This is a genomic window from Pseudomonas moraviensis subsp. stanleyae, from assembly GCF_036283065.1.
Lineage (GTDB): Bacteria > Pseudomonadota > Gammaproteobacteria > Pseudomonadales > Pseudomonadaceae > Aquipseudomonas > Aquipseudomonas stanleyae.
The window spans coordinates 288,358-346,028 of record NZ_JAADJI010000004.1; the positions used below are offsets into that span (position 1 = coordinate 288,358).

General features: G+C 60.3%; 49 protein-coding genes (2 of these 49 only partly in view). 14 read left to right on the forward strand and 35 right to left on the reverse strand.

The window, feature by feature from the left end:
- The 7 genes from GXB78_RS08695 to cmoB all read left to right on the forward strand — a co-directional run.
- A protein-coding gene (locus GXB78_RS08695) for a carbohydrate porin (protein ID WP_329515117.1) crosses the window boundary here: on the forward strand, positions 1 to 18 show its 3' end. The gene continues 1,344 nt to the left of window position 1, outside the view; the window shows 18 of its 1,362 coding nt (coding positions 1,345–1,362); its start codon lies off the left edge, out of view; it ends in the stop codon at positions 16 to 18.
- A gap of 218 nt (positions 19 to 236) precedes the next feature.
- Positions 237 to 2,648 (forward strand): glucose/quinate/shikimate family membrane-bound PQQ-dependent dehydrogenase, encoded by a 2,412-nt coding sequence (locus GXB78_RS08700; RefSeq protein WP_329515118.1) that lies wholly within the window; start codon positions 237 to 239, stop codon positions 2,646 to 2,648.
- A 27-nt stretch (positions 2,649 to 2,675) separates the two neighbouring features.
- Positions 2,676 to 3,026: a hypothetical protein gene (locus GXB78_RS08705; RefSeq protein ID WP_329515119.1), complete on the forward strand. Its 351-nt coding sequence runs from the start codon at positions 2,676 to 2,678 to the stop codon at positions 3,024 to 3,026.
- Between the two features lie 988 nt (positions 3,027 to 4,014).
- Positions 4,015 to 6,429: an endopeptidase La gene (gene lon, locus GXB78_RS08710; protein ID WP_329515120.1), complete on the forward strand. Its 2,415-nt coding sequence runs from the start codon at positions 4,015 to 4,017 to the stop codon at positions 6,427 to 6,429.
- Positions 6,430 to 6,698: 269 nt separating this feature from the next.
- Positions 6,699 to 7,091, forward strand: a complete 393-nt coding sequence (locus GXB78_RS08715; RefSeq protein ID WP_329515121.1) for a protease inhibitor I42 family protein — start codon at positions 6,699 to 6,701, stop codon at positions 7,089 to 7,091.
- 278 nt (positions 7,092 to 7,369) lie between these two features.
- On the forward strand, positions 7,370 to 8,113 hold the full coding sequence (cmoA, locus tag GXB78_RS08720) for a carboxy-S-adenosyl-L-methionine synthase CmoA (protein ID WP_329515122.1): 744 nt from the start codon (positions 7,370 to 7,372) through the stop codon (positions 8,111 to 8,113).
- Positions 8,110 to 9,066, forward strand: a complete 957-nt coding sequence (gene cmoB, locus GXB78_RS08725; protein WP_329515123.1) for a tRNA 5-methoxyuridine(34)/uridine 5-oxyacetic acid(34) synthase CmoB — start codon at positions 8,110 to 8,112, stop codon at positions 9,064 to 9,066. The genes cmoA and cmoB overlap by 4 nt, the downstream gene beginning before the upstream one ends.
- A 167-nt stretch (positions 9,067 to 9,233) precedes the next feature.
- Here the strand turns inward: cmoB and tadA are convergent, their stop codons facing one another.
- The 7 genes from tadA to treP all read right to left on the reverse strand — a co-directional run bounded on the left by tadA (position 9,234) and on the right by treP (position 18,637).
- Positions 9,234 to 9,734, reverse strand: a complete 501-nt coding sequence (gene tadA / locus GXB78_RS08730) for a tRNA adenosine(34) deaminase TadA (RefSeq protein ID WP_329515124.1) — start codon at positions 9,732 to 9,734, stop codon at positions 9,234 to 9,236.
- Complete coding sequence (locus GXB78_RS08735; RefSeq protein ID WP_041479914.1) at positions 9,734 to 11,110, reverse strand: multicopper oxidase family protein; 1,377 nt, start codon at positions 11,108 to 11,110, stop codon at positions 9,734 to 9,736. Before GXB78_RS08735 ends, tadA begins: the two co-directional genes overlap by 1 nt.
- A 113-nt stretch (positions 11,111 to 11,223) precedes the next feature.
- A complete protein-coding gene (locus GXB78_RS08740) occupies positions 11,224 to 11,520 on the reverse strand; it encodes a PTS transporter subunit EIIB (protein ID WP_329515126.1) in 297 nt (98 codons plus the stop codon).
- A 2-nt stretch (positions 11,521 to 11,522) separates the two neighbouring features.
- Positions 11,523 to 14,051, reverse strand: a complete 2,529-nt coding sequence (gene ptsP / locus GXB78_RS08745; protein WP_329515127.1) for a phosphoenolpyruvate--protein phosphotransferase — start codon at positions 14,049 to 14,051, stop codon at positions 11,523 to 11,525.
- Between the two features lie 50 nt (positions 14,052 to 14,101).
- Entirely contained in the window at positions 14,102 to 15,325 is a 1,224-nt protein-coding gene (locus GXB78_RS08750) for a maltoporin (RefSeq protein ID WP_329515128.1), read from the reverse strand.
- Between the two features lie 104 nt (positions 15,326 to 15,429).
- Positions 15,430 to 17,076, reverse strand: a complete 1,647-nt coding sequence (gene treC / locus GXB78_RS08755; RefSeq protein ID WP_329515129.1) for an alpha,alpha-phosphotrehalase — start codon at positions 17,074 to 17,076, stop codon at positions 15,430 to 15,432.
- A 118-nt stretch (positions 17,077 to 17,194) separates the two neighbouring features.
- Positions 17,195 to 18,637 carry a PTS system trehalose-specific EIIBC component gene (gene treP / locus GXB78_RS08760; RefSeq protein WP_329515130.1) on the reverse strand — a complete coding sequence of 481 codons (1,443 nt, stop codon included), beginning with the start codon at positions 18,635 to 18,637 and terminating at the stop codon, positions 17,195 to 17,197.
- A 235-nt stretch (positions 18,638 to 18,872) separates the two neighbouring features.
- Between treP and treR the strand changes: the two genes are divergently transcribed.
- The 3 genes from treR (at position 18,873) to GXB78_RS08775 (ending at position 25,107) form a co-directional block, all read left to right on the forward strand.
- A complete protein-coding gene (gene treR, locus GXB78_RS08765) occupies positions 18,873 to 19,577 on the forward strand; it encodes a trehalose operon repressor (protein ID WP_329515131.1) in 705 nt (234 codons plus the stop codon).
- Positions 19,578 to 19,785: 208 nt separating this feature from the next.
- Positions 19,786 to 21,861 (forward strand): TerD family protein, encoded by a 2,076-nt coding sequence (locus tag GXB78_RS08770; protein WP_329515132.1) that lies wholly within the window; start codon positions 19,786 to 19,788, stop codon positions 21,859 to 21,861.
- A gap of 114 nt (positions 21,862 to 21,975) precedes the next feature.
- Complete coding sequence (locus tag GXB78_RS08775) at positions 21,976 to 25,107, forward strand: membrane-targeted effector domain-containing toxin (protein WP_329515133.1); 3,132 nt, start codon at positions 21,976 to 21,978, stop codon at positions 25,105 to 25,107.
- Between the two features lie 77 nt (positions 25,108 to 25,184).
- On the opposite strand, the gene guaA is transcribed toward GXB78_RS08775, so the two are convergent.
- The 4 genes from guaA to GXB78_RS08795 all read right to left on the reverse strand — a co-directional run bounded on the left by guaA (position 25,185) and on the right by GXB78_RS08795 (position 30,006).
- The gene (guaA, locus tag GXB78_RS08780; RefSeq protein WP_042608327.1) at positions 25,185 to 26,762 is read right to left on the reverse strand and encodes a glutamine-hydrolyzing GMP synthase; all 1,578 of its coding nucleotides are present in this window, start codon (positions 26,760 to 26,762) and stop codon (positions 25,185 to 25,187) included.
- A gap of 125 nt (positions 26,763 to 26,887) precedes the next feature.
- Complete coding sequence (gene guaB / locus GXB78_RS08785; protein WP_186530299.1) at positions 26,888 to 28,357, reverse strand: IMP dehydrogenase; 1,470 nt, start codon at positions 28,355 to 28,357, stop codon at positions 26,888 to 26,890.
- 196 nt (positions 28,358 to 28,553) lie between these two features.
- The gene (locus tag GXB78_RS08790) at positions 28,554 to 29,102 is read right to left on the reverse strand and encodes a sugar ABC transporter ATPase (RefSeq protein WP_186549131.1); all 549 of its coding nucleotides are present in this window, start codon (positions 29,100 to 29,102) and stop codon (positions 28,554 to 28,556) included.
- A gap of 136 nt (positions 29,103 to 29,238) precedes the next feature.
- Positions 29,239 to 30,006 carry a sulfite exporter TauE/SafE family protein gene (locus GXB78_RS08795; protein ID WP_329515134.1) on the reverse strand — a complete coding sequence of 256 codons (768 nt, stop codon included), beginning with the start codon at positions 30,004 to 30,006 and terminating at the stop codon, positions 29,239 to 29,241.
- A gap of 172 nt (positions 30,007 to 30,178) precedes the next feature.
- Here GXB78_RS08795 and xseA point away from each other — a divergent pair, with 172 nt between their 5' ends.
- From xseA to leuA, 3 genes are all read left to right on the forward strand, one after another.
- A complete protein-coding gene (xseA, locus tag GXB78_RS08800; protein WP_329515135.1) occupies positions 30,179 to 31,558 on the forward strand; it encodes an exodeoxyribonuclease VII large subunit in 1,380 nt (459 codons plus the stop codon).
- Positions 31,559 to 31,561: 3 nt separating this feature from the next.
- A complete protein-coding gene (locus tag GXB78_RS08805) occupies positions 31,562 to 32,383 on the forward strand; it encodes a peptidoglycan DD-metalloendopeptidase family protein (protein WP_083353522.1) in 822 nt (273 codons plus the stop codon).
- A 453-nt stretch (positions 32,384 to 32,836) separates the two neighbouring features.
- Positions 32,837 to 34,516, forward strand: coding sequence for a 2-isopropylmalate synthase (gene leuA / locus GXB78_RS08810; protein WP_133338429.1), 1,680 nt, complete (start codon positions 32,837 to 32,839; stop codon positions 34,514 to 34,516).
- Positions 34,517 to 34,660: 144 nt separating this feature from the next.
- On the opposite strand, the gene GXB78_RS08815 is transcribed toward leuA, so the two are convergent.
- The 21 genes from GXB78_RS08815 to trmJ form a co-directional block, all read right to left on the reverse strand.
- Positions 34,661 to 35,452: an amidohydrolase gene (locus GXB78_RS08815; protein ID WP_329515136.1), complete on the reverse strand. Its 792-nt coding sequence runs from the start codon at positions 35,450 to 35,452 to the stop codon at positions 34,661 to 34,663.
- Positions 35,440 to 36,588, reverse strand: a complete 1,149-nt coding sequence (locus GXB78_RS08820; RefSeq protein ID WP_329515137.1) for a pyridoxal phosphate-dependent aminotransferase — start codon at positions 36,586 to 36,588, stop codon at positions 35,440 to 35,442. The genes GXB78_RS08815 and GXB78_RS08820 overlap by 13 nt, the downstream gene beginning before the upstream one ends.
- Positions 36,589 to 36,781: 193 nt before the next feature.
- Entirely contained in the window at positions 36,782 to 38,254 is a 1,473-nt protein-coding gene (gene der, locus GXB78_RS08825; RefSeq protein WP_024014210.1) for a ribosome biogenesis GTPase Der, read from the reverse strand.
- Positions 38,255 to 38,389: 135 nt separating this feature from the next.
- Entirely contained in the window at positions 38,390 to 39,541 is a 1,152-nt protein-coding gene (bamB, locus tag GXB78_RS08830) for an outer membrane protein assembly factor BamB (RefSeq protein WP_039761439.1), read from the reverse strand.
- A complete protein-coding gene (locus GXB78_RS08835) occupies positions 39,534 to 40,175 on the reverse strand; it encodes a tetratricopeptide repeat protein (RefSeq protein WP_016773334.1) in 642 nt (213 codons plus the stop codon). The genes bamB and GXB78_RS08835 overlap by 8 nt, the downstream gene beginning before the upstream one ends.
- Before the next feature lie 41 nt (positions 40,176 to 40,216).
- Entirely contained in the window at positions 40,217 to 41,506 is a 1,290-nt protein-coding gene (gene hisS / locus GXB78_RS08840) for a histidine--tRNA ligase (RefSeq protein WP_329515138.1), read from the reverse strand.
- Between the two features lie 22 nt (positions 41,507 to 41,528).
- A complete protein-coding gene (gene ispG, locus GXB78_RS08845; RefSeq protein ID WP_042608337.1) occupies positions 41,529 to 42,638 on the reverse strand; it encodes a flavodoxin-dependent (E)-4-hydroxy-3-methylbut-2-enyl-diphosphate synthase in 1,110 nt (369 codons plus the stop codon).
- A 3-nt stretch (positions 42,639 to 42,641) separates the two neighbouring features.
- On the reverse strand, positions 42,642 to 43,667 hold the full coding sequence (locus tag GXB78_RS08850; protein ID WP_329515139.1) for a RodZ family helix-turn-helix domain-containing protein: 1,026 nt from the start codon (positions 43,665 to 43,667) through the stop codon (positions 42,642 to 42,644).
- Positions 43,667 to 44,425 (reverse strand): type IV pilus biogenesis/stability protein PilW, encoded by a 759-nt coding sequence (pilW, locus tag GXB78_RS08855; protein WP_253495684.1) that lies wholly within the window; start codon positions 44,423 to 44,425, stop codon positions 43,667 to 43,669. Before pilW ends, GXB78_RS08850 begins: the two co-directional genes overlap by 1 nt.
- A 12-nt stretch (positions 44,426 to 44,437) precedes the next feature.
- Positions 44,438 to 45,586: a 23S rRNA (adenine(2503)-C(2))-methyltransferase RlmN gene (gene rlmN, locus GXB78_RS08860; RefSeq protein WP_024014215.1), complete on the reverse strand. Its 1,149-nt coding sequence runs from the start codon at positions 45,584 to 45,586 to the stop codon at positions 44,438 to 44,440.
- Between the two features lie 28 nt (positions 45,587 to 45,614).
- Positions 45,615 to 46,040: a nucleoside-diphosphate kinase gene (gene ndk / locus GXB78_RS08865; protein WP_024014216.1), complete on the reverse strand. Its 426-nt coding sequence runs from the start codon at positions 46,038 to 46,040 to the stop codon at positions 45,615 to 45,617.
- A gap of 87 nt (positions 46,041 to 46,127) precedes the next feature.
- The gene (gene iscX, locus GXB78_RS08870; RefSeq protein WP_016773328.1) at positions 46,128 to 46,328 is read right to left on the reverse strand and encodes a Fe-S cluster assembly protein IscX; all 201 of its coding nucleotides are present in this window, start codon (positions 46,326 to 46,328) and stop codon (positions 46,128 to 46,130) included.
- 14 nt (positions 46,329 to 46,342) lie between these two features.
- Positions 46,343 to 46,684, reverse strand: a complete 342-nt coding sequence (gene fdx, locus GXB78_RS08875) for an ISC system 2Fe-2S type ferredoxin (protein ID WP_016773327.1) — start codon at positions 46,682 to 46,684, stop codon at positions 46,343 to 46,345.
- A complete protein-coding gene (gene hscA / locus GXB78_RS08880; RefSeq protein ID WP_329515140.1) occupies positions 46,684 to 48,549 on the reverse strand; it encodes a Fe-S protein assembly chaperone HscA in 1,866 nt (621 codons plus the stop codon). The genes fdx and hscA overlap by 1 nt, the downstream gene beginning before the upstream one ends.
- A 50-nt stretch (positions 48,550 to 48,599) precedes the next feature.
- Positions 48,600 to 49,121 (reverse strand): co-chaperone HscB, encoded by a 522-nt coding sequence (gene hscB / locus GXB78_RS08885; protein ID WP_016773325.1) that lies wholly within the window; start codon positions 49,119 to 49,121, stop codon positions 48,600 to 48,602.
- A gap of 8 nt (positions 49,122 to 49,129) precedes the next feature.
- Entirely contained in the window at positions 49,130 to 49,453 is a 324-nt protein-coding gene (gene iscA / locus GXB78_RS08890) for an iron-sulfur cluster assembly protein IscA (protein ID WP_003227904.1), read from the reverse strand.
- A 34-nt stretch (positions 49,454 to 49,487) separates the two neighbouring features.
- Complete coding sequence (iscU, locus tag GXB78_RS08895) at positions 49,488 to 49,874, reverse strand: Fe-S cluster assembly scaffold IscU (protein WP_003227907.1); 387 nt, start codon at positions 49,872 to 49,874, stop codon at positions 49,488 to 49,490.
- 100 nt (positions 49,875 to 49,974) lie between these two features.
- Positions 49,975 to 51,189 carry an IscS subfamily cysteine desulfurase gene (locus GXB78_RS08900; protein WP_039761430.1) on the reverse strand — a complete coding sequence of 405 codons (1,215 nt, stop codon included), beginning with the start codon at positions 51,187 to 51,189 and terminating at the stop codon, positions 49,975 to 49,977.
- A gap of 50 nt (positions 51,190 to 51,239) precedes the next feature.
- Complete coding sequence (gene iscR / locus GXB78_RS08905; RefSeq protein ID WP_016773323.1) at positions 51,240 to 51,731, reverse strand: Fe-S cluster assembly transcriptional regulator IscR; 492 nt, start codon at positions 51,729 to 51,731, stop codon at positions 51,240 to 51,242.
- A gap of 239 nt (positions 51,732 to 51,970) precedes the next feature.
- Positions 51,971 to 52,747 (reverse strand): serine O-acetyltransferase, encoded by a 777-nt coding sequence (cysE, locus tag GXB78_RS08910; protein WP_122752272.1) that lies wholly within the window; start codon positions 52,745 to 52,747, stop codon positions 51,971 to 51,973.
- A 3-nt stretch (positions 52,748 to 52,750) separates the two neighbouring features.
- Positions 52,751 to 53,521 (reverse strand): tRNA (cytosine(32)/uridine(32)-2'-O)-methyltransferase TrmJ, encoded by a 771-nt coding sequence (trmJ, locus tag GXB78_RS08915; protein ID WP_329515141.1) that lies wholly within the window; start codon positions 53,519 to 53,521, stop codon positions 52,751 to 52,753.
- A 145-nt stretch (positions 53,522 to 53,666) separates the two neighbouring features.
- On the opposite strand from trmJ, the gene suhB reads away from it, so the two are divergent.
- Complete coding sequence (suhB, locus tag GXB78_RS08920; protein WP_016773320.1) at positions 53,667 to 54,485, forward strand: type III secretion system regulator SuhB; 819 nt, start codon at positions 53,667 to 53,669, stop codon at positions 54,483 to 54,485.
- Between the two features lie 241 nt (positions 54,486 to 54,726).
- Here the strand turns inward: suhB and GXB78_RS08925 are convergent, their stop codons facing one another.
- From GXB78_RS08925 to secD, 3 genes are all read right to left on the reverse strand, one after another.
- Complete coding sequence (locus GXB78_RS08925; RefSeq protein ID WP_007956693.1) at positions 54,727 to 55,275, reverse strand: glycine zipper 2TM domain-containing protein; 549 nt, start codon at positions 55,273 to 55,275, stop codon at positions 54,727 to 54,729.
- Between the two features lie 121 nt (positions 55,276 to 55,396).
- Positions 55,397 to 56,311 (reverse strand): protein translocase subunit SecF, encoded by a 915-nt coding sequence (secF, locus tag GXB78_RS08930; protein WP_253495694.1) that lies wholly within the window; start codon positions 56,309 to 56,311, stop codon positions 55,397 to 55,399.
- A gap of 9 nt (positions 56,312 to 56,320) precedes the next feature.
- Positions 56,321 to 57,671: the 3' portion of a protein translocase subunit SecD gene (secD, locus tag GXB78_RS08935; protein WP_016773318.1), read on the reverse strand. It continues 518 nt past the right edge of the window; only the last 1,351 of its 1,869 coding nucleotides appear in the window; its start codon lies beyond the right edge, outside the window — the gene reads right to left on this strand; it ends in the stop codon at positions 56,321 to 56,323.

The window sequence follows — 57,671 nt, forward strand, 5'->3', positions numbered from 1 at the left end:
ATCCAATCGTCGTTCTAAAAGATCACAGCTAACCCCTGTGGGAGCGAGCCTGCTCGCGAAGGCGGCCTGTCAGTCGCTGCAGTGTTGCCTGATACACCGCTTTCGCGAGCAGGCTCGCTCCCACAGGAATGCATTTCGATAGCCGAACAAGTTTTTATCTGAACCATGCCTGCGCCAAATCGTCATCTAAAGTGACTACAGCGCGGGACTACATAAACGTCACGGAGATTCACACTATGAGCACCGAAAGTGCTTCGAGTCGGGGCCGTCTGCTACCGGGCCTGCTCGGCATCCTGCTTCTACTGATGGGCCTGGCCATGCTGGCCGGGGGAATCAAGCTGAGCACGCTCGGCGGCTCGCTGTACTACCTGCTGGCCGGTATCGGCATCGCGCTGAGCGGCATCCTGCTGCTGATGCGTCGCCGTGCGGCGCTGGGCCTGTACGCGATCGTGCTGTTTGCCAGCACTGTGTGGGCCTTGTGGGAAGTCGGCCTGGACTGGTGGCAACTGGTGCCGCGCCTGGCGCTGTGGTTTGTCCTCGGTTTCGTGATGCTGCTGCCATGGTTCCGCCGTCCCCTGCTGCTCAACGGCCCGGCGAAAATCGGTACCGGCGGTCTGACCGTCGCCGTGATTCTGGCCGGCGTTACCGCTTTGGCCAGCCTGTTCACCCACCCGGGCGAAACCTTTGGCGAACTGGGCCGCGACACGGCGGACATGACCAGCACCGCACCGGCCATGCCGGATGGCGACTGGCAGGCGTACGGCCGCACCGAGTTCGGTGACCGCTACTCGCCTCTGAAGCAGATCACTCCGGAAAACGTCGGCAAGTTGCAGGAAGCCTGGCGCATCCAGACCGGCGACCTGCCAACCGCGGATGACCCGGTCGAACTGACCAACGAAAACACCCCGCTCAAAGCCAACGGCATGGTCTACGCCTGCACCGCGCACAGCAAAGTACTGGCGCTGGACCCGGACACCGGCAAGGAAATCTGGCGCTTCGATCCGCAGATCAAGAGCCCGGTCGGCTTCAAGGGCTTCGCCCACATGACTTGCCGTGGCGTGTCGTATTACGACGAAGCCGCGTACGCCAAGTCGGCAAACGCCGGTTCCGCGGTGATCTCCGAAGCCGGCCAGGCCGTTGCTCAGGCCTGCCCGCGTCGTCTGTACCTGCCAACCGCCGATGCCCGCCTGATCGCACTGAACGCCGACACCGGCAAGATCTGCGAAGGCTTCGGCACCAACGGCGTGGTCGACCTGACCCAGGGCATCGGCCCGTTCACCGCTGGCGGCTACTACTCCACCTCGCCAGCAGCGATTACCCGTGATCTGGTGATCATGGGCGGTCACGTCACCGACAACGAATCGACCAACGAGCCATCGGGCGTGATCCGCGCCTTCGACGTGCGTGACGGTCACCTGGTGTGGAACTGGGACAGCGACAAGCCGGACGCCACCGAGCCTCTGGCCCCGGGCGAAACCTATAGCCGCAACTCGGCAAACATGTGGTCGCTGGCCAGCGTCGATGAAAAACTCGGCATGGTCTACCTGCCACTGGGCAACCAGACCCCGGACCAATGGGGCGGCAACCGCACCCCGGGCGCAGAAAAATTCAGCGCCGGCCTCGTCGCACTGGACCTGGCCACCGGCAAGGTGCGCTGGAACTACCAGTTCACTCACCATGACCTGTGGGACATGGACGTCGGCAGCCAGCCAACCCTGCTCGACATGAAAACCGCCGACGGCGTGAAACCTGCGCTGATCGCTCCGACCAAACAGGGCAGCCTGTACGTCCTCGACCGTCGTGACGGCACGCCGATCATTCCGATCAAGGAAATCCCGGTACCGCAGGGCGCCGTGAAAGGCGACCACACCGCACCGACCCAAGCCCGTTCGGACCTCAACCTGCTGGCCCCGGAACTGACCGAAAAAGCCATGTGGGGCGCCAGCCCGTTCGACCAGATGCTGTGCCGCATCCAGTTCAAGGAACTGCGTTACGAAGGCCAGTACACCCCGCCATCGGAACAGGGCAGCCTGATCTATCCGGGTAACGTCGGCGTGTTCAACTGGGGCGGCGTCTCGGTCGATCCAGTCCGTCAGCTGCTGTTCACCAGCCCGAACTACATGGCCTTTGTCTCGAAAATGGTCCCACGCGAGCAAGTCGAAGCTGGCAGCAAACGCGAGAGCGAGACCTCGGGCGTGCAGCCAAACACCGGCGCGCCATACGCGGTGATCATGCACCCGTTCATGTCGCCACTGGGCGTACCGTGCCAGGCCCCGGCCTGGGGCTACGTCGCCGGTATCGACCTGACCACCGGCAAAGTCGTGTGGAAACGCAAGAACGGCACCAGCCGCGACAGCTCGCCAATCCCGATCGGCTTCACCCTCGGCGTACCGAGCATGGGCGGTTCGATCGTGACTGCCGGCGGCGTCGGCTTCCTCAGCGGCACCCTCGACCAGTACCTGCGCGCCTATGACGTCAATACCGGTAAAGAACTGTGGAAATCGCGTCTGCCAGCTGGCGGCCAAGCCACCCCGATGACCTACACCGGCAAGGACGGCAAGCAATACGTGCTGCTCGTTGTTGGCGGCCACGGCTCGCTGGGCACCAAGATGGGTGACTACATCATTGCGTACAAACTGCCGGATTAAGCGTTAGCCGGTGGTAATGAAAAGGCGATGTTCCGTGAGGGACATCGCCTTTTTTGTGTACGCAATTTGGCAAGCACCGCGAATACCTGTGGAGCGAGTGCATTGGTCGGCTTTCAGGCCGCCATCGCGAGCAGGCTCACGGCTACAAAGAACTGTGTTCGTCCTGCAGATGCTCGCCGAGATGCACCGGATTTCATGTCAAAAGCGGCATTTACGTCACTACTTACGCAGGTCAAAGCTCCCGAAAATGTCTATGTCGCCGGCGATTGGATCGCTGACAACCGCATGGAAAGACATCTTGTAATGGTGAGCTTGCGTATCAAAATCGACAGTGAACCTACCCTTCTGGGTATGAGCTTTCTCGAATTCATATCCTGATCGGGCTATATATGACATCAATAAAACCGTTGCTTGCCGGGTTGACGGGTCCAGTTGCACATGAAAGTACAAAGTTCTGAAGACCCTGGGATCCTCTTCCTCCTCTAATCCGTAGCAGTGATAATACGTGCCATCGAAATAGACGCTGAATTTGTTCGCGGTGAAATCAGCGCGCTTCTCAATTTTGGCCGTGAATGTGTCTGACGTTTTAGCAGTTATCACTTTCTCGATCCTCATATTCCGTTCCATCTGCATTGCGAAGTGGAAGGACAATCGTGCTGCGAAATCGATAAGCGCGTAACTGTCATATCTGACAGCCAGCTATAACAAATAGAGTCAATGAGGGGATGCGTTATAGCCGAGCGATGCGAAGCCGCGATGTTTCGATCTGGCTTTCGAACCAGCATCAAAAGATCACAGCCTTCGGCGGATTCTTCAGAACCAGCATTCACTCAAAGAACTGGTCGAATTCAGGCCACCTTCGCGAGCAGGCTCGCTCCCACAGAAAAGCAAAATCAAAAGATCGCAGCCTTCGGCAGCTCCTACACACGATGAGCGTTAGCTCGAGTTCCGCTTTTGATCCTGGAGCCCGTCGGCAGGCTGAGTGGAGGGATTGATCCGGGCGTGGGAGCGCAGCGACCGTACGACGCAGTCGTACACAGCGAGTGTAGGTGCAGCGAAGCAAACCGGAGACGCTGCGCCCGGATCAATCCCGCAGCGAAGGAACCCCGAGCCCCAGCGAGCGGGCCGAACGTCAGGGCAAAGCGTTTTGGTTACTTTTGGGCGTCTGCAAAAGTGACCCGCTGTAAGAGCGGAACCGCCATCCGCAACACCCAAAAAAACGGATATACACCCAAAACCCCCAGAGCATGGCCGGCCCAAAGGCCGCCAAGGCCCCCCTGAACACAAGCAGAAACACAGCCGCCCCATTGAAACCACCCCATCCCTGCCCCATCTAACACCCCATACCCCATTGCGCAGGTGCCCCATGACCGACCAGCAAGATCGCCCGGACAACCACGACGACTACGAAACCGACCACATCGAACACACCTCCTCCGGTACCGGCCTGGCGCTGCCCGGGCAGAACCTGCCGGACAAGGTCTACATCATCCCGATCCACAACCGTCCGTTCTTCCCGGCCCAGGTCCTGCCGGTCATCGTCAACGAAGAACCGTGGGCCGAAACCCTCGAACTGGTCAGCAAATCCGAACACCACTCCCTGGCCCTGTTCTTCATGGACACGCCCCAGGAAGACCCGCGCCACTTCGACACTGGCGCCCTCCCCGAATACGGCACGCTGGTCAAAGTCCACCATGCCAGCCGTGAGAACGGCAAACTGCAATTCGTCGCCCAGGGGCTGAGCCGCGTGCGCATCAAGACCTGGCTCAAGCATCACCGCCCGCCGTATCTGGTCGAAGTCGAATACCCGCACCAACCCACCGAGCCGACCGACGAGGTCAAGGCTTACGGCATGGCGCTGATCAACGCGATCAAGGAATTGCTGCCGCTCAACCCGCTGTACAGCGAAGAGCTGAAGAACTATCTCAACCGCTTCAGCCCCAACGACCCGTCGCCGCTGACCGACTTCGCCGCCGCCCTGACCTCCGCCACCGGCCCCGAGCTGCAAGAAGTGCTCGACTGCGTGCCGATGCTCAAGCGCATGGAAAAAGTCCTGCCGATGCTGCGCAAGGAAGTCGAAGTCGCGCGCCTGCAAAAAGAGATTTCGGCGGAAGTTAACCGCAAGATCGGCGAGCATCAGCGCGAGTTTTTCCTCAAGGAACAGCTCAAGGTGATCCAGCAGGAACTTGGCCTGACCAAGGACGACCGCAGCGCCGACCTCGAACAGTTCCAGCAGCGCCTGGAAGGCAAAACCCTGCCGGCGCAGGTGCAGAAGCGCCTCGAAGAAGAAACCCACAAGCTGTCGATCCTCGAAACCGGTTCGCCGGAATATGCGGTCACGCGCAATTATCTGGACTGGGCCACGTCGGTTCCGTGGGGCGTGTACGGCGAGGACAAACTCGACCTCAAGCACGCACGCAAAGTCCTCGACAAGCATCACGCGGGTCTGGACGACATCAAGGATCGCATCCTCGAATTCCTCGCCGTCGGTGCCTATAAAGGCGAAATCAGCGGCTCGATCGTGCTGCTGGTCGGCCCGCCGGGCGTGGGTAAAACCAGTGTCGGCAAATCCATCGCCGAATCCCTCGGCCGGCCGTTCTACCGTTTCAGCGTCGGCGGCATGCGCGACGAAGCCGAGATCAAGGGCCACCGCCGCACCTACATCGGCGCGCAGCCGGGCAAACTGGTGCAGGCGTTGAAAGACGTCGAAGTGATGAACCCGGTGATCATGCTCGACGAGATCGACAAGATGGGCCAGAGCTACCAGGGCGACCCGGCCTCGGCGCTGCTGGAAACCCTCGATCCCGAGCAGAACGTCGAATTCCTCGACCACTACCTCGACCTGCGCATGGACCTGTCGAAGGTGCTGTTCGTCTGCACTGCCAACACCCTGGACTCGATCCCCGGTCCGCTACTCGACCGGATGGAAGTGATTCGCCTGTCCGGCTACATCACCGAAGAAAAAGTCGCTATCGCCAAGCGGCACCTGTGGCCGAAACTGCTGGAAAAGGCCGGCGTGTCGAAAGGCAGCCTGAGCATCAGCGACACCGCGCTCAAAGCCCTGATCGACGGCTACGCTCGCGAAGCCGGCGTGCGTCAGCTGGAAAAGCAGATGGGCAAACTGGTGCGCAAAGCGGTGATGAAGCTGATCGACGACCCGAAAGCGGTGATCAAACTCGGCCCGAAAGACCTCGAAGCCTCGCTCGGCCATCCGGTGTTCCGCAATGAGCAGGTGCTGTCCGGCACCGGGGTAATCACTGGTCTGGCCTGGACCAGCATGGGTGGCGCGACCCTTCCGATCGAAGCGACGCGGATTCATACGCTTAACCGTGGCTTCAAACTCACCGGGCAACTCGGCGATGTGATGAAGGAATCGGCAGAGATCGCCTACAGCTACGTCAGCTCGCACCTCAAGCAGTTTGGCGGTGATGCGAAGTTCTTCGACGAAGCCTTCGTCCACCTGCACGTACCGGAAGGCGCAACACCGAAGGACGGCCCGAGTGCCGGCGTGACCATGGCCAGTGCCTTGCTCTCGCTCGCACGCAATCAGCCGCCGAAAAAAGGCGTGGCAATGACCGGCGAACTGACCCTGACCGGGCATGTACTGCCGATCGGCGGGGTGCGCGAGAAGGTGATCGCGGCGCGGCGGCAGAAGATTTACGAGCTGATTCTGCCGGAGCCGAACCGGGGTAACTTCGAGGAATTGCCGGATTACCTGAAGGAAGGGATTACCGTGCACTTTGCCAAGCGGTTTGCGGATGTGGCGAAGGTACTCTTCTAACCGGTAGCCCCTCACCCCAGCCCTCTCCCCGAGGAGAGGTAGCCGACCGAGGCGTCTGGGATCATCCATCGACCTGAAAAACCGGGTCGATTATGGATTCGGTGATGCGCGTTCATGTCGGCGTACCTCGCCAATATCCCGCGGTCAGTCCCCTCTCCCTCTGGGAGAGGGCTTGGCGTCAGTCGGGTCAATACAATACCCGCCTGTCACACTTTGTCTCATCTTCAGTTATGCTCGCCGTTCGTCGTAACTGCCGGAGCTGCTGACCCATGTCCCCCACTCGCCTGTTTCTCCCCCTCGCCCTTTCCTTGCTGGCCGCGTGCGCCACGCAACCGAAACACAACGTGACCGTGGAAAAACAAAGCGAATGCCCGGTGAAGCTCAGCACCGGGCAAAACCTGATCATCAGCCTGCCAAGCAACCCGACCACGGGCTACCGCTGGGCGATTCAGGATTCCGCCGGCGGCGTGTTGCGCGCGCTCAGCCCGGAGGTTTACAGCAATCCGGAAGATGCCGGCGTGGTCGGTGCAGCGGGGGTTTCGACCTGGCGCTTCCAGGCCTTCGCCGCCGGCACCGGCCGTTTGCGCCTGACTTCGCAACAACCGTGGGCTCCGGAAGTGCTGCCAGTGGAAACCTTTGACTGCGCCATTTCGGTGAACTGACTGCCTCAGCCCTCTTCCAGACCCGGCGCTGAACTTTTGTGGCGAGGGAGCTTGCTCCCGCTCGGCTGCGCAGCAGCCGCAAAAACTCGTGTATGAGGGATCCCGGCAGTCACGCGTGCACCGGGTTCAGGGTCGCTTCGCAACCCAGCGGGAGCAAGCTCCCTCGCCACACTGCGCATTCCACATCTCGGACGGGTGCTTTATCAGACAACCCAAGCATCCCCGCGCCACTTTGGCTAAAATGCCGGCCTTTTCCACCGACACCGCCGGACGCCGCCGTGAGCAAAGAACCCGATCGCCTATTCGCCCAGCCTTTGGCCCAGGTGCCTGACTTCGCCTTCAATGAAGACGTGGTGCGGGTGTTCCCGGACATGATCAAGCGCTCGGTGCCGGGTTACCCGACCATCGTCGAAAACCTCGGCGTGCTCGCCGCGCAATTCGCCCAGCCGAACAGCTTGCTCTATGACCTCGGCTCGTCGCTCGGCGCAGTGACCCAAGCCCTGCGCCGCCATGTGCGCACCGACGGGTGCCGGGTGATCGCTGTGGATAACTCGGCGGCGATGGTCGAGCGTTGCCGTGAGTACCTCAACGGTCAGGATTCGATGTTTCAGGAATTGCTGCCGGTGGAGGTGATCGAGGGCGATATCCTCGCGCTGGAGTTTCAGCCCGCCTCGGTGGTGGCACTGAACTTCACTCTGCAATTCATCGCCCCGGACCAGCGCACCGCGTTGCTCTCGCGCATTCGCCAGTCGTTGTTGCCCGGCGGCGCGCTGATTCTTTCGGAGAAGTTGCGTTTCAATGACGCCGAAGAGCATGCGCTGCTCACTGATCTGCACGTGGCGTTCAAACGCGCCAACGGCTACAGCGAACTGGAAATCGCCCAGAAACGCAGCGCCATCGAAAACGTCATGAAGCCCGACAGCCTCGAAGAACATCGCGAACGCCTCATGGCCGCCGGGTTCTCGAAAGTCGTGCCGTGGTTCCAGTGTCTTAATTTTGCCTCGTTGATTGCCTTGCCATGATTGATCTGTCCCCCCTCGCCCGCCGTCTGGCCGGCACTCCGCTGGCCGAATGGGCCAACACCCTGCAGCGTCAGCTCGACAAGAAAATGGAAAAAGGCCACGGCGATCTGGAGCGCTGGCAAAGTGCGCTGGACGCTTTGCCGAAGATCCAACCAAGCGAAGTCGACCTGCTCAACGGCCTGAAACTCGACACCGATTGCGACGCTGAAACTCGCGCGCAGATGCGCACCGCGCTGATGGGCCTGTCGCCGTGGCGCAAAGGGCCGTTCGATCTGTTTGGCGTGCACGTCGACACTGAATGGCGCTCGGACTGGAAGTGGTCGCGCGTGGCGCCGCATCTGGATCTGAAAGGCAAACGCATTCTCGACGTGGGTTGCGGCAACGGCTACTACATGTGGCGCATGCTCGGCGCCGGAGCTGACAGCGTGATTGGCGTTGATCCGAACTGGCTGTTCTTCTGCCAGTTCCAGGCGGTGCAGCGTTACCTGTCCGAGCCGAATGCCTGGCATCTGCCGTTCCCGTTCGAAGACCTGCCGCCGAATCTGGAAGGTTTCGACACCGTGTTCTCCATGGGCGTGTTCTATCACCGCCGCTCGCCGATCGAGCATTTGCTGGCGCTGAAGGATTGCCTGGTCAAGGGCGGCGAACTGGTGCTGGAAACGCTGGTGGTCGAGGGCGACAAGCATCAGGTGCTGGTGCCAGAAGATCGCTATGCGCAGATGCGCAACGTGTGGTTCCTGCCGTCGGTACCGGCGCTGGAATTGTGGCTGCGCCGCGCGGGATTCACCGATATTCGCTGTGTGGATGTCAGCACCACGACAGTCGAGGAACAGCGCGGGACGGAGTGGATGAAGTATCAGTCGCTGAGCGATTTTCTTGATCCAGAGGATCACAGCAAAACGATTGAAGGGCTGCCGGCGCCGATGCGGGCGGTGATTGTTGCGAAGAAGTAAGCGTAATTCCCTGATGATCGCGGTGAGCCTACCCCTCACCCCAGCCCTCTCCCCTGGGAGAGGGAGCAGATCTCTGAGCTTTTCAAAATTTGCATTCGACTCGGAGTCTCAAGTCGGCGGACTTCACCCATTCAACTCGGTCGGTCCCCTCTCCCTCCGGGAGAGGGTTAGGGTGAGGGGCTTCTGGCGCGTCTGGCGCGGAAGAATTCGGTCAACACCGCGCCACATTCCTCAGCCAACACCCCGCCCTCATACAACACCCGGTGATTCAAAAAGCCCTGGGCAAAAAACTGCCCCTGACTCTGCACAATCCCGGCTTTCGGCTCCAGCGCGCCATACACCACCCGCGCCACCCGCGAATGCACGATCAGCCCGGCGCACATGCTGCACGGTTCGAGCGTTACGTACAGCGTGCTGCCCGGCAGGCGATAGTTATCCACTGCCTGCGCGGCGGCGCGGATCGCGACCATTTCCGCATGGGCACTCGGGTCGCTGGTGCTGATCGGGCAGTTGAAGCCGCTTCCGATGACCACGCCATCCTGTACCAGCACCGCGCCCACCGGCACTTCACCCAACGCAGCGCCTTGGGCGGCGAGGGTCAGGGCTTCGCGCATGAAGTCGCGGTCGCGGCTGCGGTCGATGATCGCCGCCGGGCGGATCTGGCGCATCACTTCACCTCGATCGCGGCCATCAGGCCGGTTTCCATATGGTCGATGACATGGCAGTGGAACATCCACACCCCCGGATTATCCGCCACCAGCGCCACTTGCGCGCGCTCGTTCTTGCCCAGCAGATAGGTGTCGGTGAAATACGGAACGACCTTGTGCCGGTTCGACGCGATCACCTTGAAGCTCATGCCGTGCAGGTGGATCGGGTGCTGGTACTGGGTCATGTTCTTCAGTTCGAAAATATAGCTCTGGCCGAGCTTCAGACTGGCAATCGGTCGGTCAGCACAGGTCTTGTCGGTGATGTCCCAGGCCTTGCCGTTGATCTGCCACAGGCTCGGCGGTTTGCCGTTTTCGGTGTTCACCGAGACCGAGCCGACCCATTCGAAATTGAAGTTGAGTTTCTCGGCATTGGCCAGATCCGGCTCGGCCACCGGGTTGGCCGGCAGCGCTTTCGGCCAGTCCGTCGGCGCATCGGTGTTGGCCACCGAACGCAGCGTGCCCAGGCGTACCGGGCCGTTGCGCAGCGACAGCTCTTCGCCGGCCGCCGGCGCCTTGATGGCCAGGCAAATGCGCATGCCGGGGCCGAGCCAGTATTCCTTGCCCAATGGCCGGGGTTCGACCGGATTGCCATCGAGCGCGTAGATCTTCGCTTCAACGCCCGGAATGTTGATGCGATAGGTCAGGGTGTTGTCGAGGTTAAGCAGACGCACCCGAGTGACCTGCCCGGCCGGCAGATCAATCACCGGCAGCGGCACACCATTGATCGTCGACAGGCGCCCGGCGGTGCCGCCACGGGCTGCTTCGCGCGGAATGCTGAATTCGACGAACTGGCCTTGCTCGTCGACATGCCAGTTCTTCAGGCTGAGGGTTTTCTCGTACTTGAAACCGGTGGGCTCGCGCTCTTCGATGATCAGCGGCCCGACCAGCCCGCGTCCGAGTTCTTCGCTGCTGCTGACATGCGGGTGATACCAGTAGCTGCCGGCGTCCGGCACGCGGAACTTGTAGTCGAAGTATTCGCCCGGTAACACCGGCAGTTGCGATACGTAGGGCACGCCGTCCATCTCCAGCGGCAGGCGGATGCCGTGCCAGTGAATGGTAGTCGCCACCGGTAGATGATTGATGAAACGCACCCGCAGCCATTCGCCCTGACGCACGCGCAACTCGGTGCCCGGCGCCGACGGGCCGAACGCCCAGGCCTCGGTCTTGTGCCCCGGCACCAGCTCGACGTCCAGCGGCGCGGCGATCAGTTCATAGTCGTGGCCGGCCTCGGCGTCGGCCATCTTGCCCAGCCAGTAACGCGACGCGCCTCCCGCGCCCACGCCAACGACAACAAGACCGGCCAGGCCACCGAGGATTTGGCGACGGGTAAAGGACATGAACTCAACTACCTCACGTATCAGCGACAGACCCCGAGGGATCCGCAAAAAGGCGAATACGATACACCCGCAGTTGAGAAACAGTAAGGGCGACCTGCGGCCGCACGTCTTGTTCAGCCTTCAGCGCGCAGCCCGGTGATCAGGTGCAGCACGCCATCACCAAGCGACATGACGCCCGCCACGCCGGCGCCACTCAGCGCCTGAGGATCAACACGCGCCTCGTCATGCAGCGCCACCCGCACCCGGGTCAGCGCCACCGGTTGCTGCGACTTGAGGTTATCCACACCGCCCAGCGCCGCAACAATCTCGGCGCTCAAGCCGGCAACCGGTTCGGCGGCAACTTCTGTCTCGTCCGGGACCAGATCCGGCGTCAGTGCTTTCCAGAATGCCTGCTGCAATTTGTCGAACATGTTCAATTCTCCATAATCGGCGAGGCATCAACTTTCGCCTCATGGAACCGCTGCAAGGCTTCGCGCACATCGCCAGCGCTTTCCAGGTTCGAGACCTGTTCGGCGATGATTCGACAGTCGGCCAGATTCACTTCCCGCACTGCCGACTTGATCGCCGGAATCAACGGCACGCTCACCGACAATTCATCCACACCCAGCCCCAGCAGCAACGGCACGGCAAGGCGTTCGGAAGCCATCGCGCCGCAAACGCCGACCCATTTGCCGTGGGCGTGCGCAGCTTTTACCGTCATGGCGATCAGGCGCAGCACCGAAGGATGAAAGCTGTCGGCCTGGCTGGCCAGACGCGGGTGATCGCGATCCATGGCCAAGGTGTACTGGGTCAGGTCGTTGGTGCCGATGGAGAAAAAATCCACGTGCGGTGCCAGCACATCGGCCATCAGCGCGGCGGCGGGCACTTCGATCATGATCCCCAGTTTCGGCAAGTGCATCAGCCCCAGCACCCGCGCCTCCTGCTCGAGGATCTGCCGGGCCAGACGCAGCTCGGCAAGATTGCTGACCATCGGCAACATGATGTGCAGACGCGTCAGCTCAGTGCAGGCCAGGATCGCCCGAAACTGTTCGCGCAACAGTTGCGGTCGCTCAAGGCACAGGCGAATGCCACGCAAACCGAGGAAGGGATTGCTTTCGCTGTCCATCGGCACATAGGCCAGCGGCTTGTCGCCACCGACGTCGAGCGTGCGCACCACCAGATTGTGCGCCGGCCCGATGCCGCGGGCGATGGCGCTGTAGGTGGCGACCTGTTCGTCGTGGCTCGGCGCTTGCTGGCGATCCAGATAGAGAAACTCCGAACGCAGCAGTCCCACGCCATTCGCGCCCAGCTCCATGGCCTGCGCGGTTTCGCTCTGCGAGGCAACGTTGGCCGTGACTTCGATGTGCTGACCGTCACGGGTACAGGCCGCCTCGCTGGCCTGCGCCAATTCCTGCTGATGGCGTCGGCGCTGTTGCGCATGCCGCGTGCGCAATTGATCGATGGACTCGGCGTCCGGATGCAATTGCAATTCGCCCTTGTCGGCATCGAGCAGCACCCGCGTGCTGTTTTTGATCTCGAGCATTTGCAGCGGCATGCCGCAGATCGCCGGCAAGCCACAGGCCCGCGCCAGAATGGCCACATGGCTGGTAGCGCCACCACCAACCGTGGCGAACCCCAGCACTTTGCGCGTATCCAGCCCGGCCGTCTGCGAAGGGGTCAATTGGTCGGCGATGAGAATGGTGTCGTTCGGCAGCTCCAGCGTCTGCTCGTGAACACCGAGAATCAGCTTCAGCACACGCTGGCCGACATCATCCAGATCCGCTGCACGCTCGGTCAGCAAGGCATTGCCCAGCGAGCGAAACATCGCCGCCGTTGCATCGGTGCTGGTCTTCCAGGCAAACGCAGCGCTTTTGCCTTCATCGATCAGCGCTTTGGCCTGATCCAGCAGGCTCGGGTCGGCCAGCAGTTCCTGGTGCGCCCTGAAGATCTCCGCCTGCGCCTGGCCGTTGGCGGTGTCGCGCAGATGCTGCAAGGCCATGTCGGCTTCGATCAGCGCCTGGCTTAACGCCTCCTGTTCAATCGGCGGCTCGGCGCCGAACTCGTTGACCATGAGCGACGCTTCGACGATCTGCATGACCTGGCCCAGCGCCGAACCGGGCGAGGCGCAGACACCGCGCAGGATGTTCGGCATTTCTGCGGCGACGATTTCGACCGGCGCGGGCGCTGTGACAGCTTCGCCACAGCCTTCGCTCAGCAACCGAGTCAACGCTTCGACGGCCGCTTCGGCATCTTCACCTTCGGCGCTGACCTGCACACTGTCGCCATGGGCGGTTTGCAACGCCATGATCGCCACCAGGGATTTGCCGTTGGCTTGCGCTTGCAGTCTGTGCAGATGGATCGTCGCTGAAAACGCCTTCGCCGCTTGGGCGAATACCGCCGCCGGCCGCGCATGCAGACCATTGGGATTGGGCAGGTTGATCGGCTGCGAGAAGACCGCATCGCCTTGTGCCGTAGCTGGATTTTCGCCGACGGCTACGCCGACCACGACGTCCAGCACTGGCTGGCCAACCGCGACCAACCCCGTTGAGCCGACGAGCGATTTGAACGGCTCGCCACTGACCACCAGCATCAAGGTCAACAAACTGCGCGCATGCAGAGCAATGTAATCAGCATCGAACTCGATCAGCGCCTGCCCCGCTTCCACCCGCTGCCCCGTTTCGACACGGCGGGTAAATCCCGTACCGGCGAGATTCACCGTGTCCAGACCGATATGCATCAGCACCTGAACACCCGCATCGCTGGTAATGGTGATTGCATGCCCGCTGGCCTGCACATCACTGACCACACCGGCCAGCGGTGCGCAAAGCGTCGAGGAAGTCGGGTCGATGCACAGGCCATCGCCGATGATCCGCCCGGCAAACACCGGGTCGGGCACCTGGTCCAGCGCCATCAGCACGCCGGATAGAGGCGCCAGCAGCTGCAATTGTTGGGGTGTGGCCATGACTTCACCTGAGCTTGTATTGATTGAATGAGCGGTCGCACCCGCTTTGCTTATTTCCACCAGTATTCAACCTGCAAGCCGACATTGGCGCCGTGCCGCGCATTGCCGAAAGCGCCTGTATCGGACAGCGCCGAACCCTTGGCCAACAGGTTGGCGGCACGCTTGGCCGCCTGGTTCCAGCTGGCATAGGTGTAATACAGACGCACCTCGGGTCGCGCCCAGAATTCCGGGCCTTTCGGTGACCACGTCGGCGCGAAGGTGAACTTGCTCAGCTTGCGCGTGCCGTCCGCCGCCTCGACCTGATCGTGGCCCAGTTCGGTCACCAGTTTGAACTGCTCGCTCAGCGCATAGGCCGGGCGCACGCCGAGTGACAGCCAGTTCTGGTCGGCACCGCCCTGACGGATATCCTTTTGATAAACCGCCTGGAACTGCCCGCCAAAACGCGGCGTCACTTGCCAGTCGAAGAACTCGACGATTCGATAGCTCTTGTTGCGGTCATCGAGCCTGACGTTACCGGTATAGCCCAATCCGGTGCCCGGGCCTTCGCCGTATTGCAGCGCCAGTTTGTTCTTGCCGCCGAAGAAGTCCTGTTGCACATGCTGGGTGGTGATCGCCCAGCCACGGTGGGCGTCACGACTGTCGGGCTTATCGATGTAACTGAGGCCGAACTCCAGTTCGCCGCCCGGGTTGCTGTTGAAACCACCGACGTTGAAGTCATGACGGTTGATGTAATCCTTCTGGTAAAGGTTGTCCTTGCGTGAAAAGGCGTAGCTGTATTTCAAACCGCCGAGCAACACGTCCTCGATACCACCGCCGGTGGCGCTCTGGTTCCAGTAGTAGAAATCGGAAATGTGGATGTCGTTACGTTTGTAGTAGCGCCGCCCTGCCCACAGCGAGCCACCATTGAGCGCGGGCATTGCCGACCATTGCGCGTACGCCTGCGGCAAGCGAATCGAGCCGTTGTCCTCCTTGAACGTCAGGCTGCGGTCGTAACGGTTGTACAACGAGGCCATGCCGTCGACGCTCAGCACCGAACCGTCGTCGAGGGTGTACAGGTCCTGGCGCAACTCAAGCTCGCCGTACTGCTCGCATTCGTTGCCGAGGCGATATTTGGTCTGCGCGCCAGGCAACTGGAAACACGACTGGCCGCTGCTGTTGACCGAAGTGCCGACACCGCTGCGCAGATAGCCGCCGAACTCCAGCGCCTGTGAAGACGTGGGCATTGCCAGACAGAATCCTGCAACTGCCAGCCCGTAATTCATGGTAGTTTTCATATGCCACCCATTGTTTTTATTGTGTGGTTGCAGGAATTCAGCGCGCACAAATCCCCCGCGCAGTGTTCTGCGTGTTTTTTTCAAAGGTTGTTTTCAGTTAGTGATCAGGGATCGGTCAGGTGCAGCACGAAAGATTCGTAAGGCCGCAAGTGCAGCTGCCGAGTGCGTTTCGGACAGTCCGGGTAGTTGCTGATCAACAGGCGCTGCGCTTGGGTTTCGTCGATCAGCGGCGGTAGCTCGACGTCACACGCGGTGCCGTAGAAATTGTTCACCACCAGCAAACGCTCACCAACGCCCTCGCGCAGGTACGCCCAGACTTGTGGGTGCTCCGGCAGCAACTGGCGATAGATGCCATCGCAGATCAGCGCTTCAGTGCGGCGCAGGTTGATCAGGCGCCGATAGTGATGCAGCACCGATTCCGGGTCGTGCAGTTGATGCGCGACGTTGATCTGCGCGGCATTGGCCGGCACACCGATCCACGGTTCGCCGCGGGTGAAACCGGCGTTGTGCCCGGCGTGCCAGTGCATCGGCGTGCGCCCGTTGTCGCGGGACTTCTGCATGATCGCCGCCATGTTGTCGAGGTCGCTTGCCCCGGCTTCACGCTTGAGGCGGAAGATATTCAGGGTCTCGACATCGCGGTACTGCTCGATGCTCTCGAAGCCGGGATTGGTCATGCCCAGTTCTTCGCCCTGATAGACGAAGGGCGTGCCCTGCAGAAAGTGCAGCGCGGTGCCGAGCATCTTCGCCGACAGCTCGCGGTATTCGCCGTCGCTGCCGAAACGCGAAACCACGCGCGGCTGATCGTGATTACACCAGAACAGCGCATTCCAGCCGCCGCCCGCCTGCATGCCGGTCTGCCAGTCGGAAAGAATCTGCTTGAGCTGGAGGAAATCGAAATCGGCGCGCACCCACTTTTGCAGGTTCGGGTAATCGACCTTCAGGTGATGAAAGTTGAAGGTCATCGACAGTTCTTTCGACTGTGGATTGGAATAACGAATGCAGTGTTCGAGGCGGGTCGAAGACATCTCGCCGACGTTGATCAGCTCATGTCCCTCGAAGACTTCACGGTGCATCTCATGCAAGTACGCGTGCACGTTCGGCCCGTCGGTGTAGAAGCGCCGACCATCGCTGTCGTCCTCGGGGAAGTCCGCCGGTTTGGAGATCAGATTGATCACATCCAGACGAAAGCCACCGACGCCCTTGTCGCGCCAGAAGCGCATCATCTTGAACACTTCGTCGCGGACTTTGGGGTTGTCCCAATTGAGGTCGGCCTGGGTGTGGTCGAACAGGTGCAGATAGTATTGGCCGGTCTGCGCTTCGTACTCCCAGGCCGAACCGCCGAACTTGGATTCCCAGTTGTTCGGCTGGTCGCGCCAGATATAGAAGTCGCGGTAAGGATTATCGAGGCTGCTGCGCGCCTGCTGGAACCAGACGTGCTCGATCGAGGTGTGGTTGACCACGATATCGAGCATCAGCTTGATCCCGCGTTTGCCCGCTTCGGCAATCAGCAGTTCACAGTCGGCCATGCTGCCGTAGCTTGGATCGACCGCATAGTAGTCGCTGATGTCGTAGCCGTTATCGCGCTGGGGCGAACGCAGGAACGGCGTGATCCACAGGTAATCGACCCCCAGCCATTGCAGGTAATCCAGCTTGGCGACGATGCCGAGCAGATCGCCGGTGGCGTTGCCGGCATGGCTGTGAAAGCTTTTCGGGTAGATCTGGTAGATCACCGAACGTTGCCAGTCTTGCATGGCGCATTTCCCTCTTGAATTTTACGATCTCTGCAGGAGCTGCCGGAGGCTGCGATTTTTTGATTTTGAAAGGCAGGATCAAAAGATCGCAGCCTCCGGCAGCTCCTGCAGTTCGACTTCACGCGACCCGATAACCCCGACGGACGATCTTCATGCTCAGCACGCAGGTCAGGGCAAACGGCACGAGCATCGCAATCAGCATCCCGATGACGAACATGGGGATGAACTGCGGCATGATCGAAATGAAACCGGGCAGGCCGCCAACACCGATGGCCGAGGCCTGGATCTTGTTCAGCGAGAGGAACATGCAACCCAGCGCCGAACCGGCCAGCGCGGCGTAAAACGGAAACTTGTAGCGCAGGTTGACGCCGAACATCGCCGGTTCAGTGATGCCGAAATACGAAGAAATTGCCGAGGTCGAGGCCATGCTCTTGTCCCGCGCATTGCGCGTCATCCAGAACACCGCCAGTGCCGCACTGCCTTGCGCCAGATTGGACATGACGATCATCGGCCAGATGAAGGTGCCGCCCTGGCTCGAGATCAATTGCAGATCCACGGCGAGGAACATGTGGTGCATCCCAGTGATTACCAGCGGCGCATACAACAGGCCGAAAATCAGACCGCCCACCAGCGGCGCCAGATCGAACAGCATCACCAGCCCTTCGGTGATGTAGATGCCGATATGCCGGGTAACCGGGCCGATGATCGCCAGCGCCAGCACGCCAGTCACGACAATGGTGGTGATCGGCACCACCAGTAATTGCACGGCGTTGGGCACACGCGCCCGCAACCATTTTTCGATAACGCTCATTACGTACGCCGCCAGCAGGATCGGCAGGATCTGCCCCTGATAACCGACCTTTTCCACCTGGAACAGGCCGAGGATGTCGAAGTACGGCAGTTGCTGCCCGTCCAGCCCGGCGACGGCCTTGCCGTAGTTCCAGGCGTTGAGCAGGTCCGGGTGCACCAGCATCAGACCGAGGACGATGCCGAGGATTTCGCTGCCGCCGAAACGCTTGGCCGCCGACCAGCCCACCAGCGCCGGTAGAAACACGAACGAGGTATTGGCCATCAGGTTGATCAGGCTCCACAGCCCGTCGAGGTTGGGATAGGCATCGAGCAGGGTCTGCCCCTCGATGAACATGCCCTTGGCGCCGAGCAGATTGTTGATGCCCATCAACAGGCCGGCAATGATCAGCGCCGGCAGGATCGGCATGAACACATCGGAAAACACCCGCACCAGCCGCTGCATGGCGTTTATCTTCTCGGCGCTTTTCTGTTTAACGTCGGCGATGGTCGACGCCGCGAGCCCGGTCTGCTGCCTTAGTTCGGCATAAACCTTTTCAACATCACCCGGGCCGATGACCACCTGATACAACCCGCCCGTGAAGAACGAACCCTTGACCAGCTCGACGCCGTTGAGTGCGGCCACGTTAACCCGCGCCGGGTCCTTCAATGCCAGGCGCAGACGCGTCACGCAATGCGCCGCCTGCTCGATGTTGTCGCTGCCACCGAGGCTTTCCAGCAGCTCCCTGGCGATGTTCGGATAGTCATGGCTCATGCTTGTTCTTCCGTCGTGGATTGTTGTTATTGGCAGCACGCCGAAGGGAAAAATACTCGTCTGTACGAGTGAATGCAACAACTCGTCTGTACGAGTTTGTGTGCGTAGATAAACGTCAGATCCGCACGGATTTTTCCTACTTTGACCTGAGATGTTTTCCTTCGTCCGCATGGACAAACCCCTACCCTGCCCTTAAGGTTCGGGGTTTTCAGCACCGTCGGCACAGAGTCCAGCCATGAGCAAATACAACCAGATCTACAGCGATTTGCTTGCCAGCATCACCACCCAGCGCCTGGAGCGCGGCGCCCGGCTGCCTTCCGAAACCGAACTGATGGAGACCTATCAGGCCAGCCGCGGCACGGTGCGCAAGGCCATTGATCAGCTGCAGGAGCGCGGTTTCGCCCAGAAGATCCACGGCAAAGGCGCCTTCGTGCTGTCGACCAACCCGATCGAATTCCAGCTCGGCGGCATCGTCAGTTTTCAGGAGACCCACCCGCGACTGGGCAATGACGTCAGCACCGAAGTGGTGGAGATGTGTCAGGTGCCGCTGGAAGGTGCGCTGCTCGAACACCTCAACGCCGAGCCCGGCAGCGCGATTACCCGCATCAAGCGTGTGCGGCGCATCGACGGCAAACGCGTCATCCTCGACATCAACCACTTCGTCAGCGCAGTGATTCCCGACCTGTCTGCAGACATCGCCGAACACTCGATCTACGCCCACATCGAACAGACCCTGCAACTGCAGATTGCCTACGCCCAGCGCACCATCGAAGCCGTGCCGTGCAGCAAGGACGACCAACAACACCTGGACCTCGACGGCCAGAGCCATGTGATAGTCGTCAGCAACCAGACCTTCCTGCAGGACGGCCGCCAGTTCGAATACACCGAATCGCGGCATACGCTGGACAAGTTTTATTTTTCGGATGTGGCGCGGCGGTGACGGACGAGCCCGTTTCAAAATATGTGGCTCGCTGACAAACCAGCGCGACCTCCGCTAATATGCCGCCGTGGCTATGGAACACCTTCCTTCTATCCTCCATGAACTAGGGGTTCCGCTCTCCACACCGCGCCTGCTTATTGCAGGCGTTTTCGTATCGATTGCACAGGTGGGTTCCAGCTCACTGGAAACGGCGACCAAGGAAGAAATCATGATCAATCAGGAGCTGTTCCTGCGGCGCCGTACAAAACTCTACGTCCCTGCGGGCACTGGCGGAGCCACGCGTGCGCAGGTCGCATCAGCTGTCAAAGAAGTTACGGCGTTTCGATGCGTTCTTTCCGAGCCGCTGATTGAGCAAATCGGCATGCTCTCCCCGGTAGAACTCAAGAACTGGCTGCGTCAAGTCATTCGAGTCCTGCGGCGTCGCAGCGGTGCCCATGTACATCACCGACCGTTTTATCCTGACTTCCCCAATCGAGTCCTCGAAGCGACAGAGGCGGAGTTGTATCTCAACGCCGTCATTCACTACCACACACTTCGGCGCTTGCCACCCAGCGAACAGGTTCGGCCAGCCATGCTTGAAGGCAACTTCATCCATTGGGTCATCGAACCGGGAAGTGTCAGCGAGTTCGAAGCATTGCTTGAGCCGCTGGTCTCATCTCGCACCTCGCTGTCCGAAGAGGAAGCGGCGGATGTCACCTGGTTTATCCGAACGTACCAAAGCGACGTGTTCCGTCTGCTGCCCGAGACCATCCCGTTCCGCGAGATTCGCGCGCTGGTTGGCGGCGCGCTGATTCTGCATGTCAGTGACGACGCCCGGGTTGAGGCATTTCTGGAGCAAAACGTCGAAACGGCAACTGACGTGCTGCGCTTGGCGATCGCACTGCATGGTGGAGACGTGTCGCTGGCGACAGCGCAGACGCGCTTTAGAAAGATGAACCGTTCGATGCGTCGCCGGCTGTTGCGCCTGCTCGATCGTGCGCCCAATGCGGTGGAAGATGTGATGCGCCAGGCCGAACGCTGGAAACGTCTGGCCGAAGTCCTGCATCCAGGCGATTACGCTGAGAAGTATCCGCGAGCATTCGCCGCCATTACCGCAGCGCGACGCAACGATCCGCCGGCCTCGTTCGGGTCGCGTGTCGAAACCATGCTTGCCCAGCGCCAGATCGGCGCGCTGACGCCCCTACTGCAAGAGCGTCCCGGAGAATTCGCGCGTCGGCTGGACGTGACTTTGCGGCGAGCCACTGACCCGGACACCGTGCTCAAAGACTTTGATGCTGTCGCCTCGCAAGTTTCCTCACCGGTGCTGCTGCAGTTGCTGGCCCAGCTGCGTGCCCCACGGCCCCTGCCGTTGCGGGCGTTCACACCAAAAGGAGCACTGGCGAAAGTCTTCGGCACAGAAGATCGTCGAAAACCGATCGCACCGCAGGTATTGGCACGTGCCGCACAGATTTGCGAGAACGCCCTGATCGCGCGTTTCACGTTGCTGCCACCACTGGGGAGTTGTTTCATCGATCCGGCGTTGCGCGAATACCGAGTGCCGCTGGCACAGCGCGCCGCAGCGAAGTCGCTGCGCACGCTAGTGCGCGGCAGTCGACTGCCGATGCCCGACACGCGATTCATTCGCCTGTTCCTCTGGTGGAAAAATGGCCGTGACCGCACGGACATCGACTTGTCCGCCGCCTTCTTCGACACCGACTTCGTCTTCCAGGAAGTGGTTGCGTACTACAACCTCAAAGGCTACGGCGGCTACCACAGCGGCGACATCGTCGATGCGCCCAATGGCGCCTCCGAGTTTATCGACCTCGACCTTGATGCTCTCGTCAAAAAGGGCGTCCGCTATGTCGTCACGTCCCTCAACTCGTTTACCTGGCAGCCATATTGCGACCTTCCTGAATGCTTCGCGGGCTGGATGGCTCGCACCGACACAGCATCGGGAGAAGTGTTCGAGCCGCGCTCCGTAGTCGACCGCATCGATATCGCCTCCGACACGAGTATCTGCCTGCCCTTCGTGATGGACTTGCAGGAACGTCGCATGATCTGGGCCGATCTGGGACTCACTTCATCGCCCCGCTGGAACAACGTCGACAACAACCTCAGCGGGGTTTCGTTGATGCTGCGCGCCCTGGTGCATACACCAAGGCCGGATCTGCACACACTTTTCGATTTGCATGTGCGGGCACGAGGTGAACGAGTAGCCTCTGCGAAGCTGGCGCAGACGGTGTTCGCCCCTGATCAAGGGCTGACGCCGTTCGATACGGATCTGATTCGATGTGAATATCTTTGATATCTGCGACAGCATTCGCTCACTGTCGATAGGACAACACGCGATAGCCCGGTAACACCCTCACCTTGAGCGCAGCGGTCATCCTCGACCTTTGTATCTCAAGGATGAATACCCATGACCGCTCCCGAACGCCGTCTGCTGCCAAACGCAGCGGACAAGACCGTCCTCAAAACAATCGCCAGAACAATCGTGCAGACCTGCCCGAGCCTGCTTGATGCGGCCCGTCAAGTTGCCAACGAATTGCTGACAGACAAAGGTCTGTCCGGTCTCGATCCTGACAAGATCTTTTTCCACCGTTTCAAAACGGCGCAGAGCAGCACGCTGACCTTTACCGGTTGGGAACACTTACTGGAAAAGCCCTGCGAAACCCTCACTCTCACGCAACTGGTGATTCATCGCTTCCGTGCGACCGATCAAGACAACGCAGACCTGCTAGGCCTTTACGGCGGCTTCTATTCGGATGGCCCGGAAGCGGAGAATTTCAATCAGAGCAACGAATTGCTACTGCTTGGCAGTGATGTGCTGAAGGCATTCTGGGCAGTGGATTTCAGCACGCGCTACACCGCGCAATTGACGAAGTTCTGGCAAACCTCTTCGGATGATTTCCGTGCCTTGGCAAAATGCAACTTTCTCAGTGAGGCCCTGCAGGCACTGCACCAGGGCGGCCTTGACGGCACTGACTTTCAGCGGATCGTCAACTCGCTGGCTGGCCCCGTTACCTGGCCTGTGAGCCTGCAAATGTTGCGAGCGAGCTACCCGGCCGGCGCTGAAGTACGCGCACTTGATCTGGATGGTAACGTCGCCACCAATGTGCTGCGTCTGGTAGAACCCGATGGTCGGCAGACCCTTTATCTGCCGGGCGATGCCCAAGCCTTTCGCTTGATGGACAACGAGGCCGATCTGCACTGGTGGTTGCTTGAGCAGATGAATGACGAGGACAAACGCACCGCGTTTCTCAAGCACTTCGCGCTCGCCGACAGCCATCGCATGACCGAAAACCTGACCGATCTGATGAATCGACTGGTGAGCACCTGGGGCCACAGCGACCATCGGATGATCAACCGCAGCGACGTTGCGATCAACGATGACGCTTTTACCTGGCTAAGCGAGTCGACACGCAGTGCGATGGTTGCCGAGGCGCATCTGGTGCTCACGTCCAACAGTGACCTGCGCAGGAAGCTCTGGATTGGCTATCTCAGTGCCGGCCTGAAAATATTCGGTCCGATGGCGGCCGTCGGCTGGCCTGCGGCATTACCCCTGATTGGCGCCAGCATCGCCAACATGGGTTTGAACATCGATCAGGCCATCAACGGCTCCACGGCAACCGAACGCAAGGCCGGCGTCATCGGCGCAGTGCTCAACGCTATTGATATCGTGTTCAACGTCCCGTTCCTGATCGGCACCGGCGCGCAACTGGAAGTGGGTCCGCAGGTCGAGTTTGCCGAAGCTGAAGAAATGCTCGGGCTGATCGAGTTCGCTTCGGCTGATACGCCATTACTGCCGCCTCTGGATCCGCCGCCTCCTGCGGTGGTTGAAGAGACGAGTGCTGAACTGGCCAACGAAATCCCTGTCGAGAACTCAGTTGCATCTGTCCAGCAGTCGACCATGGCGGGGGCTCGGCAAGGTTCGTCCTCTGCGAAGATCCCCGCCAGTTATCGATGCAACGAATTGCTTGCCCACCGTTCCGTTGAGGCAGCACCCGGCAAATATGAGGGTATATACCGCCTCGACAAGGAGCCGAACCATGCCATCGAGATGGATGGCAACGCATACTACGTGCGCTACTTTGCCGACTCCGAAAACAGCGGCAATTGGGCCATCGTCAGTCCTGAACGGCCCAATCAATTCGCTTATTCGCTGCCGGTCCGCTTCGGTAGCGGCGGCAAGTGGGAACGTATGCCTGCGCTACGTCTGCGCGGAGGTGGCCAGTGCTTAGGCAAGGCATGTCGGCTTGACGACGAATTGACTTCTACCCCAGCTGCAACGACGCCGTCGGCGGAGCTACCAGTGGTTGAGCCGGTTTCACCGGTAGCGTTTCCGCTACGTCTGGTTACTCCCCTCGACGACATCGTCGGAATGGACATGGCGAAAATGAAAAGATGGGCAATGAACCTGCCCGAAACTTTTGCGCAGCTACCCGGCGCAAATCGTGGCCATCAATCAACCGCCAATGTGTATGCGGCCTACTTTCGCGACAGACGCACGATTCTCCTGAACGAGGCCAAAGAGTTTTATTCGGAACTGCGATGGACCAATCTGCCTGCACGCCCGGTGATTCCACAAGTTGATCCTGAAATGCCGACAGATACGCTGATCGAGCGCATCTTCGCCAATACCAATGGGCTGGTTATCGGTGAAACCCTCGATCGCATCGCCAGCATGCGTTTCATGATCGAAAACATGCCTGCGTTCGCTCGGCATATCAAGACTCTTTATATACGGGGCTTGCTGAGTGACTTTGCTCAGGCAGACCTCAATGAATTCCATATATCGGGGGAGATGTCTGAAGATCTTCGGACTTACCTGTCCAGCCTGGGGACCGATCCTGATGAACGATTCAACGTCCTGGAGCTGGTCAAAACCGCCCAAGCCAATGGCATCCGGGCGCACGGCCTTGACGTCGCTCACAGTTACAAACTGCAGATACCGCTCACTTCGATCGAAGAACAGATGATCCACGCCCGACTCGCTTCACAAATCATGTGGGGTGACGAACTGCTCAACAGGCCAGGCAAATGGGTAGCCCTGGTCGATGCCACAAACACCAATACCTTCAGGAATTTGCCTGGCATCAGCGAACACAGGGGCGGCATCGGGTTGCGGATCGAAGAGCTCTCACCGGGGGAGATGTCGGGGGTCAGTATCGATCCGGGACTGGAAATCGTCCGCGGCCCATTCGATAACGGGGCGTCGACGCGCAATGCATCCGACCTGCTTTTCGCTGATCTGCGCGTGCAGATCGACACACCGACGCCACAGTGGACTGATGCGACTCTGGATAGACTTCTGCATCGCAACGGTATGTTTCTGATAGAGAAGACCCAAAACAACGCATACACGCTGGTGCGTCGCAACAGCGCAAGTACCATTGTTCGAACAAACGTAAACCGCAGAAGGGATGGCCAGTTTTACATCTGGGATCAGTCGATGCCTCGTATCAGCGGCATCATGTTCCGTGACATCGCCGCGTTGGCCGACCGCCTGATAGAGATCGGCCTCACCCTGCAAAGCCGCCTGCCGACCTGACCGATTTACCGACCCCCGAAACGAAAAAACCCTTGGCTTGAGGCCAAGGGTTTTTCGTTATTCAGAGGGAAGCAGGATCACTCCCACTCAATCGTCGCCGGCGGCTTGCTCGATACGTCGTAAGTGACGCGCGAGATGCCTTCGATTTCGTTGATGATGCGGCCGGATACGGTTTCCAGCAGTTCGTAAGGCAGGTGTGCCCAACGCGCGGTCATGAAGTCGATGGTTTCTACGGCACGCAGGGCCACGACCCAGGCGTAACGACGGCCGTCGCCGACCACGCCCACCGATTTCACTGGCTGAAACACTACGAATGCCTGGCTGACCTTGTGGTACCAGTCGGCCTTGCGCAGCTCTTCGATGAAGATGTGGTCGGCGCGACGCAGCAGGTCGGCGTATTCCTTTTTCACTTCACCAAGGATGCGCACGCCCAGGCCCGGGCCCGGGAACGGGTGGCGGTAGACCATGTCGTACGGCAGGCCCAGTTCCAGGCCCAGACGACGGACTTCGTCCTTGAACAGTTCGCGCAGTGGCTCGACCAGTTTCAGGTTCATTTCTTCCGGCAGGCCACCGACGTTGTGGTGCGACTTGATCACGTGGGCCTTGCCGCTTTTCGCGCCAGCCGACTCGATCACGTCCGGGTAGATGGTGCCTTGAGCGAGGTACTTGATGTTCTCCAGTTTGTTCGACTGGGCATCGAACACGTCGATGAAGGTGCGGCCGATGATCTTGCGCTTCTTCTCCGGGTCGGCTTCGCCGGCCAGGTTGTTGAGGAACTGCTCTTCAGCGTTGGCGCGGATCACCTTGACGCCCATGTTCTCGGCAAACATGGCCATCACTTGCTCGCCTTCGTGCAGACGCAGCAGGCCGTTGTCGACGAAGACGCAGGTCAGCTGATCGCCGATGGCCTTGTGCAGCAGCGCGGCAACCACCGAGGAGTCAACGCCGCCGGACAGGCCCAGCAGGACGTTGTCGGTACCGACCTGGGCACGGATGTTGGCGATGGCGTCTTCAGCGATCTTCGACGGCGTCCACAGAGCTTCACAGCCACAGATGTCGAGCACGAAGCGCGAGAGGATGCGCCCGCCCTGTTTGGTGTGGGTCACTTCCGGGTGGAACTGCACGCCGTAGTAAGCGCGGTCGTCGTTGAACATACCGGCGATCGGGCAGCTCGGGGTGCTGGCGAGGATGTGGAAGTCTTCCGGCATCTTCGTGACTTTGTCACCGTGGCTCATCCACACGTCGAGGCCGAACAGGCCATCGGCGTCGATGTGGTCTTCGATGCCGTCGAGCAGGCGGCTCTTGCCGACCACGTCAACGCGGGCGTAACCGAACTCACGCAGTTCGGAACCTTCCACCTTGCCGCCCAGTTGCTCGGCCATGGTCTGCATGCCGTAGCAGATGCCGAACACCGGAACGCCGAGGTCGAACACCGCTTGCGGGCAGCGCGGGCTGTTGGCTTCGTGCACGGACTCGGGGCCGCCGGCGAGGATGACGCCTTTAGGGGCGAATTCGCGGATCGCATCTTCGTCCATGTCGAACGGGTGCAGTTCGCAGTACACGCCGATCTCGCGCACCCGGCGGGCAATCAGCTGGGTGTATTGCGAACCGAAGTCGAGGATCAGAATGCGGTGAGCGTGAATGTCGAGGGCCATGAAAGAAACTCTGAAAAGCAGTTGCAAGCTTCAAGCTGCAAGCTGCAAGTAATCGGAAGCCGAGCGGCACTGCTCTGACGCAGCACCGCTTGCAGCTTGTAACTTGTGGCTTAGAGCTGTCGGCGTCAGCCGACCCGGTAGTTCGGCGCTTCCTTGGTGATCTGCACGTCGTGAACGTGGGATTCGGCCATGCCGGCACCGGTGATCCGCACAAACTCGGGCTTGGTGCGCATTTCTTCGATGTCGGCGCTGCCGGTGTAACCCATCGAAGAACGCAGACCGCCCATCAACTGGTGAATGATCGCGCTCAGGGTGCCTTTGTACGGCACACGACCTTCGATGCCTTCCGGAACCAGTTTCTCGGCGCCTGCCGAGGAGTCCTGGAAGTAACGGTCGGAGGAGCCCTGGGCCTGGGACATGGCGCCCAGCGAACCCATGCCGCGATAGGCCTTGTACGAACGACCCTGGAACAGTTCGATTTCGCCCGGCGCTTCTTCGGTACCGGCGAACATCGAGCCCATCATCACGCAGGACGCACCGGCGACGATGGCCTTGGACAGGTCACCGGAGAAACGGATACCGCCGTCGGCGATCAACGGTACGCCGGTGCCTTCAAGGGCGGCGGCGACGTTGGCGATGGCACTGATTTGCGGTACGCCGACACCGGCGACGATACGGGTGGTGCAGATCGAGCCTGGGCCGATACCGACCTTGACTGCGTCGGCGCCCGCTTCGGCCAGCGCCTTGGCGGCAGCGCCGGTGGCGATGTTGCCGCCGATCACCTGCACTTCAGGGAAGTTCTCTTTGACCCAGCGTACGCGGTCGATCACGCCTTTGGAGTGACCGTGTGCGGTGTCGACCACCACCACGTCCACGCCGGCGTTGACCAGTGCAGTGACGCGATCACCGGTGTCTTTACCGGTGCCGACCGCAGCGCCAACGCGCAGACGACCTTGATCGTCCTTGCTGGCCAGCGGATAGGCTTTGGCTTTTTCGATGTCGTTGACGGTCATCATGCCTTTGAGGGCGAATTTGTCGTCAACGATCAGCACGCGCTCGATGCGGTGCTTGTGCAGCAGTTCGCGTACGTCGTTCTTGTCGGCGCCTTCCTTGACCGTGACCAGACGCTCTTTAGGCGTCATCACTTCGCGGACGGTGGCTTCCAGACGGTTTTCGAAACGTACGTCGCGGGAGGTGACGATGCCGACCAGGTCGCCATCGTGCAGTACCGGAACGCCGGAAATATTGTGCAGACGGGTCAGTTCGAACAGATCACGCACCGTGGCATCGGCCTCGATGGTGATGGGATCCTTGACCACACCGGCTTCGAACTTCTTGACCTTGCGCACTTCGGCAGCTTGCTGCTCGATGGTCATGTTCTTGTGGATGATGCCGATGCCACCTTCCTGAGCCATGGCGATTGCCAGACGGGCTTCAGTAACGGTGTCCATGGCGGCAGAAACCAGAGGAATATTCAGTTCGATGCCACGGGTAAGACGGGTCTTGAGACTGACTTCGTTGGGAAGTACCTCGGAATAACCGGGCACTAGGAGAATGTCGTCGAATGTCAGAGCTTCTTGGCTGATACGCAGCATCGCGGGGGCTCCCGAGCGGGAAAATGGAAGCGCGCCATTATAGTCAGACACCCCCTGCTGTTCAATGTAAAACTCAGCCTAATTGATAGATGGAAAACCTCGCTTTCTGTAGGAGCTGCCGCAGGCTGCGATCTTTTGACTTTGCTTTTCAAAGGCAAGATCAAAAGATCGCAGCCTTCGGCAGCTCCTACAGGGATCAGAGCTCGACCTTTACCCAACTTACGGGTTGATCGAGCCAGTCGGCGAACTCGTCGATAAAGCTCTGCTTGAACCCCGCCTCCAGCCAGTTATTGAAAATGAAGCCGAGGTTGGAAAATGCGCACTCCTGCAAAAACAGGAAACCGTTGATGTCGTCTTCATGCCCGCATTCCGGGCAGGTGAAATTGTCGGTGCGCCCCGGCATCCACTCTTCGAGGCTTTCGAACAGCGCCTCGCCCACTTCGCGGCGACATTCGGCGCAACCGGCTTCTTCGAGAAAGCCCTTGGCTGGGGTGTAGATGCAGCGTTTGGTGACGATCTCCAGGCCATTGATCGGCTCGCCGAACGGCAGCGCTTCGGGGTGCAGAACCACGGCGCGGGCACCATCGGCGATGGCGTGGGCCATGCGATTGCCGGTGCGGCCGCAGGTGGTCAATTGTTCTTCGATGATGTTCTTGCGCACCAGCCAGCGCACGATCGCCCGCGCCCGGGGTTCGTGCACCGGCAGGGTGGAGATTTTCGGGACGATGATGCTTTGCGAGTTCATGGAGAGTCCTGCGGTATGGCTTCTGACGCCTTCGCGAGCAGGCTCGCTCCCACACTGGAATGCAATCCCCTGTGGGAGCGAGCCTGCTCGCGAAGGCGCTCTAAAGGCCGGCAGCTTAATCCCTGAAGAAATCCGGTCAAGTGCTGAAATAGCGCACGATCAAGGCGATCCCGCTGGCCAGCACCAGCCACGTCACCAGCCGCACAAATGCCTCACGAGACAATCTCATGGTCAAGCGCCGGCCAATCCACAAGCCCAGCGCCATGGCCGGCAACAGACACAGCGCCAGCATCAACAAGGGTAGCTCGGCATACACACCGGCGATGACAAACAGGCTCAGGCGCACCACGGTGCTGCAACTGATCAACGCACTTTGCGTGGCCCGCGCTGCCTCCTTGGGTAAACGGCTGTTCAGATAGATCGCATAAAGAAAGCCGCCGCTGCCAAACAACGCGCCGAACAAACCGCCCACCGTGCCCATCGGCACCGCCCACGCCGCCGACAACTGCGCTGGCCGCGCTTTGACCCACAGGCTGTAAACCGCATAAACGCTGATAAACAGCCCCATCAACAACAGCAACAGATCGGATTTCAGATTCAGCAGGAAGATCACCCCCAGCGTGCAGCCGATCGCCATGCACGGCAGCAGCCTGAGCAACTCCGGCCTGGCCACGTCCCGCCGCGAGGGCAGCAGATTGCCGAATGCTGCGACGAAATCCAGCAGCACCAGTAACGGCACGATTTTCGACAGCGGCATGAACAGAATCAGAATCGGCCCCGCCACCAGCGCCGTGCCGAAGCCGGCGATGCCGAAGACGATGTAGGCCAGCGCAATGGCCAGCCCGATCACCGCCCAACCGCCAGCGCCCCACGACCATGTGCCCAACAGCTCCATCGTGCTCATCAACGCATTTCCTTATTAAGTCGCCAATACTCCGCTGTAGGAGCTGCCGAAGGCTGCGATCTTTTGATCTTGCTCTTGAAAAAACAAGATCAAAAGATCGCAGCCTCGTTGCACTCGACAGCTCCTACAGGGTTCGTGCAATGAGCAGAAGAATGCCTTTAAACTGCGCCCCATGATTAAAGATCCCTTTGCAAGACTTGGCCTGGACCGTGAAGTCCTGACCGTCAGCCAGCTCAACGGCCGCGCGCGGGTGTTGCTCGAAGACGTGTTCAGCAACATCTGGGTCGAGGGCGAAATCTCCAACCTGGCGCGGCCGGCGTCCGGCCACGTCTATTTCACCCTCAAGGACAGCGGCGCGCAGGTGCGTTGCGCGTTGTTCCGGCAGAACGCCGCGCGCGTGCGCCAGGCACTGAAGGACGGTCTGGCGGTCAAGGTGCGCGGCAAGGTTTCGCTGTTCGAAGGTCGCGGCGACTATCAACTGATCCTCGACACCGTGGAGCCTGCCGGTGACGGTGCGTTGCGTCTGGCCTTCGATGCGCTGAAGGAAAAGCTCAGCGCCGAAGGCCTGTTCAGTGCCGAACGCAAAGTGCCGCTGCCCGCGCATCCGCAACGCATCGGCATCATCAGTTCGCCAACCGGCGCGGTGATTCGCGACATCATCAGCGTATTCCGCCGCCGTGCGCCGCAAGTGCAACTGACCCTGATTCCCACCGCCGTGCAGGGCCGCGAGGCCACCGCGCAGATTGTCCGCGCGCTGAAAATGGCCGATGCCCGTGGCTTTGACGCGCTGATCCTTGCCCGTGGCGGCGGCTCGCTGGAGGACCTCTGGTGCTTCAACGAAGAAGCCGTGGCTCGCGCGGTCGATGCCTGTGTCACGCCGATCGTCAGCGCCGTCGGTCATGAAACCGATGTGTCGATCAGCGACTTTGTTGCCGATGTCCGCGCACCGACGCCCTCGGCCGCTGCCGAACTGCTCGCCCCGGATTCCAGCCATCTGATCCGTCAGGTCGAGAGCCTGCATCGGCGCCTGGTAATGCGCATCCGTGACCGCTTGATGCGTGATCGCCTGCGTCTGGAAGGCATGGCGCGACGGCTGCGGCATCCCGGCGAACGTCTGCGCCAGCAGGCCCAGCGTCTGGACGATCTGGACATGCGCATGCGCCGCGCCTTCGAGCGCAGTCTCAATACCCGCCGCGAACGCCTGATCCGTCTGGAAACCCGTCTTGCCGGGCAACATCCGGGACGCCAACTGGCGATGCTTCGCCAGCGCCTCGACAGCCTCGCCGAACGCCTGCCCCGGGCCATGCGCGATGGCCTGAAACAACGTCGTCAGCAATTGCACAGTCAGATGCAGACCCTGCACGTGGTCAGCCCGTTGGCGACCCTCGGTCGCGGTTACAGCATTTTGCTCGACGAGCGTGGCCACGCGATCCGCAACGCTGCGCAGACCCACACCGGCCAGCGCCTGAAAGCCAAACTCGGCGAAGGCGAATTGCAAGTGCGCGTCGAGGACAATCACCTGACGCCCGTCACCCTCTCTTTACTGGACTGATCCATGCCGCGTTTTCTCGCTCCGCTGCTGTTGCTCTGCCTGACCTTCAACGCCCACGCCGACAGTTACATCACCCGGCTGCTGAACAAACCGGTGCCGGGCGGCGTCGCCGTGGTGGATCTCGGCACTGCCGCACAGGCGCCGAAAGCCACTTATCAAGGCAAACCGGTGCTGGTGGTCAAAGAGCAGAACAACTGGCTGGCGATCGTTGGCGTGCCGCTGACGGTCAAGCCCGGCGCGCAGCAGATCAGCAGTGGCGGGCGCAATCTGCCGTTCACCGTCGGCAGCAAGAAATACCCGGAACAGCACATCACCCTGAAGAACAAACAGCAGGTCAACCCGAACGCCGACAACCTCAAGCGCATTGAAGGTGAACTGGCGGAACAGATCGCGGCTTACCGCAGTTTCAGCCCGAACACCCCGAGCAATCTGCTGCTGGACAAGCCGGTCAACGGGCCGCTGTCGAGCAAGTTCGGTGTGCGTCGCTTCTTCAATGGCGAAGAGCGCAATCCTCATGCCGGACTGGATTTCGCGGTGCCGGCAGGCACGCCGATCAAGACGCCGGCGGCGGGCAAGGTGATTCTGATCGGCAATTACTTCTTCAACGGCAACACGGTGTTCGTCGATCATGGCCAGGGCTTTATCAGCATGTTCTGCCACATGTCGAAGATCGACGTGAAGAACGGCCAGCAACTGGCCCGTGGTGCGGTGGTGGGCAAGGTCGGTGCGACCGGCCGCGCGACCGGGCCGCATATGCACTGGAATGTCAGCCTGAATGATGCGCGGGTGGATCCGGCGATTTTCATTGGTGCCTTCCAACCTTGAATATTTGTAGAGGCGACCGGCCCTTTCGCGAGCAAGCTCGCTCCCACAGGTGGAATGCATTGCAAATGTGGGAGCGAGCTTGCTCGCGAAGGCGGCCTGTAAAACACCGCCATACTCAATGAATCTCCAAAAACTCAATTGCGCCCCATTCCAGCCATACGCAAATATCAACAACCTCTACCGACTTAAGCGCAATAAAATTCTGCTAAATCCCGCTTTCCGAGTATTCCTCTCAATTTTTTTCGACTGCTTGCCATCCTTTCCCCTCGCGGTTAGGGTTGAAGCCATGAAAACCTCTCACACCCTCATTCAGCTTCGCCAGCACCGCAGCCTGTGCCTCGTCAGCGCACGACTGCCAGGCTGAATCGCTGCGCCTCGTCCTACGCTTTTCCAAGAACATTCGTTCAACCGGCAGGCCGCCTCTTTTCGGCCCAGACAACAAGGAATTTCCCGATGAGCATGCTCAAAGACCCGTCTTCGAAATACCGCGCGTTTCCCGTCATTAACCTGCCGGATCGCACCTGGCCGTCGAAAACCATCGACGCCGCGCCGATCTGGTGCAGCTCCGACCTGCGTGACGGCAACCAGTCGCTGATCGAGCCAATGGACGCGGCAAAGAAGCTGCGCTTCTGGAAAACCCTCGTTCAGGTCGGTGTGAAAGAAATCGAAGCGTCGTTCCCCGCCGCTTCGCAAACCGACTTCGACTTCGTGCGTACGCTGATCGAAGAAGGCCACATCCCGGACGACACCACCATTCAGGTGCTGACCCAGGGTCGTGAAGACCTGATCGAGCGCACCTTCGAATCCCTGCGCGGGGCGAAGAAAGCCATCGTTCACCTGTACAACGCCACCTCGCCTTCTTTCCGGCGCATCGTCTTCAACCAGGACAAGGACGGCATCAAGGCCATCGCGGTCAACGCGGCCAAGCTGTTCGTCAAATATGCAGCCATGCAGCCGGAAACCGAGTGGACCTTCGAATACTCGCCGGAGACCTTCAGCGCCACTGAGCTGGAGTTCGCCAAGGAAGTCTGTGACGCGGTGATCGAGGTGTGGAACCCGACGCCAGAGCACAAGATGATCCTCAACCTGCCCGCCACCGTTGAGTGCGCGACCCCGAATATCTATGCCGACCAGATCGAGTGGTTCGGCCGCAACATCAATCGTCGTGACAGCGTGATCATCAGCCTGCACACCCACAACGACCGTGGCACCGGCGTCGCTGCCACCGAGCTGGGCCTGATGGCTGGGGCCGATCGCGTCGAAGGCTGCCTGTTCGGCAACGGCGAGCGCACCGGTAACGTCGACCTCGTCACCGTCGCGCTGAACATGTACACCCAGGGCGTAGACCCTGAGCTGGACTTCTCCGACATCGACGGCGTGCGCAAAGTTGTCGAAGAGTGCAACCAGATCCAGGTGCACCCGCGTCATCCGTACGTTGGCGACCTGGTCCACACCGCGTTCTCCGGCTCGCACCAGGACGCGATCCGCAAAGGCTTCGCCCAGCAGAAACCGGACACCCTGTGGGAAGTGCCGTATCTGCCGATCGACCCGGCCGACATCGGCCGCAGCTACGAGGCGGTGATCCGCGTCAACAGCCAGTCGGGCAAGGGCGGTATCGCTTACCTGCTGGAACAGGAGTACGGCATCAGCCTGCCACGGCGCATGCAGATCGAGTTCAGCCAGGTCGTACAGCGTGAAACCGATCGCCTGGGCCTGGAAATGACCGCCAAGCAGATTCACTCGCTGTTGATCAGCGAATACCTGCAAGCCAACACCCCGTACGCATTGGTCAGCCATCGCCTGCAGGAAGAAAACGGCAACAGCGCCGTCGAAGTCGAAGTGGCCAGCAAAGGTCAGGGCGAAACCAACCTGCACTGGCGCGGCAAGGGCAACGGTGCGCTGGAAGCACTGGTCGCCGGCCTGCCGATTCCGGTGGAAATCATGGACTACAACGAACACGCGATCGGCGCGGGCACCAATGCCAAAGCGGCGGCCTATATCGAACTGCGGGTGAACGGTGAACGTGCGGTGCACGGTGTGGGTATTGACGAAAACATCACCACCGCCAGCTTCAAAGCGCTGTTCAGCGCGCTGAATCGCTCGTTGAGCCAGCCAGAGGCGAAAGCGGCGTAAGCCATCGCTAAATGCAAAAGGCCCCGGAGTGAATGCTCCGGGGCCTTTTTTGTTGTAGATCAAAGGATCGCAGCCTTCGGCAGCTCCTACAGGATGTACGCCGCCCCAATGTAGGAGCTGCCGAAGGCTGCGATCTTTTGCTTTTCAGGTGAATTCGAAAGTGTCGGCATCCAGGTTCGCCGGGAAGCGCTCGCGATACGCCGCCAGTGACGCAGCTTCCAGCACCACATTGAACACGCCATCCGCCTCCCCCGCCGTCAGCAAGGTTTCGCCCTGAAAGTCCAGTACCTGACTGTCACCGGTATACGCGAAGCCCTTGCCATCGCTGCCCACCCGATTCACCGCAGCTACGTAGCAGAGGTTTTCAATCGCTCGCGCCGGCAGCAAGCGGTTCCAGTGCAGTCGCCGGGCACCCGGCCAGTTGGCGGTGTACAGCAGCAGATCGGTGTCCTGCGCGTCACGGCTCCACACCGGGAAGCGCAGGTCGTAGCAGATCAACGGGCGAATCCGCCAGCCCTTGAGCTCGAACTGCACCTGACGCTCGCCCGGCGTGTAATGGTTGTGCTCGCCGGCCATGCGGAACAGGTGACGCTTGTCGTAATGCAGCACCTCGCCATCCGGCCTTGCCCACAGCAGGCGGTTGCGATGGCTGCCGTCGGCCGCCTGAATGATCACGCTGCCAGTGATGACCGCATCGAACTTCGCCGCCTGCGCCCGCAGCCATTTGCTGGTCGGACCGTTTTCGGCTTCGGCGAGGATTTCCGATTCCATGGAAAACCCGGTGGTGAACATTTCCGGCAGGATAATCAGATCAGCGCCACGGGCCTGTTCCAGCAACAACTCGAAGTGCTCAAGGTTAGCCTGGCGGTCATGCCAGGCCAGGCTGGTCTGGATCAGCGCCAGAGTCAGGTCTGGCAATGCACTCAGATCACGCATAGTTTCGCCGCCGCTTCACGCAGCGTCTCCTCGCGTTTGGCAAAGCACAGGCGTATCAGCCGCTGGCCTTGCGGTGGATTCTGGTAGAACACCGACACCGGAATGCTTGCGACACCGTGCTCGCGGGTCATCCACATGGCCATGTCGACATCATTCAAGTCGGGGCGGATCTGCGAATAATCGACCAACTGGAAATAGGTGCCGGCGACTCGGGTAAAACTGAAGCGCGACGGCGCGAGCAGATCGCAGAACAGATCGCGCTTGGCCTGATAGAAACCCGGCAGCTCTTCGACATGCTCCGGGTGCTCGGCCATGTAATCGGCCAGCGCGTATTGCAGCGGTGTCACGCCACAGAAACTCACGTACTGATGCACTTTACGCAGCTCGGCCGTCAGGGCCGGCGGCGCGACGACGTAGCCGGTTTTCCAGCCAGTGACGTGGTAAGTCTTGCCGAACGAGCTGACCACGAACGCGCGCTGATACAGCTCTTCATGGGCCAGCACGCTGACATGCGGGACGCCGTCGAAAACCAGGTGTTCGTAGACTTCGTCGCTGATCAGATAGATGTCGCGATCACGGATCAGCGCCGCCAGTTGATCGAGCTCGTCGCGGCTGATCAATGCGCCGCTCGGGTTATGCGGGGTGTTGATGACGATCATTTTCGTGCGCGGACTGAGGGCCGCGGTGAGCTGCTCGAAATCGATGGAGAAATCGTCCGGGTTCAGCTGCACATGCACGCAACGACCACCCGCCAGCTCCGTCGCCGGTGCATAGCTGTCGTAGCATGGATCGAACACGATGACTTCGTCGCCGCTGTGGATAACGGCCTGAATCGCGCAGAAGATTGCCTGGGTCGCGCCGGGCGTTACCGTCACCTCATGATCGGCATCGACATTCACGCCGTAGCTGCGGGCGATTTTGGCCGCGATCTGCTGACGCAACGCCGGCAATCCGGTCATCGGTGAATACTGATTGTGGCCACTGGCGATATGCCGCCCGACCGCATCACGCAGCGACTGCGGGCCGTCGAAATCCGGGAAACCCTGGGACAGGTTGATCGCGCCGGTCTGCGCCGCGAGCTGAGACATCTGCGTGAAAATAGTGATGCCGACATTCGGCAGCTTGCTGGTGATCATCGGAAGCCCCTTGCAGGTGAGCTGCAAGTTTCAAGCGACAAGCTGGAAGATTCAAGCGGCAAGTTGCAAGCTGCAAGCTGCAAGCTGCAAGCTAGAAGCAAAACCCTCGCGCAAAAAAAAGGGCTCCGACAGAGCCCCCCTTTTGCTTTACCGCTTTTACTTGAAGCTTGCAGCTTGAAACTCGCAGCTGCTTCTATTTCTTGTCGCGGCGTTTCTTGCTGGCTTTCTTGTTGTGCGACATCAAGCGGCGCTTCTTGTTGACCTGGCGGTCGGTCAGCGTGTTCTTGTTGCCTTCGTACGGGTTCTCGCCACCCTTGAACTCGATGCGGATCGGCGTACCGACCAGCTTCAGTACACGGCGGTAAGTGTTTTCCAGATAGCGCACGTAGGACTTCGGCACTTTCTCGATCTGGTTACCGTGGATCACGATGATCGGCGGGTTCGCGCCGCCCAGGTGAGCGTAACGCAGCTTGATCCGGCGGTTGTTGACCATCGGTGGCGCGTGCTCGCCTACCGCATCTTCCAGAATCTGGGTCAGGCGGTTGGTCGGCCAGCGGGTGACGGCGGACTTGAACGAGTTCTGCACCGAAGCGTAGAGGTTGCCCACGCCAGTACCGTGCAGGGCCGAGATGAAGTGGATGTCGGCGTAGTCGACAAAGAACAGTCGACGCTGCAGCTCGACTTTCACGAAGTCGCGCTCGCTCGGCGTCATGCCGTCCCACTTGTTGATCGCGATGACCAATGCACGACCGGATTCGATCGCGAAGCCCAGCAGGTTCAAGTCGTGATCGACCACACCCTCGCGGGCGTCCATGACGAAGATCACCACGTTGGCGTCTTTGATCGCCTGCAGGGTTTTGACCACGGAGAACTTTTCGACTTCCTCGTGGATCTTGCCGCGCTTGCGCACACCGGCGGTGTCGATCAGCGTGTACTTCTCTTCATTGCGTTCGAACGGAATGTAGATACTGTCGCGGGTAGTGCCGGGCTGGTCATAAACGATAACCCGGTCTTCACCGAGCATGCGGTTGACCAGGGTCGACTTGCCGACGTTCGGCCGGCCGATGATGGCGATCTTGATCCCGTCTTTTTCGCTCGGGCCAGGAATGCGCTTGGCTTCCTCGCCTTCGGCGACGACTTCTTCCTCTTCGCCTTCAGCCGGCTCGTCATCATCGCGCGGGAATTCGCTCAGGGCGGCTTCCAGCAATTGCGTGATGCCACGGCCGTGGGCGCCGGCGATCGGGATCGCGTGGCCCATGCCCAGCGGGGCGAACTCGGCGCGGGCCATTTCCGGGTCGATGTTGTCGACCTTGTTGGCCACCACGTGGGAACGCTTGTTACGTTTGCGCAAATGCTCGGCGATCATCTGGTCGGCAGCGGTAAAACCGGCCTTGGCATCTACCAGAAACAGCACCACATCGGCTTCTTCGATGGCCAGCAAGGACTGCTCGGCCATTTTTTCGTCCATACCATGTTCGTCACCGGAGATACCGCCGGTGTCGATCAGAATGTAGGAACGCCCTTGCCACTTGGCCTCACCGTACTGGCGATCACGGGTCAGACCGGACAGGTCGCCGACGATGGCGTCACGAGTCCTGGTCAGGCGGTTGAACAAGGTGGACTTGCCGACGTTCGGTCGGCCCACCAGGGCGATTACGGGAACCATGCGGCTCTCCACTGCGTTATTTCAGAAAATACAAAAGCCGCTGCGAGGCAGCGGCTGGTGCTCGGGGCAACACCCGGGGGCGCTGCAAACCCTGCTGATGCAGGGCCGCTTGGGGATGAACCCCAAGCATAGTTGTTACTTGATGGTCAGGGCTTCCAGTTTGCCGCTGTTGCCATACACATAAATCGTGTCGCCCACCACCAGCGGACGGGCACGCAGGCCGTCGCTGTCGATGCGCTCACGGCCGACGAAACGACCGTCGACCTGACTCAGCAGATGCAGATAACCTTCCAGGTCACCCACAGCTACGTAGCTGGAGAACACTTCCGGTGCCGACAGTTGACGGCGAGCCAGCGAATCGTTGCTCCACAGTGCGGTGGTCGAACGCTCGTCGACGCCTTCAACGGTGCCCGAGGACAGACTCACGTAAACGCTGCCGAAACCTTGAGCGATACCGGCGTAGCTCGACGCATCGCGCTGCCACAGCTGACGACCGCTTTCCAGATCCAGCGCCGCAACGCGACCCTGATAGCTGGCCACGTACAGGGTGCCGCCGGACAGCAGCAGACCGCCGTCGATGTCGACCACGCGCTCCAGTTCCGAACGACCTTGTGGAATGGCGATGCGCTGCTCCCACACCGGCACGCCGTTGGAGATGTCCAGCGCGACCACTTTACCGGTCGACAGGCCAGCTACCGCCAGACGGTTGGTCACCAGCGGAGCACTGGTGCCACGCAGGGTCAGGACCGCCGGGGTGCTGTCATACACCCAGCGCTGGTTGCCGGTGGCAGCATCCAGACCGATCAGACGATCGTCCTGAGTCTGCACGACCACGACGTCGCCGTTGTTGGCCGGCGGCGCGAGGACTTCACTGTTGACGCGGGCACGCCACTTCTCTTCACCATTGCTGGTGTCCAGAGCGACAACTTCGCCACGCAGCGTACCGATCAGTACCAGACCGTAACCCACGCCAACGGCGCCGGAGACAGGCAGTTCCAGATCCTGGTCCCATTTGACGTCACCGTTGCTGCGATCCAGCGCCATCACCACACCGGTCACATCGGCGGCATAGATGGTGTCGCCGTCGATCGCCGGCACCAGCATGTTGTAGGTTTCGCCCTGACCGTCACCGATCGAACGGCTCCACTGCTTGTGCAGAACCACTTCTTCTTTGAAGTCGGTCAGCTCGGCCGGTGGCAATTCTTTCTTGCTGTTGCTGCTGCAACCCGCGGCCAGAAGGGCCAGAGCCAGCAATGCTGCATGCTTCCAACGGATCACGTCACGCATCCCCTTTGGCCAGGTCGTCGAGCTTGATTTGAAGGCCACCGACCGCCGCTTCATCCGACAGTGCCGCCTTGGCTTTTTGATACGCCTTGTTCGCGTCATCGGTACGACCCAAGCGCACCAGCAGGTCGCCCTTGAGTTCTTCACGAGTGGCCAGGAACGCTTTGTCGGCATCGCCGTCGAGCAGTTTCAGGGCGTCTTCGGCCTTGTCCTGCGCACCCAGCACCTGCGCCAGACGCTGACGGGCGATTTCGCCCAGCGCCGGGTTGGCCGGTTTGTCGACGATGGCTTTGAGTTCGGTTGCCGCGTCGTCCAGCTTGCCGCTGTCGACCGCTACTTTGGCGACGAACAGGCTGCCGTACTGCGCGTAGGCCGAACCGCCGTATTCGCTATTGAGCTTGCCGGCCAGATCCGCAACACGGGCGGCATCAGGCTTGCCGTCAGGCGTCAGCGTGGTTTCCAGCAATTGCTGATAGAGCACCGAGGCGCCTTGCGACTGGTTGCTCTGGTATTTGTGATATGCCTGCCAGCCGAACACGATGACCAGCGCCAACAGGCCGCCGGTGACCAGAGGTTTGCCGTTGCGTGTCCACCAGTCCTTCAAATCCGCCAACTGTTCGTCTTCGGTACTCGACACCCCAATACTCCTTAATCGCTAAATCGGCTGTTAAGACAGCTTCAACCCTGCACGACGCAGGTGGCCAGGTGAGCGGCGAGCGCATCCCAGGCAATGCTTTGTTGTTCGCCCTGGCCACGCAGGGGTTTGAAACCTACCACTTGCTGGGCCATTTCGTCGTCACCGAGGATCAATGCGTACAGCGCACCGCTCTTGTCGGCCTTCTTGAACTGGCTTTTGAAACTGCCGGCGCCGGCATTGACTTGCAGGCGCAGGTTTGGAAGTTGATCGCGAACCCGTTCGGCCAAGGCCAGACCGGCCAGCTCGGCTTCTTCACCGAAGGCGCAGAGATAGACGTCGACCTGACGGGAAATTTCTTCCGGGATCTGCTCGAGGGTTTCGAGCATCAACACCAGTCGCTCGATGCCCATGGCGAAACCGACGCCCGCGGTTGGCTTGCCACCCATCTGCTCGACCAGACCGTCGTAACGGCCGCCCGCGCACACGGTGCCCTGGGCGCCGAGCTTGTCGGTGACCCATTCGAAAACGGTTTTGCTGTAGTAATCGAGACCACGTACCAGTTTCGGGTTGAGCACGTAAGGAATGCCCACGGCATCCAGACGCGCTTTCAGGCCTTCGAAGTGAGCGCGGGACTCGTCGTCGAGGTAATCGGCCATTTTCGGCGCATCGACCAGCACGGCCTGAGTGTCGGCATTTTTCGTGTCGAGCACCCGCAGCGGGTTGGTTTTCAGGCGACGCTGGCTGTCTTCGTCGAGCTTGTCGTGGTGCGCCGAGAGGTACTCGACCAGCGCTTCACGATAGTGACCACGGGACTCACTGGTACCAAGGCTATTGAGTTCGAGCTTGACCGCGTCACGAATGCCCAGCTCGCCCCACAGGCGCCAGGTCATGATGATCAGCTCGGCGTCGATGTCCGGACCGTCGAGGTTGAACACCTCCAGACCGATCTGGTGGAACTGGCGATAGCGGCCTTTCTGCGGACGCTCGTGGCGGAACATCGGGCCGATGTACCAGAGTTTCTGCACCTGACCACCGCCGGTGATGCCGTGTTCGAGCACGGCACGTACGCAGGCCGCGGTGCCTTCCGGACGCAGGGTCAGGGAATCACCGTTGCGGTCTTCGAAGGTGTACATCTCTTTTTCGACGATATCGGTGACTTCGCCGATCGAGCGCTTGAACAGCTCGGTGAACTCGACGATCGGCATGCGGATCTGCTTGTAACCGTAGTTATCCAGCAGGCGCGCCACGGTGCCTTCGAAATAACGCCACAGCGGGGTCTGTTCGGGCAGGATGTCGTTCATGCCACGAATGGCTTGCAGAGACTTGCTCACAAAATTTCCTTAATTCGTTCGATCAGCCGCGCGCGATAACGGCAGCGTCAGCTTCGACCTTTTCGGCCGCTTTCTGGCGGATCAGCTTTTCCAGCTCGTCCACCAGATTGTCATTCGTCAGCTTCTGCGACGGCTTGCCGTCGATGTAAATCAGGTTCGGCGTGCCGCCGGTCAAGCCGATATGGGCTTCCTTGGCTTCGCCGGGGCCGTTGACCACGCAACCGATGACCGCGACATCCAGCGGCACCAGCAGGTCTTCAAGGCGCCCTTCCAGCTCGTTCATGGTCTTGACCACATCGAAGTTCTGCCGCGAACAGCTCGGGCAGGCGATGAAGTTGATGCCACGGGAACGCAGATGCAAAGACTTGAGAATGTCGTAACCGACCTTCACTTCCTCGACCGGGTCGGCCGCCAGCGAGATGCGGATAGTATCGCCAATCCCTTCGGCGAGCAGCATACCTAGGCCCACGGCGGATTTCACCGTGCCCGAACGCAAACCACCGGCTTCGGTAATGCCCAGGTGCAGCGGCTGAACGATTTCCTTCGCCAGCAGGCGGTAGGCTTCGACGGCCATGAACACGTCAGAGGCCTTCACGCTGACCTTGAAGTCCTGGAAATTCAGGCGTTCGAGGTGCTCGACGTGACGCAGGGCGGATTCGACCAGCGCCGCGGGGGTCGGCTCGCCGTATTTCTTCTGCAGGTCTTTTTCCAGGGAACCGGCGTTGACGCCGATGCGGATCGGAATCCCGCGATCACGCGCAGCATCGACCACGGCACGCACGCGGTCTTCGCGACCGATGTTGCCCGGGTTGATGCGCAGGCAGTCCACACCCAGTTCGGCCACGCGCAAAGCGATCTTGTAGTCGAAGTGAATGTCGGCCACCAACGGCACTTTGACCAGTTGCTTGATCCTGCCGAACGCCTCGGCGGCGTCCATGTCCGGCACCGAAACGCGAACGATGTCGACGCCGGCGGCTTCCAGACGATTGATCTGCGCCACGGTCGCGGCGACGTCATTGGTGTCGCTGTTGGTCATGCTCTGCACAGCGATCGGCGCGTCGCCGCCCACCGGTACGTTGCCGACCCAGATCTTGCGCGATTCGCGACGTTTGATTGGAGATTCGCCGTGCATGACTTATTGACCCAACTTCAGGCGAGCAGTCTCGCCACTGGTGAACGGAGCGATATCGACCGGTTGGCCGTTGTAGCTGACCTGTGCTGCGCGGGCGACGCCCAGACGTACAGCGAGCGGCGGTTTGCCGGAAACACTCACGCTGTCGCCTTTATGCTTCAGACCACTGAAAATCACTTTGCCACGGCCATCGGTCACCTGCGCCCAGCAATCGCCGGTGAACTGCAACTGCACCTGGCCTTCGCCGGCAACTGGAGCAGTCGCTTCAGCGGTGGCTGCCGGAGCCGTCGGAGCGGTCACGGTTGGCGCCGGTGTCGCTGGAACATTCGGGGCTGGAGTGGCCGGAGCAGCAACCACTGGCGCCGGGGTGTGGGCCGGTGCGCTCGGTGCAACGGTTGGCGCGGCTGGCTCGGTGGCCGGAGCAGCGGTTCCGGCACCGGTGGATTCAGCACTGGTTTCCGACTGCGGCAGGTCCAGCGATGTCGAGTTGTCAGCCTGATTCTCGGCGACAGCCTGATCTTCCGGCTCGTCGATCGGGTGGATCTGCGTGGTGCCGTCGGCGCCTTCGACTTCGACGTGCTCCGGTGCGAGGCTGGTCAGATCGCGGGTGCGCTGCGAGGTTTGATCCTGCCACCAGACGAAACCGCCGCCGATGACCGCGATCAGCAGCAACAGACTGACAATACGCAAAATGGTGTGGGAGACCCGCACCGGCTCTTCGATGCGACCGAGGGCGTGAACGTTGCTGCCCTGGGAATCGGTGCCGGTGGACTGGTCGAACTGCTGAACCAGAACGGTCTGGTCCATGCCGAGCAATTTGGCATAGGCGCGAATGTAACCGCGAGCGAAGGTATGCCCCGGCAGCTTGTCGAAAGCGCCGGCTTCAAGATTGCTCAGGGACGTCACGGTGAGGTTGAGCTTGAGGGCCACTTCGGCCAGCGACCAGCCATTGCTTTCGCGGGCCTGGCGCAGAGTCTCACCGGGATTAACGCGATTCGCTGCTACAACTTCGGGATGCGCCGCTTTCATCATTGCTCCGACAGGTATTGCTGATATTCCGGCGTACCGGGATAGAGTCGTTTTAATTGCAGACCGTAACTGGCTGCCTTGTCGCGATCTTCAAACACTTTTGCCAGCCGAACGCCGAGCAATAGACTACGTGCATTTTGTTCGGTCAGCTGGCTGAAACGGTCGTAATAGTCACGCGCGGGCACATAATGCCTGTCTTCGAAGGACAACTCAGCCATTTCCAGCAATGCGCGTGGTTGTTGGCGGTTCAGGCGCAGGGCTTTTTCCAGCTGTTGCTGCGCCAGATCACGCTGGCCAAGCTTGGCGGCGGTCATGCCGAGGTTTTCGAAGACCCGCGAACGCTCAGGATACAGGGTATCGGCGGCCGCTTGTTCAAAACGCTCGTAGGCTTCCTTGTAGCGCTGTTCTTCGTAGAGAAAACTGCCGTAGTTGTTGAGGATGCGCGCATCGGCGGGACGGGAAGACAAAGCCTTGCGAAAGTGCTCGTCGGCCAGTGCCGGCTCCATCTCGGCCTGAAACACCAGACCGAGGGCCGCATTGGCGTCGGGATCCGAACTGTCCAGATCCAGCGCTTTCTTCAATGGCACCTTGGCACGTTCGGTCATGCCCTGCTGCAGGTAGCCCAGCCCCAGCTGCACGTAGGCAGCCCGCGCTTCATCGCGGCCCTTGCTGGTCTTCATCGGGTTGTAGTCACCCGACAGGACACAACCAGCACACAGGCTGGCCAACAGCAATAGCAGCGCAAAGCGCAGGGACATAGAGATCCTCTCTTAGTTAGTGTTCGCGGCGTTCTGTGCCAGATCGCTGTCGGCGCTCAACTCGCGCACGGCGATGTAACGTTCGCTGCGACGGGTGCGATCCAGCACCTGCCCTACCAATTGACCACATGCGGCATCGATGTCTTCACCACGAGTGGTGCGCACGGTGACGTTGAAACCGGCCTGATGCAACTGATCCTGAAAGCGGCGGATGGCGTTGTTGCTCGGCCGCTCGTACCCGGAGTGCGGGAACGGGTTGAACGGGATCAGGTTGATCTTGCACGGGATATCCTTGAGCAACTCGATCATTTCCACTGCGTGCTCAAGCTTGTCGTTGACGTCCTTGAGCAAGGTGTACTCGATGGTCAGCACACGTTTTTCGCCAAGGGCGGACATGTAGCGCTGGCACGACTCGAGGAGCATCTTAAGCGGATATTTCTTGTTGATCGGCACCAATTGGTTACGCAATGCGTCATTCGGTGCGTGCAGGGACAACGCCAGGGAGACGTCGATGTGCTTGGCCAGCTCATCGATCATCGGCACCACACCCGAGGTGGACAGGGTCACGCGGCGCTTGGAGATCCCGTAGCCGAGGTCATCCATCATCAGATGCATGGCGGCGACGACGTTGTCGAAGTTCAGCAACGGCTCGCCCATGCCCATCATCACCACGTTGGTGATGGCGCGGTCGACGGTGGCCGGGACGCTGCCGAAAGATTTGTTGGCAATCCACACCTGACCGATGACTTCGGCGGCGGTGAGGTTGCTGTTGAAGCCTTGCTTGCCGGTGGAGCAGAAACTGCAATCCAGGGCACAGCCTGCCTGGGACGAAACGCACAAAGTGCCGCGTTTGCCCTGGGGAATGTACACGGTCTCGACGCAGCTGCCGGACGCCACGCGCACCACCCATTTACGGGTGCCGTCGCTGGAGATGTCCTCGCTGACCACTTCCGGACCACGTACTTCAGCAATGGCCTTGAGCTTGTCGCGCAAGGCTTTGCTGACGTTCGTCATGGCGTCGAAATCATCGACGCCAAAGTGGTGAATCCATTTCATTACCTGACCGGCACGGAAACGCTTCTCCCCGATTGAGTCGAAGAATTTTTCCATTTCCGGCTGGGTCAGACCCAGCAGGTTTGTTTTAACAGTCGATGTAGTCATGGATTCACCTTCACTCTGCAAGCAATGCTTAGCGAGTGGTTACTTCAGTAGCTGCGAAGAAGTAAGCGATTTCGCGAGCGGCAGCAGCTTCGGAGTCCGAACCGTGAACGGCGTTGGCGTCGATCGATTCAGCGAAGTCAGCACGGATGGTGCCGGCAGCAGCTTCTTTAGGGTTGGTAGCGCCCATCAGCTCACGGTTGCGAGCGATAGCGTTTTCGCCTTCCAGAACCTGAACGACAACCGGGCCGGAAGTCATGAAAGCAACCAGGTCACCGAAGAAACCGCGCTCGCTGTGCTCAGCGTAGAAGCCTTCGGCTTCGGCTTTGGACAGTTGCTTCAGTTTCGAAGCTACAACGCGCAGGCCAGCGTCTTCGAAGCGAGTGGTGATCTTGCCGATCACGTTTTTAGCAACGGCGTCAGGCTTGATGATGGAGAAAGTACGTTGAACAGCCATGGTGTAACTCCAGAAACGGTAATTTGCGAAAAATTAAACCCGCGAATTATACGCGGGTTCTTGGGTATTGCCTAACCTGCGAGACGATCAGTCCAATTCTGCGGCCCAGAGCTCCTGAACCGCCTCGAGCACCTTCTCGCCGACCCGGCCAGATGTAGCATCGAAGTCAGGCAGTTCAAGAATCATCTGCTGCAGACGGACAAAACCTACAGAGTATGGATCGAGCCCCTCGTGGGCCTCGGCCAGCTCTTCGGCAATGCGTTGAACATCATTCCAACCGTAGCTCATGACAGTCTTACCAGTCAGTGCGGCGCTTCGGCCGCATGGTTAAGCGAATATTTCGGAATCTCGACGGTGAGGTCTTCTTCACCGACGATGGCCTGGCAGGCCAGACGCGATTGCGCTTCCAGGCCCCAGGCACGATCGAGGAAGTCTTCTTCCAGCTCGTCAGCCTCTTCCAGCGAGTCGAAACCCTCGCGGATGATGCAGTGGCAGGTGGTGCAGGCGCAGACGCCGCCGCAGGCACTTTCCATTTCGATGTGGTGTTCGTGGGCCAGTTCGAGAATCGATGTGCCGGGCGCAGCCTCGACCACCATGCCTTCAGGGCAGAACTTCTCGTGGGGCAGAAAAATGACCTGCGGCATCAGATATCCTCGATTTCATTCAGGTTGCGCCCCGACAGAGCGGCTTTCACCGTCAGATCCATGCGGCGGGCAGCAAAAGCATCGGTCACTTGCGACAGACGCTTGGTCTGCTGCTCGATGGCGTAACCATCGGTACCTTTCATCAGTTCGGCCAGTTCCTGCATTTGCAGTTCGATGACCATGCGCTCTTCGGCGTCGAGCAACCGCTCGCCATCGGCGTCCAGCGCGCCCTGCACGGCTTCGAGCAGGCGCTGGGCATCGACTTGCTGCTCACGCAGAACGCGGGCAACCTTGTCGTCATTGGCGTGCTGGAACGAATCCTTGAGCATCTTGGCGATTTCGCCGTCAGTCAGGCCGTAGGACGGTTTGACCTGAATGCTCGCTTCAACGCCCGAGCCCAATTCACGGGCAGACACGCTGAGCAGACCGTCGGCGTCGACCTGGAAGGTCACGCGAATCTTCGCCGCACCGGCCACCATCGCCGGAATGCCGCGCAATTCGAAACGTGCCAGGGAACGGCAATCGCTGATCAGCTCGCGTTCACCCTGCAAGACGTGAATCGCCATGGCCGACTGGCCATCTTTATAAGTAGTGAAATCCTGGGCGCGGGCGACGGGAATGGTGGTGTTGCGCGGAATCACCTTTTCCATCAGACCGCCCATGGTTTCCAGCCCCAGGGACAGCGGAATCACGTCGAGCAGCAGCAGTTCGCCGCCATCGCGCTTGTTGCCAGCCAGGGTATCGGCCTGGATCGCGGCCCCGATGGCCACCACTTGATCCGGGTCGATTTCCGTCAATGGCTGACGACCGAACGCTTCGGCAACGGCTTCGCGAACGCGCGGCACGCGGGTCGAACCGCCGACCATGACCACGGCGTGGACGTCTTCCAGCTCAATGCCGGAATCGCGAACGGCGCGGCGGCAGGCTTTCAGACTGCGCGCGACCATCGGCTCGATCAGCGCATCGAAGGCTTCACGGGTCAGTTGTGCTTTCCAGTCGCCGTAAGCCACTTCAACACTCGCCGCGTCGGTCAGGGCTTCTTTGGCCGCGCAGGCGGTCTGCAGCAAATTGCGTTGTGCGCCCGGATCGAGATCAGCGGACAGCCCAGCGCTTTCAATGATCCAGCCGGCAATCGCGTGGTCGAAGTCATCGCCGCCCAGCGCGCTGTCGCCGCCGGTGGCCAGCACTTCAAAGACGCCGCCGGTCAGACGCAGAATCGAAATATCGAACGTACCGCCACCCAGGTCATAAATCGCCACCAGACCTTCGGCGTGCTGATCCAGACCATACGCAACGGCAGCGGCGGTCGGCTCGTTGAGCAGACGCAACACGTTCAGACCGGCGAGCCTGGCCGCATCTTTGGTGGCCTGACGCTGAGCATCGTCGAAGTAGGCAGGGACGGTGATCACCGCGCCAACCAGTTCACCGCCCAAGGTCGCTTCAGCACGCTGACGCAAGACCTTGAGAATATCGGCGGAGACTTCAACCGGGCTTTTCGGGCCTTGTACGGTGTCGATGAACGGCATGTGCGATTCGCCGCCGACAAAGCGGTACGGCAGTTGCTCGCCCAATTGCTTGACGTCGGACAGCCCACGACCCATCAAGCGCTTGACCGACAGCACGGTGTTCAGAGGATCGGAGGATGCGGCGAGCTTGGCCGACTCGCCGACTTCGACGCGGTCGGCGTGATAACGCACGGCGGACGGCAGGATGACCTGCCCGTTGGCGTCGGCCAGCGGTTCGGAGAGACCACTGCGCAGCGCAGCGACCAGCGAATTGGTAGTACCCAAGTCGATCCCCACAGCCAGACGACGCTGGTGCGGTTGAGGACTTTGGCCGGGTTCGGCGATCTGCAGTAGAGCCATGGTGATCAGGTCTTGTCTGTCTGTCAGCGTGCAATCAGGGCAGCACTGGGTTAATCGTCGAGGCGCTCTTCCAGCTGGCGCACTTCGTAGGTGAGCTTGTCGAGGAACTGCATGCGCCGCATCAGGCGTTCGGCCTGCTCGCGTTGCGCTGCATCATCCCAACAGGCTGCGAAGCTTTCGTTGAGCTGCTCCTGAGCTGCCTTCAAGCGACGCTTGAATACCGCGACACCGTCGAGGTCGGCACTGTCCTGCAGGTCTTCGAGCTCTTCGCGCCATTGCATCTGCTGCAGAAGAAACTCGGGATCGTGGACAGTGACTTCCATCGGCACCTCATGCCCGCTGATCTTCAGCAGGTAGCGGGCGCGCTGGGCCGGGCTCTTGAGCGTCTGGTAGGCGTCGTTGAGCCGCGCCGATTGCTCGAGCGCCGAGCGCTGCTCGCGCTCCGAAGCGTCGGCAAAACGGTCGGGATGGACGCCGCGCGCCAACTCACGGTAGCGCGTGGCCAACTGCTCGAGATCCAGGCGGAAGCTCGGTTGCAGCTCGAATAAAGCGAAATGACAAGGAATACCCACGACCAGCCTCAGATGTTGAAGCTTTCGCCGCAGCCACATTCACCGCGCACGTTGGGGTTGTTGAACTTGAAGCCTTCGTTCAACCCTTCCTTGACGAAATCGAGCTCGGTGCCGTCCAGGTAGGCCAGGCTTTTCGGGTCGATGATCACTTTTTCGCCGTGACTCTCGAACACCTGATCTTCCGCCACTACCTCGTCGACAAACTCCAGCACGTAGGCAAGGCCGGAACAGCCTGTGGTGCGAACACCCAGACGAATCCCTTCACCTTTGCCGCGCCCATCGAGGGAGCGCCGCACGTGTCGAGCAGCCGCTTCTGTCATGCTGATAGCCATCGTTGACTCCTTACTCGTCGCCGAATCTTGAAATTCAGATCAAGCCTTTCTTCTGCTTGTAATCGCGAACTGCCGCTTTGATAGCGTCTTCAGCGAGCACGGAGCAGTGGATTTTCACTGGCGGCAAAGCCAGTTCTTCGGCCAGCTGAGTGTTCTTGATGGTTTCGGCTTCGTCCAGGGTCTTGCCCTTCATCCACTCGGTGGCGAGGGAGCTGGAGGCGATCGCCGAACCGCAACCGTAGGTCTTGAACTTGGCGTCTTCGATAACGCCCTGATCGTTGACCTTGATCTGCAGACGCATCACGTCGCCGCACGCCGGCGCGCCGACCATGCCAGTGCCGACATCAGGATCTTCCGCGTTCATCTTGCCGACGTTGCGCGGGTTTTCGTAGTGGTCGATGACCTTTTCGCTGTAAGCCATGATTCTCAATCCTCACTCATCAGGGCCGCTCTTGAGACCCTGCAACTGCGCTGCGTTAACGCCGCGTCGCTACAGGATCTGTATCCGGCGGCTTCTATAGTTAGTGTGCCGCCCACTCGATTTTCGAGATATCGACGCCGTCTTTGTACATGTCCCACAGCGGCGACAGAGCGCGCAGCTTGGTAACGGCCTCGCACACTTTCTGCGCGGCGTAGTCGATTTCTTCTTCGGTGGTGAAACGGCCGAAGGTAAAGCGGATCGAGCTGTGTGCCAGTTCGTCGTTGCGGCCCAGGGCGCGCAATACATACGAAGGCTCCAGGGACGCCGAGGTGCAGGCCGAACCGGACGATACCGCCAGATCCTTGAGCGCCATGATCAGCGACTCGCCTTCAACATAGTTGAAGCTCAGGTTCAGGTTGTGCGGAACGCGGGCGGTCAGGCTGCCGTTGACGTACAGCTCTTCCAGGTGCTCGACCTGCTGGTAGAAACGGTCGCTCAAGGCTTTGATGCGCACGTTTTCAGCGGCCATATCTTCCTTGGCTACGCGGAACGCTTCACCCATGCCGACGATCTGGTGGGTCGCCAGGGTGCCGGAACGCATGCCACGCTCGTGACCGCCGCCGTGCATGGTCGCTTCGATGCGCACACGCGGCTTGCGGCTGACGTACAGCGCGCCGATGCCTTTAGGACCATAAGTCTTGTGGGCGGAGAACGACATCATGTCGACTTTCAGCTTCTGCAGGTCGATTTCGACCTTGCCAGTGGACTGAGCGGCGTCGACGTGGAACAGCACGCCCTTGGCGCGCAGCATCTCGCCGATGGCGGCGATGTCGTTGATGGTGCCGATTTCGTTGTTGACGTGCATCACCGACACCAGAATGGTGTCTTCGCGCAGTGCCGCGTCGATCATTGCCGGGGTGATCAGACCGTCTTCGGTCGGCTCGAGGTAGGTCACTTCGAAACCTTCACGCTCCAGCTGGCGCATGGTGTCGAGGACAGCCTTGTGCTCGATCTTGCTGGTGATCAGGTGCTTGCCTTTGGAGGCGTAGAAATGTGCCGCGCCCTTGATCGCCAGATTGTCGGATTCGGTGGCACCGGAGGTCCAGACGATTTCGCGCGGGTCGGCGTTGACCAGATCGGCCACCTGACGACGAGCGTTTTCGACGGACTCTTCAGCCTTCCAGCCGAACACGTGGGAACGGGACGCCGGGTTACCGAAGTTTCCGTCGACCAGCAGGCATTCACTCATTTTCTGCGCAACGCGCGGATCAACCGGGGTGGTTGCAGAGTAATCAAGGTAAATCGGCAATTTCATGGACTATCTCCTAAATCAGGGCTGGCGTGCCGCGGGTAGCTCTTCGGCTGTCATTCGACGGCGGACGCTTCAATCTTGTCCAGGCGTGGCGCCTTGCTGCTGCAACGGCGCTGGTCCTGACGCTGGGCCACTTCTTGTACCTCACGGCGAGTCACAAGGTCGGCCAAGCTGATACCGCTCAGAAATTCGTGAATCTGCAGGCTCAAGTCGCACCACAGATGGTGGGTCAGGCAGGTATCGCCGGAATGGCAATCGCCCTGGCCCTGGCACTTGGTGGCATCGACCGATTCGTTCACCGCATCGATCACCTGGGCGACCTGGATGCCCTGCATGTCGCGGGACAACTGGTAGCCACCACCCGGACCGCGAACGCTGGAAACCAGGTTACTGCGGCGCAGCTTGGCGAACAGCTGCTCGAGGTAGGACAGGGAGATGCCTTGGCGCTCGGAGATATCGGCCAGAGACACCGGCCCGTGCTGCGCGTGCAACGCCAGGTCAAGCATGGCGGTCACGGCGTATCGGCCTTTTGTAGTCAGTCGCATGGACAGTTACCACGGAGTTCGGAATGGGCGGGAGTATGCAATTCCCGAGCATTTAAGTCAACTATAAGACCTAGTGCTTTAGTCGGGTTTACCCGCAAAAGAGCGCGCGCATCATAGCAAAGACGGGTTGCGGACAGCCAGCGCAACCGCGTGATCGTTCTTCGCGAGCAGGCTCGCTCCCACACTGGAATGCATTCATCTGTGGGAGCGAGCCTGCTCGCGAAAAGCAGCGCCGCGGTTCAGCCGGCTTTCGATTCGTCCTTGCCTTTGACGCAGGCGAAGTCTTCTTCGCGCAGCTCAGGCAGATCTTTCGCACAGTAATTGCTGCCCAGGTCCTTCAGCGCACCGCACATGCCTTCCAGACGCCCGTCCACCGCTTGCAGATGATCGAGCAACTGGCCGATGGCGCGGGCCACCGGGTCGGGCATGTCTTCGCTGACGCCGTAGGCGTCGAAACCGATCTTCTCGGCCATGGCTTTGCGCTTGGCGTCCTGCTCTTCATCAGTCTTGATGATGATCCGCCCCGGAATCCCAACCACCGTGGCGCCGGGCGGCACTTCCTTGGTGACCACGGCATTCGAGCCGACTTTGGCGCCGGCACCGACCGTGAACGGGCCAAGGACCTTGGCGCCGGCACCCACCACCACGCCATCACCCAGCGTCGGGTGGCGCTTGCCTTTGTTCCAACTGGTGCCGCCGAGGGTCACGCCTTGATAGATGGTGACGTCGTCGCCGATTTCGGCGGTCTCGCCAATGACAATGCCCATGCCGTGGTCGATGAAGAATCGACGGCCGACCTTGGCGCCCGGATGAATTTCGATCCCGGTCAGCCAGCGACCGAAGTTCGACACCAGCCGCGCCAGCCATTTCAGCTCGTTGCGCCAGAGCATGCCGGCCAGACGATGAATCCAGATCGCATGCATGCCGGGATAGCAGGTCAGGACTTCAAAAGCGTTACGCGCCGCCGGGTCTCGATGGAATACGCTTTGGATATCTTCACGCAAACGCTCAAACATCATTCAATCCTTCCGCTTTAGAAGCTCGCCACGGGCCGCTTTCTGGGTTTCCGTGAGGATGCCACGCAAAATATTCATTTCCGCCCGGCTGACCGAGCTGCGTCCGTACAACCGGCGCAGGCGCGCCATCAAGTGCCGTGGTTTTTCCGGGTCGAGGAATTCGATGGCAACCAGCGTCTGCTCCAGGTGCTCATAGAATCGCTCCAGCTCATCCATGGTCGCCAGCTCGGCGCTTTTCACCGAAGCGACTTCTTCCTTCTCGATCTTGCTCGGCTGACCTTGGGCGGCCAGCCAGGCCATGCGCACTTCGTAGCTCAACACCTGCACCGCCGCGCCCAGGTTCAGCGAACTGAACTCCGGGTCGGAGGGGATGTGCACGTGAAAGTGACATCGCTGCAGCTCCTCATTGGTCAGGCCGGAATCTTCACGACCGAACACCAACGCGATTTCTGCGCCCTGCCCGGCTTCCTCAACCACTTTGTTGCCGCATTCGCGCGGATCCAGCAGCGGCCAGGGGATGCGCCGGTCGCGGGCGCTGGTGCCGAGCACCAGATTACAGCCGACCAAAGCGTCTTCCAGGGTGGCGACGACTTGCGCGTTTTCAAGGATGTCACCGGCACCGGAGGCGCGGGCATCGGCCTCGTGGTGCGGGAAGACCCGCGGTTCGACCAGCACCAGTCGCGACAGACCCATGTTTTTCATGGCGCGCGCGGCCCCGCCGATGTTGCCGGGGTGGCTGGTGTTGACCAGGACGACACGAATGTTCTGCAGCAAGGGGGGCGCTCTCGGACACAGGAAAGGGGGGCAAATCTTACAGAACAGCCTACCGTTAAGCTATGAAAGCGAACAGCGTCCTTCACCTGAAGAAAAGTTCTGATAGAATGCGCGGCTTTCTTTAACAACCTTAGGTGACACATCCATGCAGCCCATGCTGAATATCGCGCTGCGCGCCGCCCGCAGCGCCAGTGAACTGATCTTCCGCTCCATCGAGCGCCTGGATACCATCAAGGTCGACGAAAAAGACGCCAAGGATTATGTATCCGAGGTCGATCGCGCCGCTGAACAGAAAATCATCGATGCCCTGCGCAAGGCTTACCCGAATCATTCGATCCAGGGTGAAGAAACCGGCCTGCACGCTGGCACCGGCATCGAAGGCGAAGAGTACCTGTGGATCATCGATCCACTGGACGGCACCACCAACTTCCTCCGTGGCATTCCGCACTTTGCAGTGAGCATTGCCTGCAAATATCGTGGCCGTCTGGAACACGCGGTGGTTCTGGACCCGGTTCGTCAGGAAGAATTCACCGCTAGCCGTGGTCGCGGCGCCCAACTGAACGGTCGTCGTCTGCGTGTCAGCGGTCGCACCAGCCTCGACGGCGCCCTGCTCGGCACTGGCTTCCCGTTCCGTGACGACCAGATGGACAACCTCGACAACTACCTCGGCATGTTCCGCGCCCTGGTCGGCCAGACTGCCGGCATCCGCCGCGCCGGTTCGGCGAGCCTGGACCTGGCCTACGTGGCTGCCGGTCGTTTCGATGCGTTCTGGGAATCGGGCCTGTCCGAGTGGGACATGGCTGCAGGCGCACTGCTGATTCAAGAAGCCGGCGGCCTGGTGAGCGACTTCACCGGCGGTCACGACTTCCTGGAAAAAGGCCACATCGTTGCCGGCAACACCAAATGCTTCAAGGCAGTGCTGACGGCGATCCAGCCGCACCTGCCGGCTTCGCTGAAGCGCTAAGCTTTCCGCGGAACGAAAAAAGCACCCTTCGGGGTGTTTTTTTATGCCTGCAATTCCAAACACCACAATTCCCTGTGGGAGCGAGCCTGCTCGCGAATGCGGTGCATCAGCCAACATCAATGTCGACTGTTGGAATGCTTTCGCGAGCAGGCTCGCTCCCACAGTGGGTCATGGATAGCCCTGAATCGCGGGTATAAAAAAAGCACCCCGCAGGGTGCTTCTTTTCAAAACCGTTTAAGCCTTACTGACCCGGCTCATTCTGCGACAGGATGAGCTTGCCTTCCTTGTCGACCGGAATCTGGTTGCCCGGATCGCGATCCATCCGCACTTTGCCTTCCTTGCCATCAAGCGAGTAACGCACGTCGTAACCGACGACCTTGTCGCTGATGTCATTGACCGTGTTGCAGCGGGTTTGCGTGGTGGTGTAGGTGTCACGCTCCTGCATGCCTTCCTGCACCTTGTTACCGGCATAACCGCCACCAACTGCACCGGCCACCGTGGCAATCTTCTTGCCGGTGCCGCCGCCAATCTGGTTACCGAGCAAACCGCCAGCCAGCGCGCCGACCACGGTACCGGCGATCTGGTGTTGATCCTTTACCGGCGCCTGCCGGGTGACCGTTACATCCTTGCATACTTCACGTGGAGTCTTGATCTGTGTCTTGACCGGCTCAACGGCTAATACTTGCGCATACTCAGGGCCGCTTTTAACCAGGCTGTAGGTGGCAACAGCACCCCCGGCTGTGACACCGACAGCACCCAATACCGCACCAACCAGCAACGACTTGTTCACATGAACCTCCTGACCATCACATGCGGGACGCGCCCGCGCTTCTCCCAGCCTTGGAGCATAAAAAAAGGCGCGAGTTCAACTCGCGCCTTTTGTTGGCTGACAGCCGGGAAATCTTTGGCCGTTATGGACGGTCGTCGACTTCCTTCTCGGTGTTGGCTGGAGGAATCAGATCCTCGGTGGTCAGGTTCAGCCAGATCAGCACCACGTTGGCGATGTAGATCGACGAGTAGGTACCCGCCAGCACACCGATGAACAACGCGATGGAGAAGCCGAACAGGTTGTCGCCGCCGAAGAACAGCAGCGCCGCGATCGCCAACAGCGTGGAGATCGAGGTCGCCATGGTGCGCAGCAGGGTCTGGGTGGTCGAGATGTTGATGTTCTCGATCAGCGTCGCCTTGCGCAGCACGCGGAAGTTCTCACGCACCCGGTCGAAAACCACGATGGTGTCGTTCAGCGAGTAGCCGATGATCGCCAGCACCGCCGCCAGTACCGTCAGATCGAAAGTGATCTGGAAGTACGAGAGGATACCCACGGTCACGATCACGTCGTGGATCAGCGAGACAATCGCGCCGACCGCGAACTTCCACTGAAAGCGGAACGCCAGGTAGATCAGGATGCCGCCGAGCGCCAGCAGCATGCCGAGGCCGCCCTGGTCGCGCAGCTCTTCACCGACCTGCGGGCCGACGAACTCGACGCGCTTGACCGTCGCCGGGTTATCGCCGCCGATCTTCTGCAGCGCTTCCGCTACCTGATGACCCAACTGCGGGTCTTCACCCGGCATGCGCACCAGCAGGTCAGTCGTGGCGCCGAAGTTCTGCACCACGGCTTCGTGGTAACCGGAAGTCGCCAATTGCTCGCGGACCTTGGTGACGTCGGCCGGACGCTCGTAGGTCAGCTCGATCAGCGTACCGCCGGTGAAGTCCAGGCCCCAGTTCATGCCCTTGGTGGCGACACTGAACAAGGCAATGACGGTAAGCAACACGGTGACGCCGAACGCGAAGTTGCGAACGCCCATGAAGTTGATTGTACGTAACATGGCAGCCCCTTAAATCCACAACTTCTTGAAGTCACGCCCGCCAAAGATCAGGTTGACCATTGCGCGGGTCACCATGATGGCCGTGAACATCGAGGTAAAGATCCCGAGGGACATGGTCACTGCGAAACCCTTCACCGGGCCGGTGCCCATGGCGAAGAGAATGCCGCCGACCAGCAAGGTGGTCAGGTTGGCGTCGAGAATCGCGGTGAATGCCCGGCCGAAGCCTTCGTTGATTGCCCGCTGCACAGTCATGCCGGCGGCGATCTCTTCACGAATCCGCGAGAAGATCAGTACGTTGGCGTCGACCGCCATACCCATGGTCAAGACGATACCGGCGATACCCGGCAGGGTCAGCGTAGCGCCCAGCAACGACATCAATGCCAGCAGCAGTACCATGTTCACCGCCAGCGCGACGGTGGCGATGACGCCGAAGAAGCGGTAGATGGCGATGATGAACAGCGACACGAACAGCATGCCCCACAGCGACGCATCGATACCTTTGGTGATGTTGTCAGCACCCAGGCTCGGACCGATTGTGCGCTCTTCAGCGAAGTACATCGGTGCAGCCAGACCACCGGCACGCAGCAGCAGCGCCAGTTCGGACGACTCGCCCTGACCGTTCAGGCCAGTGATGCGGAACTGTGCACCCAGCGGCGACTGGATGGTCGCCAGGCTGATGATCTTCTTCTCTTCCTTGAACGTCTGCACCGCGACGTCTTTCTCGACGCCATCGACCACTTGCTTGGTGTAAGTGGTGACCGGACGCTGCTCGATGAAGATCACCGCCATGCTGCGACCGACGTTGGAACGGGTCGCGCGGCTCATCAGCTCGCCACCGTGGCCATCCAGACGGATGTTCACTTCAGGCGTGCCGTGCTCGCCGAAACCGGCCTTGGCGTCGGTAACCTGGTCACCGGTGATGATCAGACCACGCTCGATCTGCGCTGGCGGACGGTTGCCTTCACGAAATTCGAACGACTCGGAAGTGGCTTTCGAAGCACCCGGCTCAGCGGCCAGACGGAACTCAAGGTTGGCCGTCTTGCCGAGAATACGCTTGGCTTCGGCAGTGTCCTGTACGCCCGGCAGCTCAACCACGATGCGGTTGGCGCCCTGACGCTGGACGATCGGTTCGGCAACACCCAGCTCGTTGACGCGGTTACGTACCGTGGTCAGGTTCTGCTTGATGGAGTATTCACGGATTTCCGCCAGCTTGGCCGGGGTCATCGCCAGACGCAGCACCGGTTGACCATTGAGGTCGGCCGGAACAATGTCGAAATCGTTGAAGTTCTTGCGGATCAGCGCACGGGCCTGTTCGCGGGAATCTTCATCGCTGAAGCCCAACTGAATGGCACCGCCCAGT

Coding starts and splice junctions, on each gene's coding strand:
- GXB78_RS08700 (WP_329515118.1), top strand. CDS start 237: ATGAGCACCGAAAGTGCTTCGAGTCGGGGCCGTCTGCTACCGGGCCTG.
- GXB78_RS08705 (WP_329515119.1), top strand. CDS start 2,676: ATGTTCCGTGAGGGACATCGCCTTTTTTGTGTACGCAATTTGGCAAGC.
- lon (WP_329515120.1), top strand. CDS start 4,015: ATGACCGACCAGCAAGATCGCCCGGACAACCACGACGACTACGAAACC.
- GXB78_RS08715 (WP_329515121.1), top strand. CDS start 6,699: ATGTCCCCCACTCGCCTGTTTCTCCCCCTCGCCCTTTCCTTGCTGGCC.
- cmoB (WP_329515123.1), top strand. CDS start 8,110: ATGATTGATCTGTCCCCCCTCGCCCGCCGTCTGGCCGGCACTCCGCTG.
- tadA (WP_329515124.1), bottom strand. CDS start 9,734: ATGCGCCAGATCCGCCCGGCGGCGATCATCGACCGCAGCCGCGACCGC.
- GXB78_RS08735 (WP_041479914.1), bottom strand. CDS start 11,110: ATGTCCTTTACCCGTCGCCAAATCCTCGGTGGCCTGGCCGGTCTTGTT.
- GXB78_RS08740 (WP_329515126.1), bottom strand. CDS start 11,520: ATGTTCGACAAATTGCAGCAGGCATTCTGGAAAGCACTGACGCCGGAT.
- ptsP (WP_329515127.1), bottom strand. CDS start 14,051: ATGGCCACACCCCAACAATTGCAGCTGCTGGCGCCTCTATCCGGCGTG.
- GXB78_RS08750 (WP_329515128.1), bottom strand. CDS start 15,325: ATGAAAACTACCATGAATTACGGGCTGGCAGTTGCAGGATTCTGTCTG.
- treC (WP_329515129.1), bottom strand. CDS start 17,076: ATGCAAGACTGGCAACGTTCGGTGATCTACCAGATCTACCCGAAAAGC.
- treP (WP_329515130.1), bottom strand. CDS start 18,637: ATGAGCCATGACTATCCGAACATCGCCAGGGAGCTGCTGGAAAGCCTC.
- treR (WP_329515131.1), top strand. CDS start 18,873: ATGAGCAAATACAACCAGATCTACAGCGATTTGCTTGCCAGCATCACC.
- GXB78_RS08770 (WP_329515132.1), top strand. CDS start 19,786: ATGATCAATCAGGAGCTGTTCCTGCGGCGCCGTACAAAACTCTACGTC.
- GXB78_RS08775 (WP_329515133.1), top strand. CDS start 21,976: ATGACCGCTCCCGAACGCCGTCTGCTGCCAAACGCAGCGGACAAGACC.
- guaA (WP_042608327.1), bottom strand. CDS start 26,762: ATGGCCCTCGACATTCACGCTCACCGCATTCTGATCCTCGACTTCGGT.
- guaB (WP_186530299.1), bottom strand. CDS start 28,357: ATGCTGCGTATCAGCCAAGAAGCTCTGACATTCGACGACATTCTCCTA.
- GXB78_RS08790 (WP_186549131.1), bottom strand. CDS start 29,102: ATGAACTCGCAAAGCATCATCGTCCCGAAAATCTCCACCCTGCCGGTG.
- GXB78_RS08795 (WP_329515134.1), bottom strand. CDS start 30,006: ATGAGCACGATGGAGCTGTTGGGCACATGGTCGTGGGGCGCTGGCGGT.
- xseA (WP_329515135.1), top strand. CDS start 30,179: ATGATTAAAGATCCCTTTGCAAGACTTGGCCTGGACCGTGAAGTCCTG.
- GXB78_RS08805 (WP_083353522.1), top strand. CDS start 31,562: ATGCCGCGTTTTCTCGCTCCGCTGCTGTTGCTCTGCCTGACCTTCAAC.
- leuA (WP_133338429.1), top strand. CDS start 32,837: ATGAGCATGCTCAAAGACCCGTCTTCGAAATACCGCGCGTTTCCCGTC.
- GXB78_RS08815 (WP_329515136.1), bottom strand. CDS start 35,452: ATGCGTGATCTGAGTGCATTGCCAGACCTGACTCTGGCGCTGATCCAG.
- GXB78_RS08820 (WP_329515137.1), bottom strand. CDS start 36,588: ATGATCACCAGCAAGCTGCCGAATGTCGGCATCACTATTTTCACGCAG.
- der (WP_024014210.1), bottom strand. CDS start 38,254: ATGGTTCCCGTAATCGCCCTGGTGGGCCGACCGAACGTCGGCAAGTCC.
- bamB (WP_039761439.1), bottom strand. CDS start 39,541: ATGCGTGACGTGATCCGTTGGAAGCATGCAGCATTGCTGGCTCTGGCC.
- ispG (WP_042608337.1), bottom strand. CDS start 42,638: ATGCACGGCGAATCTCCAATCAAACGTCGCGAATCGCGCAAGATCTGG.
- GXB78_RS08850 (WP_329515139.1), bottom strand. CDS start 43,667: ATGAAAGCGGCGCATCCCGAAGTTGTAGCAGCGAATCGCGTTAATCCC.
- pilW (WP_253495684.1), bottom strand. CDS start 44,425: ATGTCCCTGCGCTTTGCGCTGCTATTGCTGTTGGCCAGCCTGTGTGCT.
- rlmN (WP_024014215.1), bottom strand. CDS start 45,586: ATGACTACATCGACTGTTAAAACAAACCTGCTGGGTCTGACCCAGCCG.
- ndk (WP_024014216.1), bottom strand. CDS start 46,040: ATGGCTGTTCAACGTACTTTCTCCATCATCAAGCCTGACGCCGTTGCT.
- iscX (WP_016773328.1), bottom strand. CDS start 46,328: ATGAGCTACGGTTGGAATGATGTTCAACGCATTGCCGAAGAGCTGGCC.
- fdx (WP_016773327.1), bottom strand. CDS start 46,684: ATGCCGCAGGTCATTTTTCTGCCCCACGAGAAGTTCTGCCCTGAAGGC.
- hscA (WP_329515140.1), bottom strand. CDS start 48,549: ATGGCTCTACTGCAGATCGCCGAACCCGGCCAAAGTCCTCAACCGCAC.
- iscA (WP_003227904.1), bottom strand. CDS start 49,453: ATGGCTATCAGCATGACAGAAGCGGCTGCTCGACACGTGCGGCGCTCC.
- iscU (WP_003227907.1), bottom strand. CDS start 49,874: ATGGCTTACAGCGAAAAGGTCATCGACCACTACGAAAACCCGCGCAAC.
- GXB78_RS08900 (WP_039761430.1), bottom strand. CDS start 51,189: ATGAAATTGCCGATTTACCTTGATTACTCTGCAACCACCCCGGTTGAT.
- iscR (WP_016773323.1), bottom strand. CDS start 51,731: ATGCGACTGACTACAAAAGGCCGATACGCCGTGACCGCCATGCTTGAC.
- cysE (WP_122752272.1), bottom strand. CDS start 52,747: ATGTTTGAGCGTTTGCGTGAAGATATCCAAAGCGTATTCCATCGAGAC.
- suhB (WP_016773320.1), top strand. CDS start 53,667: ATGCAGCCCATGCTGAATATCGCGCTGCGCGCCGCCCGCAGCGCCAGT.
- secF (WP_253495694.1), bottom strand. CDS start 56,311: ATGTTACGTACAATCAACTTCATGGGCGTTCGCAACTTCGCGTTCGGC.